The 57,671-nt window shown below is 33.9% G+C and carries 56 protein-coding genes and 1 other RNA gene (1 of these 57 only partly in view); 28 read left to right on the top strand and 29 right to left on the bottom strand.

The annotated features are described in order from the left end of the window. Together SYN6308_RS01870 and SYN6308_RS01865 are read right to left on the bottom strand one after the other, a co-directional pair. Positions 1-1,336: the 5' portion of a DNA methyltransferase gene (locus tag SYN6308_RS01870; RefSeq protein ID WP_017292734.1), read on the bottom strand. Its footprint begins 170 nt before the window's first position; 1,336 of the gene's 1,506 nt are visible here — the first part of the coding sequence; it begins with the start codon at positions 1,334-1,336; its stop codon lies off the left edge, out of view. Between the two features lie 261 nt (positions 1,337-1,597). Beyond that, positions 1,598-1,846 (bottom strand): hypothetical protein, encoded by a 249-nt coding sequence (locus SYN6308_RS01865; RefSeq protein ID WP_017292733.1) that lies wholly within the window; start codon positions 1,844-1,846, stop codon positions 1,598-1,600. 356 nt (positions 1,847-2,202) lie between these two features. Here SYN6308_RS01865 and ftsH2 point away from each other — a divergent pair, with 356 nt between their 5' ends. The 6 genes from ftsH2 to SYN6308_RS01835 all read left to right on the top strand — a co-directional run bounded on the left by ftsH2 (position 2,203) and on the right by SYN6308_RS01835 (position 6,982). Further along, positions 2,203-4,083 carry an ATP-dependent zinc metalloprotease FtsH2 gene (gene ftsH2, locus SYN6308_RS01860; RefSeq protein ID WP_017292732.1) on the top strand — a complete coding sequence of 627 codons (1,881 nt, stop codon included), beginning with the start codon at positions 2,203-2,205 and terminating at the stop codon, positions 4,081-4,083. 154 nt (positions 4,084-4,237) lie between these two features. Continuing rightward, a complete protein-coding gene (locus tag SYN6308_RS01855) occupies positions 4,238-4,639 on the top strand; it encodes a phosphomannose isomerase type II C-terminal cupin domain (protein WP_017292731.1) in 402 nt (133 codons plus the stop codon). 202 nt (positions 4,640-4,841) lie between these two features. Continuing rightward, the gene (locus SYN6308_RS01850) at positions 4,842-5,177 is read left to right on the top strand and encodes a HesB/IscA family protein (protein WP_017292730.1); all 336 of its coding nucleotides are present in this window, start codon (positions 4,842-4,844) and stop codon (positions 5,175-5,177) included. A 275-nt stretch (positions 5,178-5,452) separates the two neighbouring features. Then, entirely contained in the window at positions 5,453-6,115 is a 663-nt protein-coding gene (locus SYN6308_RS01845; RefSeq protein ID WP_017292729.1) for a Tll0287-like domain-containing protein, read from the top strand. A 132-nt stretch (positions 6,116-6,247) separates the two neighbouring features. Beyond that, the gene (locus SYN6308_RS01840) at positions 6,248-6,643 is read left to right on the top strand and encodes a rhodanese-like domain-containing protein (RefSeq protein WP_071591001.1); all 396 of its coding nucleotides are present in this window, start codon (positions 6,248-6,250) and stop codon (positions 6,641-6,643) included. A 9-nt stretch (positions 6,644-6,652) separates the two neighbouring features. After that, positions 6,653-6,982, top strand: a complete 330-nt coding sequence (locus SYN6308_RS01835) for an ARMT1-like domain-containing protein (RefSeq protein WP_071590972.1) — start codon at positions 6,653-6,655, stop codon at positions 6,980-6,982. A 343-nt stretch (positions 6,983-7,325) separates the two neighbouring features. On the opposite strand, the gene SYN6308_RS01830 is transcribed toward SYN6308_RS01835, so the two are convergent. The 4 genes from SYN6308_RS01830 to SYN6308_RS01815 form a co-directional block, all read right to left on the bottom strand. Further along, complete coding sequence (locus tag SYN6308_RS01830; protein WP_017292726.1) at positions 7,326-7,742, bottom strand: hypothetical protein; 417 nt, start codon at positions 7,740-7,742, stop codon at positions 7,326-7,328. Positions 7,743-8,011: 269 nt separating this feature from the next. Beyond that, positions 8,012-8,458 (bottom strand): DUF5331 domain-containing protein, encoded by a 447-nt coding sequence (locus SYN6308_RS21470; RefSeq protein ID WP_017292725.1) that lies wholly within the window; start codon positions 8,456-8,458, stop codon positions 8,012-8,014. Between the two features lie 63 nt (positions 8,459-8,521). Next, entirely contained in the window at positions 8,522-8,935 is a 414-nt protein-coding gene (locus SYN6308_RS01820; RefSeq protein ID WP_017292724.1) for a hypothetical protein, read from the bottom strand. 86 nt (positions 8,936-9,021) lie between these two features. Continuing rightward, positions 9,022-9,891: a tetratricopeptide repeat protein gene (locus SYN6308_RS01815; RefSeq protein WP_017292723.1), complete on the bottom strand. Its 870-nt coding sequence runs from the start codon at positions 9,889-9,891 to the stop codon at positions 9,022-9,024. A gap of 222 nt (positions 9,892-10,113) precedes the next feature. Between SYN6308_RS01815 and leuC the strand changes: the two genes are divergently transcribed. Continuing rightward, positions 10,114-11,511 (top strand): 3-isopropylmalate dehydratase large subunit, encoded by a 1,398-nt coding sequence (gene leuC / locus SYN6308_RS01810; protein WP_026101861.1) that lies wholly within the window; start codon positions 10,114-10,116, stop codon positions 11,509-11,511. Positions 11,512-11,795: 284 nt separating this feature from the next. Here leuC and SYN6308_RS23205 read toward each other — a convergent pair whose 3' ends face one another. From SYN6308_RS23205 to cax, 6 genes are all read right to left on the bottom strand, one after another. Continuing rightward, positions 11,796-13,715 (bottom strand): macro domain-containing protein, encoded by a 1,920-nt coding sequence (locus SYN6308_RS23205; protein WP_017292721.1) that lies wholly within the window; start codon positions 13,713-13,715, stop codon positions 11,796-11,798. Positions 13,716-14,402: 687 nt separating this feature from the next. Continuing rightward, positions 14,403-15,293 carry an AEC family transporter gene (locus tag SYN6308_RS01800; protein ID WP_017292720.1) on the bottom strand — a complete coding sequence of 297 codons (891 nt, stop codon included), beginning with the start codon at positions 15,291-15,293 and terminating at the stop codon, positions 14,403-14,405. Between the two features lie 73 nt (positions 15,294-15,366). Next, complete coding sequence (gene dprA / locus SYN6308_RS01795) at positions 15,367-16,515, bottom strand: DNA-processing protein DprA (protein ID WP_017292719.1); 1,149 nt, start codon at positions 16,513-16,515, stop codon at positions 15,367-15,369. Between the two features lie 232 nt (positions 16,516-16,747). Beyond that, entirely contained in the window at positions 16,748-17,452 is a 705-nt protein-coding gene (locus SYN6308_RS01790) for a Rho termination factor N-terminal domain-containing protein (RefSeq protein ID WP_017292718.1), read from the bottom strand. Further along, complete coding sequence (locus SYN6308_RS01785; protein ID WP_017292717.1) at positions 17,452-18,822, bottom strand: ParA family protein; 1,371 nt, start codon at positions 18,820-18,822, stop codon at positions 17,452-17,454. Before SYN6308_RS01785 ends, SYN6308_RS01790 begins: the two co-directional genes overlap by 1 nt. A 573-nt stretch (positions 18,823-19,395) precedes the next feature. Then, a complete protein-coding gene (gene cax / locus SYN6308_RS01780; protein WP_017292716.1) occupies positions 19,396-20,490 on the bottom strand; it encodes a calcium/proton exchanger in 1,095 nt (364 codons plus the stop codon). A 139-nt stretch (positions 20,491-20,629) separates the two neighbouring features. Between cax and SYN6308_RS01775 the strand changes: the two genes are divergently transcribed. Beyond that, positions 20,630-21,850 (top strand): lipid-A-disaccharide synthase-related protein, encoded by a 1,221-nt coding sequence (locus tag SYN6308_RS01775; protein ID WP_017292715.1) that lies wholly within the window; start codon positions 20,630-20,632, stop codon positions 21,848-21,850. A gap of 399 nt (positions 21,851-22,249) precedes the next feature. After that, positions 22,250-24,232 carry an FAD-dependent monooxygenase gene (locus tag SYN6308_RS01770; protein WP_017292714.1) on the top strand — a complete coding sequence of 661 codons (1,983 nt, stop codon included), beginning with the start codon at positions 22,250-22,252 and terminating at the stop codon, positions 24,230-24,232. A 458-nt stretch (positions 24,233-24,690) separates the two neighbouring features. Here SYN6308_RS01770 and SYN6308_RS01765 read toward each other — a convergent pair whose 3' ends face one another. Beyond that, complete coding sequence (locus tag SYN6308_RS01765; RefSeq protein ID WP_017292713.1) at positions 24,691-25,950, bottom strand: DNA cytosine methyltransferase; 1,260 nt, start codon at positions 25,948-25,950, stop codon at positions 24,691-24,693. A 71-nt stretch (positions 25,951-26,021) separates the two neighbouring features. On the opposite strand from SYN6308_RS01765, the gene SYN6308_RS01760 reads away from it, so the two are divergent. The 4 genes from SYN6308_RS01760 (at position 26,022) to SYN6308_RS01745 (ending at position 27,397) form a co-directional block, all read left to right on the top strand. Beyond that, positions 26,022-26,354 (top strand): DUF6883 domain-containing protein, encoded by a 333-nt coding sequence (locus tag SYN6308_RS01760; RefSeq protein WP_017292712.1) that lies wholly within the window; start codon positions 26,022-26,024, stop codon positions 26,352-26,354. Beyond that, positions 26,354-26,596 (top strand): DUF4926 domain-containing protein, encoded by a 243-nt coding sequence (locus SYN6308_RS01755; RefSeq protein WP_026101859.1) that lies wholly within the window; start codon positions 26,354-26,356, stop codon positions 26,594-26,596. The genes SYN6308_RS01760 and SYN6308_RS01755 overlap by 1 nt, the downstream gene beginning before the upstream one ends. A 136-nt stretch (positions 26,597-26,732) precedes the next feature. Then, positions 26,733-27,020 (top strand): DUF2281 domain-containing protein, encoded by a 288-nt coding sequence (locus SYN6308_RS21460; RefSeq protein WP_017292710.1) that lies wholly within the window; start codon positions 26,733-26,735, stop codon positions 27,018-27,020. Continuing rightward, entirely contained in the window at positions 27,017-27,397 is a 381-nt protein-coding gene (locus SYN6308_RS01745) for a type II toxin-antitoxin system VapC family toxin (protein ID WP_017292709.1), read from the top strand. The genes SYN6308_RS21460 and SYN6308_RS01745 overlap by 4 nt, the downstream gene beginning before the upstream one ends. A 55-nt stretch (positions 27,398-27,452) precedes the next feature. Here SYN6308_RS01745 and SYN6308_RS01740 read toward each other — a convergent pair whose 3' ends face one another. The 4 genes from SYN6308_RS01740 to SYN6308_RS21455 all read right to left on the bottom strand — a co-directional run bounded on the left by SYN6308_RS01740 (position 27,453) and on the right by SYN6308_RS21455 (position 29,713). Continuing rightward, entirely contained in the window at positions 27,453-27,668 is a 216-nt protein-coding gene (locus SYN6308_RS01740; RefSeq protein ID WP_017292708.1) for a hypothetical protein, read from the bottom strand. Positions 27,669-27,704: 36 nt separating this feature from the next. Next, positions 27,705-28,703, bottom strand: a complete 999-nt coding sequence (locus tag SYN6308_RS01735) for a DNA cytosine methyltransferase (RefSeq protein ID WP_017292707.1) — start codon at positions 28,701-28,703, stop codon at positions 27,705-27,707. Continuing rightward, complete coding sequence (locus tag SYN6308_RS01730; RefSeq protein ID WP_237741244.1) at positions 28,700-29,212, bottom strand: DUF433 domain-containing protein; 513 nt, start codon at positions 29,210-29,212, stop codon at positions 28,700-28,702. The genes SYN6308_RS01735 and SYN6308_RS01730 overlap by 4 nt, the downstream gene beginning before the upstream one ends. Before the next feature lie 117 nt (positions 29,213-29,329). Continuing rightward, the gene (locus tag SYN6308_RS21455) at positions 29,330-29,713 is read right to left on the bottom strand and encodes a hypothetical protein (RefSeq protein WP_017292705.1); all 384 of its coding nucleotides are present in this window, start codon (positions 29,711-29,713) and stop codon (positions 29,330-29,332) included. A 175-nt stretch (positions 29,714-29,888) separates the two neighbouring features. On the opposite strand from SYN6308_RS21455, the gene SYN6308_RS01720 reads away from it, so the two are divergent. The 3 genes from SYN6308_RS01720 to SYN6308_RS01710 all read left to right on the top strand — a co-directional run bounded on the left by SYN6308_RS01720 (position 29,889) and on the right by SYN6308_RS01710 (position 31,017). Then, complete coding sequence (locus SYN6308_RS01720; protein ID WP_017292704.1) at positions 29,889-30,236, top strand: hypothetical protein; 348 nt, start codon at positions 29,889-29,891, stop codon at positions 30,234-30,236. A gap of 164 nt (positions 30,237-30,400) precedes the next feature. After that, a complete protein-coding gene (locus SYN6308_RS01715; protein ID WP_017292703.1) occupies positions 30,401-30,619 on the top strand; it encodes a hypothetical protein in 219 nt (72 codons plus the stop codon). Continuing rightward, on the top strand, positions 30,604-31,017 hold the full coding sequence (locus tag SYN6308_RS01710; protein ID WP_017292702.1) for a type II toxin-antitoxin system VapC family toxin: 414 nt from the start codon (positions 30,604-30,606) through the stop codon (positions 31,015-31,017). Before SYN6308_RS01715 ends, SYN6308_RS01710 begins: the two co-directional genes overlap by 16 nt. 49 nt (positions 31,018-31,066) lie before the next feature. Here the strand turns inward: SYN6308_RS01710 and bchH are convergent, their stop codons facing one another. Further along, the gene (gene bchH / locus SYN6308_RS01705) at positions 31,067-35,029 is read right to left on the bottom strand and encodes a magnesium chelatase subunit H (protein WP_017292701.1); all 3,963 of its coding nucleotides are present in this window, start codon (positions 35,027-35,029) and stop codon (positions 31,067-31,069) included. Positions 35,030-35,217: 188 nt separating this feature from the next. On the opposite strand from bchH, the gene SYN6308_RS01700 reads away from it, so the two are divergent. The 4 genes from SYN6308_RS01700 (at position 35,218) to SYN6308_RS01685 (ending at position 39,652) form a co-directional block, all read left to right on the top strand. Next, positions 35,218-36,600 carry a flavin monoamine oxidase family protein gene (locus tag SYN6308_RS01700; protein WP_017292700.1) on the top strand — a complete coding sequence of 461 codons (1,383 nt, stop codon included), beginning with the start codon at positions 35,218-35,220 and terminating at the stop codon, positions 36,598-36,600. 124 nt (positions 36,601-36,724) lie between these two features. After that, on the top strand, positions 36,725-37,792 hold the full coding sequence (gene psbA / locus SYN6308_RS01695; protein ID WP_017292699.1) for a photosystem II q(b) protein: 1,068 nt from the start codon (positions 36,725-36,727) through the stop codon (positions 37,790-37,792). 182 nt (positions 37,793-37,974) lie between these two features. Beyond that, entirely contained in the window at positions 37,975-38,568 is a 594-nt protein-coding gene (locus tag SYN6308_RS01690; protein WP_017292698.1) for a DUF1997 domain-containing protein, read from the top strand. Positions 38,569-38,821: 253 nt separating this feature from the next. Beyond that, on the top strand, positions 38,822-39,652 hold the full coding sequence (locus SYN6308_RS01685) for a hypothetical protein (protein ID WP_017292697.1): 831 nt from the start codon (positions 38,822-38,824) through the stop codon (positions 39,650-39,652). Between the two features lie 7 nt (positions 39,653-39,659). Here SYN6308_RS01685 and SYN6308_RS01680 read toward each other — a convergent pair whose 3' ends face one another. Together SYN6308_RS01680 and SYN6308_RS01675 are read right to left on the bottom strand one after the other, a co-directional pair. Beyond that, positions 39,660-40,532: an energy-coupling factor transporter transmembrane component T family protein gene (locus SYN6308_RS01680; protein ID WP_017292696.1), complete on the bottom strand. Its 873-nt coding sequence runs from the start codon at positions 40,530-40,532 to the stop codon at positions 39,660-39,662. A 209-nt stretch (positions 40,533-40,741) separates the two neighbouring features. Further along, positions 40,742-41,986, bottom strand: a complete 1,245-nt coding sequence (locus SYN6308_RS01675; protein ID WP_017292695.1) for an FIST signal transduction protein — start codon at positions 41,984-41,986, stop codon at positions 40,742-40,744. Positions 41,987-42,197: 211 nt separating this feature from the next. Here SYN6308_RS01675 and SYN6308_RS01670 point away from each other — a divergent pair, with 211 nt between their 5' ends. Beyond that, positions 42,198-42,863 (top strand): YqiA/YcfP family alpha/beta fold hydrolase, encoded by a 666-nt coding sequence (locus SYN6308_RS01670; protein ID WP_017292694.1) that lies wholly within the window; start codon positions 42,198-42,200, stop codon positions 42,861-42,863. Between the two features lie 39 nt (positions 42,864-42,902). On the opposite strand, the gene SYN6308_RS01665 is transcribed toward SYN6308_RS01670, so the two are convergent. The 4 genes from SYN6308_RS01665 to SYN6308_RS25085 form a co-directional block, all read right to left on the bottom strand. Further along, entirely contained in the window at positions 42,903-43,469 is a 567-nt protein-coding gene (locus SYN6308_RS01665; protein ID WP_017292693.1) for a Uma2 family endonuclease, read from the bottom strand. A 21-nt stretch (positions 43,470-43,490) separates the two neighbouring features. Then, the gene (locus SYN6308_RS01660) at positions 43,491-44,057 is read right to left on the bottom strand and encodes a Uma2 family endonuclease (RefSeq protein WP_017292692.1); all 567 of its coding nucleotides are present in this window, start codon (positions 44,055-44,057) and stop codon (positions 43,491-43,493) included. Positions 44,058-44,078: 21 nt separating this feature from the next. Then, a complete protein-coding gene (locus SYN6308_RS01655; protein WP_017292691.1) occupies positions 44,079-44,645 on the bottom strand; it encodes a Uma2 family endonuclease in 567 nt (188 codons plus the stop codon). 682 nt (positions 44,646-45,327) lie between these two features. Continuing rightward, positions 45,328-45,498: a hypothetical protein gene (locus SYN6308_RS25085; RefSeq protein WP_026101857.1), complete on the bottom strand. Its 171-nt coding sequence runs from the start codon at positions 45,496-45,498 to the stop codon at positions 45,328-45,330. Positions 45,499-45,718: 220 nt separating this feature from the next. On the opposite strand from SYN6308_RS25085, the gene SYN6308_RS01645 reads away from it, so the two are divergent. The 3 genes from SYN6308_RS01645 to SYN6308_RS25080 are packed head-to-tail and all read left to right on the top strand — an operon-like array spanning position 45,719 to position 48,641. Beyond that, positions 45,719-48,052, top strand: coding sequence for a DNA methyltransferase (locus SYN6308_RS01645; protein WP_017292689.1), 2,334 nt, complete (start codon positions 45,719-45,721; stop codon positions 48,050-48,052). 21 nt (positions 48,053-48,073) lie between these two features. Beyond that, entirely contained in the window at positions 48,074-48,367 is a 294-nt protein-coding gene (locus tag SYN6308_RS01640) for a BrnT family toxin (RefSeq protein ID WP_017292688.1), read from the top strand. Further along, positions 48,354-48,641 (top strand): ribbon-helix-helix protein, CopG family, encoded by a 288-nt coding sequence (locus SYN6308_RS25080; protein WP_017292687.1) that lies wholly within the window; start codon positions 48,354-48,356, stop codon positions 48,639-48,641. Before SYN6308_RS01640 ends, SYN6308_RS25080 begins: the two co-directional genes overlap by 14 nt. A 274-nt stretch (positions 48,642-48,915) precedes the next feature. On the opposite strand, the gene SYN6308_RS01630 is transcribed toward SYN6308_RS25080, so the two are convergent. Continuing rightward, the gene (locus SYN6308_RS01630) at positions 48,916-50,340 is read right to left on the bottom strand and encodes an FAD-binding domain-containing protein (protein ID WP_017292686.1); all 1,425 of its coding nucleotides are present in this window, start codon (positions 50,338-50,340) and stop codon (positions 48,916-48,918) included. Between the two features lie 851 nt (positions 50,341-51,191). Here SYN6308_RS01630 and SYN6308_RS01625 point away from each other — a divergent pair. Then, on the top strand, positions 51,192-51,572 hold the full coding sequence (locus tag SYN6308_RS01625; protein ID WP_026101856.1) for a DUF7682 family zinc-binding protein: 381 nt from the start codon (positions 51,192-51,194) through the stop codon (positions 51,570-51,572). Positions 51,573-51,786: 214 nt separating this feature from the next. Here the strand turns inward: SYN6308_RS01625 and minE are convergent, their stop codons facing one another. From minE to ssrS, 4 genes are all read right to left on the bottom strand, one after another. Then, the gene (gene minE, locus SYN6308_RS01615; protein ID WP_017292683.1) at positions 51,787-52,068 is read right to left on the bottom strand and encodes a cell division topological specificity factor MinE; all 282 of its coding nucleotides are present in this window, start codon (positions 52,066-52,068) and stop codon (positions 51,787-51,789) included. A gap of 132 nt (positions 52,069-52,200) precedes the next feature. Next, the gene (minD, locus tag SYN6308_RS01610) at positions 52,201-53,013 is read right to left on the bottom strand and encodes a septum site-determining protein MinD (RefSeq protein ID WP_017292682.1); all 813 of its coding nucleotides are present in this window, start codon (positions 53,011-53,013) and stop codon (positions 52,201-52,203) included. A gap of 110 nt (positions 53,014-53,123) precedes the next feature. Then, complete coding sequence (locus SYN6308_RS01605; protein WP_017292681.1) at positions 53,124-53,924, bottom strand: septum site-determining protein MinC; 801 nt, start codon at positions 53,922-53,924, stop codon at positions 53,124-53,126. 103 nt (positions 53,925-54,027) lie between these two features. Further along, positions 54,028-54,212, bottom strand: a non-coding RNA gene (ssrS, locus tag SYN6308_RS23690) — 6S RNA. Between the two features lie 305 nt (positions 54,213-54,517). Here ssrS and SYN6308_RS01600 point away from each other — a divergent pair. From SYN6308_RS01600 to SYN6308_RS21450, 3 genes are all read left to right on the top strand, one after another. After that, positions 54,518-55,360 carry a universal stress protein gene (locus tag SYN6308_RS01600; RefSeq protein ID WP_017292680.1) on the top strand — a complete coding sequence of 281 codons (843 nt, stop codon included), beginning with the start codon at positions 54,518-54,520 and terminating at the stop codon, positions 55,358-55,360. A 174-nt stretch (positions 55,361-55,534) separates the two neighbouring features. Beyond that, entirely contained in the window at positions 55,535-56,893 is a 1,359-nt protein-coding gene (locus SYN6308_RS01595) for a GGDEF domain-containing response regulator (protein WP_017292679.1), read from the top strand. A 192-nt stretch (positions 56,894-57,085) separates the two neighbouring features. Further along, positions 57,086-57,671, top strand: a 586-nt coding sequence (locus tag SYN6308_RS21450; RefSeq protein WP_017292678.1) for an RNA-guided endonuclease InsQ/TnpB family protein, incomplete at its 3' end; no start/stop codon positions are given.

The raw sequence follows: 57,671 nt of genomic DNA, 5'->3' as shown, positions 1-57,671 counted from the left end.
GATAAATTCCTGCTTCTTTCGCAGTCTTAATCATGTCTTTTGTGGGCTCATTAAGAGTAATAAATATTCCTAAAGTAGCCTCGTTTATGGTAATTGTGCCTAATAAATCCCGAATATCTCCTGATTTTACCTTCCCGGACTTGACTTGAATAATAATTTTTTCTGGGTTATCTTTGCCACTATCAAAAAATGCGATACCGTCAATACCTTTATCTGCTCCTTTTTTATCGTTGATTATTGCCCTATTATTGGTATAGGTTAAAACTGCCCATTTTTCAAATTCTTTGCGAGTTCGATCGTCCTTTTTCAATGCCAATGCTTGAGCGGATTCTATATCTTTAGGAATACCATTAAGGGTGATATTTTCTAAAACTTCTTTACCGAAACTGTCTTCTAATCGTTTAATTATTACCCCAATACTTTGATAAGTTATATCAATTCCTATCCATTTTCTATCTAGTAATTGGGCAACTTCAACAGTCGTACCGCAACCGCAAAAGGCATCTAATATCACATCTCCTTCATTACTACTGGCTTTAATTATCCGCTCTAATAATGCCTTGGGTTTTTGGGTGGGATAGCCTAATCTTTCTTTAGAAGAAGGTGCAATAATTGGAATATCCCAAACATCCGACATTTTAACCCCTGTAGAATCTTCATTAGTGGTTTGTGATGGAATTCTTTTTCCCGTTTCATCATGTCCAGATACTATTTTTTTCTTGCCAAATCGTTTTAAAGTTGATGGCGCACGTTCTTGTAATAAAACATTAAAAAGAATTTTATTTGCATTTTTATTATAGAACAAAACTATATCATGATTTTTAGAAAAAGTTTTTTCAGCTACTGCCCATTTTTTATAACTCCATATAATTTCATTTCTAAAATCTCCACCTTGAGAACAAAAAATAGTATCTAAAACTAATTTTAAATAATGACTTGCAGTGGGATCACAATGAAGATAAAAACTGCCCGTTGGCTTTAAAACTCGATGAATTTCTACTATTCTTAAAGTCATATTTACCAGATAAGCAAATAAACTTCCTTTACCTAAAACTTTGTCTAATCCACAAATAAGATCGATCGTTTGTTGGGTGAATTTTCCATGATAATTTTCCTTAATTTCAGCTAAACCATAATTAGCTAAATCATCCCATGTCCAAGTATCAATAAAAGCCTGAGCTTGGGCTCGATCTTCTTTACCGATGTTGTTATAAATTTGGTTATAATTGCGCTTAGAATTAAAAGGCGGATCGATATAACATAAGTCCACAGTTTCATCTTTAATATGTCTTCTTAAAACGTCTAAATTATCGCCATAAAATAATTGATTATTCATCATCAAAACTTATCAAAATATTTTTAGAGTATTCTTTCAAGATAACTTCTTTTTAAAACTTTAAATTCTTTTGTAATAATACTTAACGTATCGATATTATTAACTGAATGAGTAAAGCACTTATAATATACTCATCAAGGTTATAATCTGATGTTGCAAAATGTATAGTTGCCTCTTGCCTACTTGCCTTTTGCCTACCTTCACCAAACTCAAATTATGCCCTCGCCAAGTATAATATTGACATCAACAACAATTTTATACTTATTCATCTTCATTTAATATTTGTTCTAATAATTCAGGTGTTAAACCTCTTGCCATAGCTTTTTTGCTAATTTCGTCCATAAGTTTACCTAGTTTATCCTTAGATTTATCTTTTCTTTTTTCTAACTCTAAAACTATAATCTCGTTAATTTTTAGTTGTATTTCTTGTTTTTCAAGTTCAGAAATATTTTGATAATCTTGAGCAATTTCTTCACTAACTTTTATGCTTATTTCTGTTAATAAACTCATAATTTTTAAAGAATAAATGAAAATAATAATTTTTGTCTGTTAAAGCGATTATTGTAGTTTTGCTCGTTTTGATAGCAAGACTGCTCGATCGAACCTTATAAGCCTATTATATAGATAACAACATATCTAAATCATTAGGCTTCTGAGTAAATTAAGGAGTTAAAGTATTTTCCCCTTCCTCCCCCAGTTTTCGATCGAGAGGGAAAACCGAATATGATAGTATTTGCATAAAAAATGAGAGATATGTTAAGTTTAGTTAAGCAATAGTTGTTACAATTAGATCATTAAGTTAAAAATCAAAGATAAGAACAAGTTAACTACTTAATTCTTTCTTTTCACAAAAACTATAAAAAATTATGAAATTATCTTGGCGTTCCGTCCTACTATGGACAATACCCTTTTTAGTAATTGGGTTTTTCATCTGGCAAGGCAGTTTTGCCACTAATGTTAGCGATACTAACAATACCGCTAGTACTCGTATGACTTACGGTAGATTTTTAGAATACCTTGATAAAGGACGAGTCAGCAGTGTTGACTTATACGAAAATGGACGTACTGCTATTGTAGAAGCGATCGATCCTGAATTACGTCAAGTACAAAGATTAAGAGTTGACTTACCCGGTGCATCCCCTGAGTTAATCACCAAATTAAGAGAATCTGGGGTTAACTTCGACTCTCATCCTTTACGCAACGAGGGCGCAATCTGGGGTATTTTAGGTAACTTAGTTTTCCCCGTATTGTTGATTGGCTCGTTATTCTTCCTTTTCCGCCGTTCTAGTAATATGCCCGGAGGACCCGGACAAGCCATGAATTTTGGCAAGTCGAAAGCTCGTTTTATGATGGAAGCCAAAACAGGTATCATGTTCGATGATGTAGCTGGTATCGATGAAGCGAAAGAAGAATTACAAGAAGTAGTAACTTTCTTAAAACAACCTGAGAAATTCACCGCCGTAGGTGCAAGAATCCCTAAAGGTGTGTTATTAGTAGGACCTCCGGGGACGGGTAAAACCTTACTAGCGAAAGCCATTGCAGGGGAAGCAGGTGTACCTTTCTTCAGCATTTCTGGTTCAGAATTTGTGGAGATGTTTGTCGGGGTTGGTGCTTCTCGTGTACGGGATTTATTCAAAAAAGCCAAAGAAAACGCTCCCTGTCTCATTTTTATCGATGAGATTGACGCTGTGGGAAGACAAAGAGGCGCAGGTATCGGCGGTGGTAACGATGAAAGAGAGCAAACTTTAAACCAACTCTTAACGGAAATGGATGGTTTTGAAGGCAATACTGGTATTATCGTGATCGCCGCTACTAACCGCGCGGATGTCCTTGATAGTGCCTTAATGCGTCCGGGTCGTTTCGATCGACAAGTAATGGTTGATCCCCCCGATTTCAAAGGCAGATTAGGAGTTTTAGACGTTCATGCTCGCAACAAAAAAATTGCTTCTAGTGTTTCCTTAGAGGCGATCGCCCGTCGTACTCCCGGTTTCAGTGGTGCAGACTTAGCGAATTTACTCAATGAGGCGGCCATTTTAACAGCTCGTCGCCGTAAACCTGAGATTACCATATCAGAAATTGATGCGGCAGTCGATCGAGTTATCGCAGGGATGGAAGGCACTCCTTTAGTGGATAGTAAGAGTAAACGCTTGATTGCTTACCATGAAGTTGGTCACGCCATTGTGGGTACTTTATTGAAAGATCATGATCCCGTACAAAAAGTAACCTTAATTCCCCGTGGACAAGCGCAAGGTTTAACATGGTTTACCCCTAACGAAGAACAAGGATTAACCACCAAAGCGCAGTTAATGGCACGAATTGCGGGTGCTATGGGTGGACGTGCTGCCGAAGAAGAAGTCTTTGGACATGATGAAGTTACCACTGGTGCAGGAGGCGATTTACAGCAAGTAACAGGCATGGCTCGTCAAATGGTAACACGTTTTGGCATGAGTGAACTAGGCTCACTTTCCTTAGAAGGGCAAGGAGGAGAAGTTTTCCTCGGAGGAGGCTTCATGAATCGTGCGGAATATTCTGAAGAAACCGCATCTCGCATTGACTCCCAAATCAAGATGTTAGCAGAACATGGTCATCAAATTGCTTGTCAAATTGTACGGGAAAATCGGGAAGTGATCGATCGATTAGTGGATTTACTGATTGAGAAAGAAACCATTGACGGTGAGGAATTTCGTCAAATCGTAGCGGAATATACGATCGTACCTGAAAAAGAACAGTTCGTACCTCAACTCTAAGTGTAGGGCGATGCACCGCCCACCAACTCTCAATGAAGATGTATAATCTTTATTTTTGTTATAACCTAGCTTTACCGCTAGGATTTTTTTTGAGTTATTTTGATTTATCGGTTAAGATGACAAAAAAATATTAAAAACTTTAGTATAATTAATTATGATTCAACTTCAAGAACAACCTCAAGAAACCCTATCTTCTTTTCATCCCTTAACAAATCATATTACCGAAACTCGCCCTTGGGGTACTTTTACCACCCTAGAAGAAGGCACAGGCTATAAAATTAAACGCATAGAAGTTAACCCCGGTCATCGTTTAAGCCTACAAATGCACCATCATCGTAGTGAACACTGGATTGTGGTTTCTGGTACTGCTAAAGTAGAATGTGGTGATGAAGTCAAGATTTTAGCGGCGAATCAATCAACTTATGTACCTCAATGTACCACTCATCGCTTAGAAAATCCGGGAGTGATTAAATTAATCTTAATTGAAGTGCAAAACGGCGAATATTTAGGAGAAGATGATATTGTTCGTTTTCAAGATGACTATTCGAGACAATAAATAATTATTTGAGATGTTCATCCATAACTTAAAGTGTAGTAAATTACACGGCTAAAGTGCGATCGTATTCTCTGTATTTTGTCTCGACTACGACACTTCGACTAACCCTCAGTGGAAGTCGATAACCGAAATCGAAGCGACTTTATAACCTAAAACCTAACACCTCCCCTTCACCAAAATACTTTTTAACCAACCCCTAACTATGATAAATTGTACACAAACTGCGATCGAAGAACTAAAAAGACTCAAAAATAATTATGATTTAGATACTTCCTATGTGAGAATAAAAATAGAAAAAGGAGGATGTAAAGATTATGTTTATCAATTAAGTTTTGCTCAAGAAATAGAAGAAAATGATCACACAATATCCCCTGATTTAGATGTAACGATTGTGATCGATCGAACTCACTATGAATATTTAGAGAATTTAACCATAGATTATATAGAAGATTTAATGGGAGGGGGGTTTCAGTTTAAAAATATCGATATTAAAGAACATTGTACCTGTGGATTATCCTTTAAATTAGAAAAATTATAATAGTGATATTTTAATATATTACTATTAAATTTCTTACTTTAACAACAAATAATAAGAGCAAAAATAACCATTGAGAATTAAAAATTAACAACGTCAGTGCAAAATCTGAGTTAAATATTAAGAAATAATAATACGGTACGATAACGTACAGACATATTGAGCGAGGAAAGCTAAGATTTAGGTGAAGTTAAACTATCTCTATATAATAATACTTAAAATACAAAAACCATTAATTATATAAATAGATTTTTATTAAACTAAGACATGAGAAATTTATGCTAAATCTGATTCAGAAATCTTTTCAAAAATTACATCACCTTGTTTTAAGCATCCCTGTGAAACTTTTTGTGCTGATTAGTTTCAGTTTGTTTTCGATCGTTTGGAGTCCTGCGATCGTTTTAGCCGCTCCCATTATTCCCCATCCAGATGAATTAGTACACGCAGTTCAAGAAATTGAGACTTTAGATGCCATGCGAACTGGTTTAGCTTCAACCTTAGAAGGAAGTACTGAAGTACCAACAAAACAGACCATGAAGGAGGTTTGTCGTCCTGTGGGCATGAAAGCTATGGAACTCAGTAAAGAAAATGGTTGGCAGGTGAAACAAATTGCCAATAAATATCGTAATCCCGATCATGCTCCCAATAATCTACATGACAAGATAGCTTTGGCAAAATTTGAACAAAACTCCGAGCTAATCGGTTTTTGGGACAGAGAAACAATTAATCAGGAGACAGGAACACGCTATTACCGCCGTATAGATGTAGAAGCCACTTGTTTAGTCTGTCACGGTTTGAAAGATAGCCGTCCTCAGTTTGTCCAAGATGGCTATCCTCAAGATTTGGCGTATAACTTCAAAGTTGGGGACTTACGGGGAATGTATGCTGTCTTTATTCCAGACGATGTGAAAAAGGTAATTCAAGATTCAGTTAACCCCTAAAAATTGATTGGTGCTAGGGAATTGAGAAAAATCTTTTAGGAAAAATTTATGAAGTTTAAAAAGTCGATCCAAATTCTACTACTCGGATTCATTTTGTCGTTTTGTTTCTTTTTTAATCTTGAACCAAACTTGATGGCATCAGAAATTTCCACTTTATCAAATCCAATAGTTGAAACGAATGTTCTGTCAAGTGTGCAAGGGTATCCCACATTGGACGTTGCTGTCGATCGCTATCTCATGTCGATGCCATCAGAATATTACACGATCGGCAATGTGGAAGAATTAAAAGATTTGATGGCAAACAGTCAACCTTTATTGGTTGATGTTCGAGAGCCTTCTGAGTACCGCTCTGGTCATATCCCTAGTGCCATAAATATTCCATTGCGTACACTATCTCGAAATTTGAATAAAATTCCTAGCGATCGCCCTGTGGTGCTGTACTGTTCGACAGGTTATCGTTCTTCTATGGGAGTGATGACGTTGCATTTGCTCAATTATGATAATGTGAAGGGCTTTCCTGTTATATAAAACTTACTCATAGTTACCCTCGTTGTCCGAGGTGCTCCTGTTCTCAATGATGCAACTCTTGGTGACGTGGAAACAGTGGGGATCGATCGAATTGTAGATACGATCGACAATGGTTCAGATGCACCGGGTACGATCTTAAATGATTGCAGTGAAGAATTTCGTCGTCGCTTTGCCGAAGCTGATTTGATCATCGCTAAGGGGCAAGGAAATTTCGAGACTCTCAGCAATGAGTTAGGCAATATCTTTTTCTTATTTAAGGTCAAATGTTCTGTAATTGCTAATCTGGTTAATCAACCTATCGGTATGCAAATGTTGGTACATTCCAAACTTGACGGATAGGAATGATCACCATAAGCTTTGCTTTGTTAACTTGAATTAGATCTAGATCAAGAAAAATGGTGATGGTTCGACTACCCTCATCAAAACCTGAGTGAACCATAAAATTTTTGGTGCTGTAAAGGTGTCAGGTGTCAGGTATCGGAAAGGGTTAAAGAATTGACAAAAAATATATCCTAATTGATTTTTTTATCTTCAATTATTTGATCGAATTATATAATCTTCTGAAAATTACCGCTGAAACCTGCAACCTGAAACCTGCCCTTATCAAACATTCTTGCATCGATCTGAGGTTCATCAAAAGACTTTTTCAGCAACCCCTAATTAAATTTATGTCTGTCTAATTTTATTGACAATAATTGTTAAGATTATTTACAAGATTTTCTTGTTCTTGAGATAAATTCATTAATTGTTCTTTAGATAAAATAGCATTTTCTGTATTTTTATTTTCAAAAGCGGTGATAAAATTTCTAGTAAATTCGCCATATTTTTGATAAATTATACCTAAATTTTTGCTATATTCTTCTAATTGTTGATCCTTAATTTTTTTATCGAATATTTCTTGGGCAGTTCGATCGAACTTATCCGCCATTTCTAAAACTTTATTCGTATCTTCTATATTCATATTAGACTGAGTTACTTCTGCTAATTGATTACTAATTTCTACAATTTTATTACATTCAGCTTTTTTAGTATTAAAACAACCGAATAAACCGCCATTGATCATCAAAATTAGTAATAATAATTTGATATGCTTAATCATTATAAAGTATAGTAATTTTTATCAAATTAACATTTTATCCTGAAAATGAGGAAGGATATACTGTAATTATTCAAGATTTAGAAGGTTATACCCTACAAGAAGCGATGGAAAATATTATATATGACAAACAAGTATGGTTAGAAACAGCATGACAATATGGAGAGAACATTCCTTTCCCTTCTTATATTTTCAATTCTTAATCAACTTTTAACGTGTTTACGGCGTGGGATGAATCGCCGTCCAAATTTATTTGCACAAGAGGATGTCACTTATGATTCTGTAGATAAATAATGTTTTTCTGTTAAATTATGATCATCTAAAATTATCTCAGGTTCGATGACTAATTGTTGATGTTCCCAATTTTTTTGTTCAATTTTTTTTAACTCTAATTCAGGATCAAAATTTAACCCTAAAGCCACAAGTATTTTCTCTTTATTGGCATACAAATCCACAAAAGCAGTTAACCAATATTGAGCTAAAAGAGGCTCTAAAGCGGTGATTACTCCGATAATCAATTCACTAGGAGGATGAACTTCTGAGAATCTTTTATCATCCAAACTACGTTCTCCAGTTCCCCATGTTTCTCCTTCTAAAGAGCCTTGCACGGAGACAAAACAGTTTTCTTGACAATATTTATTAATCCATTTGCGATTATGTTTATAATATTGCAACCATTTTTTCTTTAATCTTTTCTTTATTTCTTCAAAATTTTCCATAATATTGTGATCATAATTTTGGGTAAAATAGGGGCGAAATAATATTCAACCCCTAAGAATTTTTTAAAATAATTGAAATATCTCTCGACAAAATTGTTTCAGTTTTTCCCTAATTTCTTCCGTGGGTAAATTTCTACCCTCTAGTTGCCAATTATCCACCGTTGAAAGTCTCCACACTTCCCCAGTATGATTAAATCCAGCGGTTTCAATGCCAATTAAACGCTGTTGTTGATCTACGGAGTCTTGATGAAATCTTATTTGTAGTAAAATACTGCGACTTTGGATTTTACGACTCCAACCGGGGAAATGAAAGGCAATATCGATCGAATCTGGATCAACTAAATTAATAGTATCAGGATCATTATGCCAAGGGTTGAGATCGGCTTTACTGTCGGGAAAATATTGTTTAAATAAGTTAACAATAGCGGCAATTTTAGTAGTTATTTGTAATCCTTTTGCTTGTTCAGATGCGTTCATAAACCTTTATTTCCTATTTTCTCTACAATAAAACTAGACTCCGTTGATTATGGTTATCTTGATGACGATTTGAAGAAAGTCGATTCCTACTCCGCCGTTTTTTCAGGAGTTTCTTTTTTCACTAAAGGGGCAATCTCTGGATTAGCAAAGAATTTGCGAGTATCTTCTAATAACTTATCCCCCCAAAGATTTTCCTTTAAAAATGCCATACTGCCATAGCTATTATCCATTTTAAGGGCAGATTGTCCTAAATTTAGGGCTTCTTCCCTTTTTCCTTGACGGTAAAGGGCTACTGCGATAGCTAACGTTGGTTCAGCTTGATTTTCGTCAATTTTTAAGGCTTTACGCCATGATTCTAAGGCTTCATTGATTTTTCCTTGTTCATATTCCACTAAACCGATATTGTTAATAGCAGGCCAAAATTGAGGTTCTAATTTGATCGCTTGTTGATAGGATTCGATCGCATCAGAATATTTACTTAACCTATAGTAAGCATTACCCAAATCAAAATAAGACTGAGGAATTTCTTTATTTAACTTCAAACCCGCTTGTATTTCCTTGACAGAAGATTCATAATCTCCCACCTGAAAATAAGAATTACCCAGAGAAAATAACACATCAGCTTGTTCTGGTGCAAGTCTTTTCGCTTCTTGTAAGGCTTTAACTCCACCATCAAGATTATTGTCTTGAATTTCTAAAGTACCCAAAATAAACCAAGATTCATAACGATGGGGAGACAATTGTACCGCTAATCTCGCCCTTGCCACAGCTAATTCATACTCTCGAAAACGGGTTAATTGCACAGCATCCTGTAACAACTGCGAACCATATTCATCAAAAAAATCTTGATTTAATTCAGGAGTATAGGGTAATAATGCTTGAGCTTTTAAAGGAGAGGAAAAGGAGAAAAGACTAAAAACCGTAATAATAGATAATAAAGAATTACGAAACAACACTATTTTTAAAACTAATAATTAAAGGAACTAAACAATTTTAATCTTAGCAGTATTTTCAAATTCCTAGAAAATCAACAATAATTAGAGGTTGCTCAAAAAGTCTTATTCATTACCTATTACTCGACTTGTGCAAGAAGTCTAATCTCATTATTGATTTGTGATTGCTAAAATCGTCATTTCTCAAGGATAATGAAAATTAGGATTGCTATATATAAAATTGATATGAGTAAAAGAACGTTATTTGATAAAGTCTGGGATTTACATACCGTTGGTACTCTACCATCAGGACAAACTCAATTATTTATAGGCTTACATTTGATACATGAGGTAACTAGCCCTCAAGCCTTTGCTATGATTAGAGAACGTAATCTTAAAGTACTTTTTCCCGATCGAACTGTTGCTACCGTAGATCACATTGTACCCACAGAAAATCAAGCTCGTCCATTTGCCGACACTTTAGCAGAGGAGATGATTCAAGCCTTAGAAAATAATACTAAGGAAAACGGTATTAAATTTTATAATACTAACTCTGGGAATCAAGGTATTGTCCATGTAATTGCTCCCGAACAAGGTTTGACTCAACCGGGTATGACGATCGCCTGTGGTGACTCTCATACTTCCACCCATGGAGCGTTTGGTGCGATCGCCTTTGGTATCGGTACATCCCAAGTAAGAGATGTGTTAGCCTCTCAAACCCTATCGTTAACTAAGTTAAAAGTGCGTAAAATTGAGGTAAACGGAGCTTTACCTACGGGAGTATATGCTAAAGACGTTATCCTTCATCTTATCCGCAAATTAGGGGTAAATGGCGGTGTGGGTTATGCCTATGAGTACGCTGGTACAACCTTCGAGAATATGAACATGGAAGAACGCATGACAGTTTGTAATATGTCGATCGAAGGAGGCGCTCGTTGTGGGTATATCAACCCCGATGAAGTCACCTACAATTATCTCAAAGGTAGAGATTTTGCCCCCAAGAATTGGGCAGAAGCGGTGACATGGTGGGAAAGTATCCGTAGTGATGCCGATGCCGAATATGATGATATTGTCACCTTCAATGCCAGTGACATTGAACCTACGGTAACATGGGGAATCACTCCTAGTCAGGGTATCGGTATCAATGAATCTTTACCCATGCCTGAAACTTTACCAGAAAATGACAAAGAGATTGCGATCGAAGCCTTTAAATATATGCAACTGCAACCGGGGCAACCCATCAAAGGCACATCGATCGATGTATGCTTTATTGGTAGTTGTACTAATGGAAGAATTAGCGATTTAAGAGAAGCGGCGAAACTGGCACAAGGGCATAAAGTAGCCAATAATGTAAAAGCCTTTGTCGTACCCGGTTCAGAAAGAGTAAAACAAGAAGCCGAAGCCGAAGGATTACACGAAATCTTTTTGAATGCGGGTTTTGAATGGCGCGAGCCCGGTTGCTCTATGTGTTTAGCAATGAATCCTGACAAATTACAAGGAGATCAAATTAGTGCATCATCCTCTAATCGTAACTTTAAAGGTCGTCAAGGATCAGCCCAAGGGCGCACATTATTAATGAGCCCTGCTATGGTTGTCGCCGCCGCTATTAATGGTAAAGTCTCCGATGTAAGAGAGCTAAATTAATGGAAAATTGAGAATGGAAAATGGAAAATGGAAAATTAACAATTAATAATAATAAACTATATAAAATTAATGATTTCGATTTTAATTTTTGGAGAAGTCTAATGAGAATTATCTGACTTAGCATCGTTGATTCATCCCTATCGACATGAAGCAATCTCAAGGCTTATCGTTTAAATTTGCTAAAGCGATTATTCTAAATTTCATGAGCCTTTGCTTATAATTTTTATGAATAAATCTAACACTCTAATTTAATTCTTCATTCTCCATTCTCCATTCTCCATTCTTCATTCTCCATTACTTATATTATCTATATATTGATTCATAATTTCCGTTAATTTTTCTTGATATTGAGATGTTATATCACTGGCTAATTTAATATCATAACTACTAAAAATATTTTCTAAATCCTTTAATAATTCATAACGAGTTTCCATTTGTTGATAAATGTCAATAAAGTGTGAAACTTGATTCAAAAAATGATTTTTAATTTCTTTGATGGTATTTACATTACTATTTTGATGTCCATAAAGAGCAATAATAATAGTTTTCAGAGAAGTATTTGATTTCAAAACCTTCATAATTTCAATCATGATACCAAGAGCAGATTGTTCAGGAGGAAGTCCTCCTACACCCGTAGCTAAAGCAGGAAAAGCAATGGATTGGGCATTAACTGACTCCGCTAGTTTTAAACATTTTTTTGTGACTTCTTGAACAATATTAATAGTTGGTTTTTTCGATCGAGCATGATAATATAATTCATAGTCTAAAACTGCGGCATGAAAAACATATTTTGCTGACAAATTACCAGCACTTGTCATGATTACATCCCCTAATTTTATCGGTGCAAATTTTAAGGCGTGTTCTTTAATACTATTGCCTCCTTTTTTCAATATAGAAGCGGAAACACCACCACCCATTTTTAAATAATTATCATCGGAACTGACGATCACGTCAACATCTAAGGTAGTAATATCGATTATTTTTACGAATAAATTTGTCTCTTTTATCTTTTTATAAAAAATAGTATTTTCTAAATCAATATCATTATTTTTATGCCAAAAATCAACGGATAAATTAGGAAAAATTTTAAGACTTTCTTGTAATTTTATTTCCAGATTAAAAGTTGATAAATTTTGACAAATCATCGGTAGCCAACTTCCTCCCGGAAAGTCTTTGTCCCATGCCTGTAATCTTTCTCTGGCTTCCCTTAAAGCACAAAAAACGGATTTATTTTGTTGTAAAGCGGTTAAAAAATATTTCAAAAATTCTTGGGCAATTAAATCTGGTACTCCTTCCCTCATAACAATGACTTGGGGAATGTTTAATTTAGTCAATTCTTGGGCTAATCCGATACCATCACAGGAGTTAAATATAGCTAGTTTTAATCCTTGTTTAATGGCTTGATTTAAAGCAGTTTTTAATTCTTTAATAGTTAGACTTTCTTTCGGATTAATAAAGATAATTCCTTGATGATTTTCCGTGTGGCTATGCCCTGCAAAAAATAACATATCCCATCCTTCTTCATCCCATAATTTTTGATGAAATTCTGCTGATTTAGGCTCAACTAAAAAGGTAATTTCTGCATTTTTAATTTCTTGAATTAAGGCTCGATCGAGTTCTATATTTATACCTTCACTATGGCCTAACACAGCTAATATTCTTAACTTATTTCTCGATTTTTTACTAATATTTATTAAACTATATTCAGGGGTACTAATGCCTATTTCTGCTTGTTGATAATCTTCTAAAAAATGCCATAAATGCCAAGGAAAACCATGTAAAATAATATCTTTAGTTTCCACAATTATTTGTATTTCTTCATCAGGAGTTAATTTAGTGCGTAATTTTTTATCGATGGGGGAAAAACTGGAAGACTCTAGCCAAAGATTAAATTTTGTTTCAATTTCTTGACAAAGTTCTTGAAATTCTTTGACAGAAATATTAGTTAATCCTTGCCCTTTCACTTCAAATAGTCTGCGTCTAGCTACATCAAAACACTGATGTAAGGCTTGATAAAGGGTTTGCCAATTATAGTAGAGTGTTGCTAATTCTGGATTCGGGGGCAAACTACCAGTAAATTGCTCAAATCCGCCATTATCTGTCCTTAATTGAGCGGTAATATAAGGGAATCCTTTATTTAAGTCTCCCGCACCCAAATTTAACACGACTAGCTTACTCATGGCATCAGATTTTTTTTGGAACATTTTTCATTTTACGGGAAAAATCTGATGAAATAAATCAAAATAATTGGATATTTCCAAAAAAATTCAGTAACAATACCTTAGTTTTGTGATGATTGAGCTACTTTTTTGACTAATTCTATCTCTAAGTTTAATGCTTCTGCTATCTGCTCGATCGATAATAATTAATTGGACACTGTACACCAGTATAAAAAGCCTTTGACGAGGATTGAACTCAAATTATATGTTAAAATCACGACAAAATAAGGTTTTAACATTAATTAGGGTTTGCTGAATAAATCAGAAAGCTATTAAAATCAACAGTTTAGGCATAATACATTAACCAAAAAGTGTGCAGTTTTAAGGATTTTTATTCAAAAATTCAACACTTTTAATCTTATTTTTTAAAATACAACTATACTCATTCTATCTATTAACAGCATCAAAACCTTGATGTTTCAGTATTTCTCCTATCTCCTGTCTCCTAACTCCTATCTCCTACCTTCATCAAAAGACTATGAGACAAACCCTAATTATGCCTTACTCAAAAATAAAAAATGAGTAAAAATATTAGAGGGGAAGGCATCAGAATAATACAAACGGATAGAACAGCCGTTTCTGCATCTGGAGGCACTGTAAGACCAAAGTCTTGAGGCGTGAGCCTATGAAAGATGAAGCCAACACTATACCGTTAGGTTCGTATTGGGTAGTTCACGTTAGTAACCAAATTATAAAAGGTAAAGTAGCAAAACTCAGCAATGTAGAAATAATAATTGTTCTTGCTACCATCGTGGTATTTCCCCCAAATTCTTTTACCATGATTACCGCATTTACTGCCGTTGGCATGGCTGTTTGCAAGGTTAATACTTTTAAATCTAATCCTTCTAATCCTACCATTATACCTATACCATAGGCGATTAAGGGAGCAATAGCAAGTCGTCCGATCGTAGCATAAAATTCCGTCATACCAAATTCAAATTTTGTTTTACTTAATTGTATTCCTAAGATAATTAAGGCGATGGGAATAGAAGAAATACCCAACCATTCCACACTTTTTCCGATATTAAAAGGCATCGTTATATTAGTAAAATACAAAAAAATACCAATAAACATTGACCAAATTAAAGGTAATTTCCATAGAGATTTTAAAGTGACGATTAAATTATCACCTTTTAACATTACTGGTAAGATTCCAAACAAAACAATACTTGAAAAAATCATATACATTACTGCTCTTTCTAATCCCTCTTCTCCTAAAGAAAAGGCAATAATTGATAATCCCATATTTCCGTTATTTGGGCATAAGCTAATAGCAAATAAACCTTTATCATCATCCGTAGATAGTTTAAAAAAATTACTAACTATTAATACTAATCCATAAATTATTGAGGTACTTAAAACATATCCTAATAATAGCCTAATAGCTTCTTCTATGGACATATTAGTGCGATAAAAACTATCAATAACGATGGCAGGAGCTAGAATATAAACACTTATTTGTGAAAGGGTAGATTGATCTAATTTTAAGGTTTTATTCGCTATATATCCCATTAAAATTACTAAAGCTACGGGAAAAACTGAGGATAAAATTATATTGACCATAATTTTAGTATTAGATGTTAAGAATGAGGAATGAGAAATGAGGAATTAGACAACATTATTAATTGTTCATTGTTCACTCTTTAATGTACATCATGCCGGGGAGTTGAGTTATTAAGCCTTCTAATTCCAGTTGTAGTAAAATTCCTGAAACTTCTCCACTGTTTAGATTACTTTTTTCGACAATCATATCAAAAATTGTGGGGTTGACTTCGATCGAATCATAAACTATCTTAAAAGTAGAAGATAAACTGGGTTCTTCCTTTGTTTTTTCGGGTAAAGAAGGAGAAGCTACAGAAAATAAAGATAATTGTTGAGTTTGGTCTAAACTGGGAATCACTCCTAAACTAGATAGTAGCTCCTCCTCTGTAATAATGACTTCTGCCCCATTATGAATTAACCTTAAACATCCCCTTGCTTGAGGATTATCGGGAGTATTGGGTAATGTATAAACATCTCGATTAAATTCATTGGCATAACGAGCAGTAATTAACGCCCCTGATTTTTCGGGCGCTTCCATGACTAAAATCGCTCGACACATCCCTGCAACAATACGGTTTCGAGCTGGAAAGTTACCCCTTTCGGGTTGGCTTCCATACTCATATTCTGTCAAAATTAGTCCTTTTTCACTAATTTCTCTCATTAATTGCCGATTACTGGTAGGATAAACTCGATCGAGTCCATTACCCAATATAGCAATAGTTCTACCGCCACCATCTAGGCAACCCCGATGCGCTACCGTATCAATGCCTTCCGCTAAACCAGACACCACCGTAAAACCATTTTCTGCTAATGTCTTAGCGATGTTATACGTCCATCGTCTTCCGTGTTCTGTGGGCTTTCTTGTGCCGACAATGCCGATTAAAGGAGTGATGCCTTGATTTTCTGATAAATTAACTGTACCTTGATAGTATAAAATCGATGGAGAACTAGGAATTTCTAATAATAATTGAGGATATTCTGTTTCGTGCGGATTCCAAAAGTTAGGATTTTTTTCGATATGTTTTAAAAATAGTTTCTCTGGATCAATTTTTTGTTTTTCTTCTTGGATTGAATTACATAATTTATTGCCGATACCATCAATTTTAAGCAATTCTTGAGGTGATACTGTCCAAGCTCGTTCTAAACTACCAAAATGATCATAAATTTTTTTTAAAGAAACTGCTCCCAAACCTCTTATTTTTGACCACGATAACCAATAAATTTTTTCTCTATCTGTCGTCATAAAATTCATCAAAAAACTGGTACTTATTTTAACTTAAATTTCTAATATTATGATTATTATATTGGTTTTAGAATACAATCAAAATCTTTCCAGAAAAGTCGATCGAACTTATATATAACAATTCTCCTTTTGATGAGGTACAAAAATTGTCGTCGAAAGGCAATAGGCAAAAAAAATGTACCCCATAATTTTAAAAAACGCTATATAAATTTTTAATCCTCTGCTAATCTGACTATGATAACAACTTAATAAGTTCTTGTTTTTTCATTTTTGAATAACCAGAATAACCCTTTTCTTTTGCCATTGCTTTTAAAGTTTTTAATGTTAATTTATTAAAATCTTGAGCGTTTATTTCTTCTATTTCATTAGATTTTGCTTCAGATTCTCCTGAAGAAACTGAAGATTTAATATAAAATACTTCTTTAAAAATATCTAGTTTTTTCCCCTTAGTAATTCCACATTTTAAATCAGGAATTTTTGCTAAATTTTCTTTCCATAAACTGCGATTAGCTCGATCGATTCTTTCTGTAGCAGTGGCTATATTTACCCCAACTAAAGGATTAATAGAACGTTTAATTAAATAGTCAAGTCCTAATTTTATTTCCTCTCTTGAAGCAGTCGCTAAATCAATTTTTGCTATTTTTTCTTGTGCCAAAATTTTCGCTGATTCTTCCGTTATTGGAGAGTCATCGGCAATCAAACACCAAACTTTTTTAAGCCCTGCTTCTTGGGCGCAAACAAAAATAAAACTATTGGCAATTACTTCATATTGATCTGAATCAATTTGTTTCACAACTAAAGGAATCCAATTTCTTCCCTTTGCTTCATTAATTGCTTTAGCCCCATTATTAATTAAAAAAGGATGGGTTTCTATGGGTTCTTTTAATTCAATTTCATCTAAATAAAGATGTAATAATGTTCCGATTTCTTGTTTCATTAGATAAAATATTCCCTTACTAAATCAGTATAATATTCACGGGCTTTTTTACTGGTAAAAACCGCAGGACGTTTAGAAAATGATGCAGAGGCAATATGAGCATAGTTAGGCAATTCAAATATTTCTAAATTTTTTTGAGCATTGGTATATTTAGGAAAGAAAAAGGGTGTTAAGTCCATTTGTTCTTCTATTTTAGCCTGTTTAATAATATCTGAAATAGCTTTTTGTGCTTGTTGTTTGGCAGCACTACTAATTTGTTCTCCATTAAAGAAAATAGGTAAAGGAAAAGGATTTCCTAATTCTGCTTGATAGGTGCGACGCTTTTCTCCTATAGACGGAAAAATTTTGGTAATGGCTGAAGCGGCATTTTTGAAGGAGGCAATGCCATTATGTTTAGAAGGTATCAGCACCACATCAGAAGCTGCGATCGAATCTTTATTAAAAAATTCATTTCCGGGGGGAGAGTCAATGAGAATATAATCATAAATATTTCTCAAACTCGATAAAGATTTTCTTAAAGTGCCAATACCTAAAGAATTAATAGTATTTCGATCCATTTCCAAAAACTGATCATCAGCGGGAATAATATCAAAGCCGAATACTTTATTATTAGCTTTTAGTCTATAGGTAGAAATCACATCTTTAATATTTTGATTTTTGTAGTCTAAAAAAAATTCTGATAATTTGAGGGAAGGGGTTTTAAAATCAAGTAAATCAGATAAATCTTTTTGATTGGGATCAAAATCTACTACTAACACTTTTTTATTAAAGCCAAAAGGGGCAGGTAATGATAAAACTCCTGCTAAATTAATAGTTGTTGTAGTTTTGCCTACTCCTCCTTTATTGTTATACAAGGCAACTGATAAGGCTTTTTCGGGTTGATCAATATATTTTTTGATCAGTGCTATTTTCTCATCAATATTATCAAGAGTTAACAGGATATTTTCTGTATAAGGATAAACAACTTTCCCATGACGGCGAAAAAGTTGAATATAATTGCCATTAGTTAAAATTGCCCAACGAACAGTTTTACAATTAGTAGCACTGGGAGCTAAATAACGCTTTAGTTGTAACACTGCATTATGATAACTTTTACTACCTGTAGAAATATCTAGCATCCTTCTTTTTAATTCGATAATCAAAAATGGATTCGTTTTACTGTGAGCAAAAATATCGGTAGTGGTGTTTTTTCTGACGGCTAAATCAACTTTCTGTGCACCTTTACCCGTAGGACATTGGATACAAAACTCATTACCTTCAAAATTCCATGATGGTAATAAGGCAGGAATAATAAATTGGGTTAGTATATCACCTTCAATGGCTTCGGAAGATAAGGCTAACCATGTTTTTTTGAGATTGGATTCAGTCATAAAAAGTATTTTTATTTAGACTTTTAATTGATCATGGGTATTACCCACACTATATAGGATCATAGTACAAGTATTTTTTCCCCCTATATTATCTATCAGTAGAAAAAACGGAAATTATGCAGTATTATGTTGTAGAGATTTGAAAGTAAATCATCCATTTCCGCCATTTAACGCAGGGTTTTTTCAAAGTCGCAGTAAAATTGTTTTTTAGTGGCTTTAGCAGACTTTAACTGTTAGCTTTGTCAATTTATCGCAAAGCGGTTTATTGGTGAAAACCATTATTCCACAATGAAATAAATGATCTTGTTGGCGAAACAAATCTTAACCTGTATTAATTAGAAATAAAGCAAATTATGAAGATGAGACAGGTGGACAAGTGGACAGGTGGACAAGTGGAAAGATGCCAAAATTATCAATATTTGTACATTTTTTTCACATCAAACGGATACATAATTCGTTGATTTTGTCAAATTTTATGTAACAAAATGTTTCGCCAACAGACTCATAAATTTCATTGCTAATAGCGTAACTCTACGGGCATTGAGTTAATAATTTTTGATCATGGATCAAATATTAACTTAATCCCTCGATGGCGGGATGAAAATAAAAGGCTAAAGCAATGACAACATAAGTCGCCAGTAATAAAACTCCTTCTAACCAATTTGAGTTACCATCAGAACTGATAGAGTTGGCAATTAATACCGATACTGCTACCGCTACCAATTCAAAAGGGTTGAAATTTAAGTCCATGGGTTGCCCAATTACCCAACCTGCTAAGACTAAAACTGGTGCTACAAATAGCGCTATTTGTAAACTCGAACCCACCGCCACAGACACCGATAAATCCATTTTATCTTTCATGGCAACGGTTACAGCCGTAGCGTGTTCGGCGGCGTTACCAATAATCGGTAAGAAAATTACCCCAGTGAATAAAGCGGGTAAGCCTAAAACTTCTGTGGCTTTTTCTAAGGATTCTACTAATAATTCTGATTCTACGGCAACCCCAAGGGTGACGATTAATAATACTCCTACCCACAGCACAAGATTTGGTTTATGGGGTGCTTCTTCTTTATCTTCATTCTCGTTTTCTGCCATACCTACATCATATAAGTAGGAGTGGGTTTTCATGGAAAAAAGTAAGGTTAGTAAATATACACTAATGAGTACGATCGCAACTCCGATGGATAACCGTTGTATGGTAATCTCCGTTAATCCTGTAGAGGTATATTCTACGGCAGTGGGCAAAAGTAGGGCGATGACGGCTAAATTCATGGAAGAAGCATTTAAACGGGCGGCGGTTGGTTGAAAATTTTGCTCTTTGTAGCGCAATCCTCCTAAAAACATGGCAAATCCCATAACTAACAGTAAGTTACCAATAATTGAACCGCTTAAAGTCGCTTTAACTACTTGCACTAAGCCACTTTTTAAGGCGATAAAGGCTAAAATTAATTCAGTAGCATTACCAAAAGTTGCATTTAGTAAGCCTCCCAAATTAGGTCCTAATACTACGGCAATTTCTTCGGTAGCTGTTCCCATAAATCCAGCTAAGGGTATAATAGCAAGACCTGCGGTAATAAAGATAACGGCTTCACTCCAATGAAGGAAATGCCCCACGATCGAGATAGGTATAAATACCAATAAAATGGAAAAGATCAGATTTTTGTACATATTTTAGACACTTAGCATGATTAATAATCATACACTTTCTTTTTATAAGATGATCAAATTTATTTTATATAACTTTACTTTTCAATTATTATTTATCAAGTTTATTTTCAAATATTGTTAATTATAATAATTTATAAATATGGATGATTTTAAGTTAAAAATAACTCGAATTTTATTAATTAGTAATGGTCATGGAGAAGACTTAAATAGTAGTTTAATTGGTGATGCTTTAAGCTCTGTTAAACCTAATTTAACTGTTGATGCTTTTCCTATTGTGGGAGAAGGAAAATCTTATATAAAAAAAGGTATAAAAATAGTCGCACATCTTAAATCGATGCCATCAGGAGGAATATTTTATCTCAATATTATTAACTTAATTAAAGACTTATTTTCTGGCTTAATTGGCCTAACTATTCAACAAATAATTACCATTACTAAAATTAAAAATAATTATGATTTAGTTATCGCTGTGGGAGATATTGTACCACTTTTTTTTGCTTATTTAACAGGTAAAAAATATATCAGTTTTCTTGTGGCTAATTCTAGTTATTATGAGGGTAAATTAAAACTTCCTTTCTTAACTAAATTACTACTTCGATCGAACCGTTGTCAACTAATTTTTGCTAAAGATAAATACACCGCTCAAGATTTACAAAATCAAGGATTTACTAAAACAATATGTGTCGGTTATCCCATTATGGATGATTTGAAACCTACAGGGAAAAATCTTGAATTATGTTCCGAAAAAACCATGATTGCTTTACTTCCGGGGAGTCGATTACCCGAAGCCTTGAGAAATTTTAGTTTACAATTAGCGGTATGTGAAAAATTAGTCAACATTTCCTCTGAAAATTGGCAATTTCTGGGTGCATTAGTACCAACTATTACAGAAGAAGATTTAAGCAATATTGAAGGTTGGGAATATGACTCAGGAGTTTTAAGTAAGGAAATTGACGGGAAACATATCACCGTGAAGGTTTATCATGACGCTTTTGCGGATATTTTATTACAATGTAATCTTGTCTTGGGTATGGCAGGAACTGCTGTAGAACAGGCTGTGGGCTTAGGAAAACCAGTAATACAGATACCGGGAAAAGGTCCTCAATTTACCTATCGATTTGCTGAAGCACAAATGAGATTGTTAGGCAGTAGTACAATTACGATGGAAGAAAATAAGGATAATCAGGTAATGTGTGAAAAAACCGCTTATAAGATTATAGAAGTTTTAGACGATCGAGAATTTTTAGAGCAGTGTGTAATCAATGGTAAAGAAAGAATCGGCACTACTGGTGCATCCTTAGCTATGGCAAAGGCGATTATTATTAAAGATTTGCCCTTTCAAGGTATTAGAAAACTTTAATGAAAATATAGACAAATATTGAGTTGTAATATTTAACCTGAAGATAAAATATCTGTAGGTGTTCCTATTATTACACATGATTTACCTCAGTGAACCATAAAGAAAATGATGAAAACTAGACAGGTGGACAAGTGGACAAGTCGAATGGGAGAAAAATTCTTAATATTTGATGTACTTTTGAGAGAATTTTATTCATTCACAAGAGATACAATCTTCCTGTCTGCCTGTCTGCCTGTCTTCCAAGTCAGTCCTCATCTATTTCTATAGTTCACTCAGGTATGATTTAGGCTCGATCGCGCAGCACCACTTTTAGTGATCGAGAAAATGTCTTGATATTGGCTCTTATACGCTGATTGTTAGATAATGGATAAAAGAAATTTTTTATAGATGACTTATATCATGAATTTAACCGAAATTTTATATTTAGAAATTCCTCATCCTAATCCTGAGATAGTTTGTCATTGGTTACAGAATACATGGCAACCCTCTCAAGGTAAAAAAAATCATACTACTGATGGTATTGTTTTAGAATTAGCTGATAATCATGAGTTGTCAGTTTTTATCTGGACACTACAGCGCACTACTTATCTAAAAATGTTTCGTTGGGGTGAAAAACAAGTATTTGTAGAAAATAAAATAAAACGAGAATTAGAAATAGCTATTAATCAACAATTTCCGACTAATTATCCTCTTTTACCTGAGATTGATTTAGAGAACAATTCGATATTTTCTGCCTTAGAATCTTATTATCCTAATACCGTTAAATATTTTCAAAAAATGCCTCAAGGAGAATATGATTTAAAGAGAGTTTATTGGTGGGAAAAAACTTGGCGAGAAAGTGTCAAAAATAAAGTAAAAACTAATAACCCTAAACAAGTTTTATTTAAGGATGAAACCACTGGAAAAGCTGACTATGATATTGTTTATGTGGGAGGAGCTTTAGGTGCTATCCATGCCTGTTTAATGGCAAAATTAGGTTATAGTGTTCTTTTAATTGAACGGTTAAAATTTGGTAGAATGAATCGAGAATGGAATATTTCTCGTCAAGAATTTCAGGTTTTAATTGATAATGGTTTATTTACTAAAAAAGAATTTGAATCGATTATTTCCGCAGAATATAAAGACGGTTTTAGTAAGTTTTTTGATGCTAATAATCCTGATAATTTAAAAGCTCAAGTTTTACATACTCCCACGGTGTTAAATATTGCGATCGACACCACTAAATTATTAACTTTATGCGGAGAAAAATTAAGAAAATATGGTGCGCAAATTTGGGAAGAAACAGAGTTTAATCGAGGTACTATTGGTAAAGATTTAGTCACCATTAACACCACCAATTTAACCACTGGAGAAGCAAAAGAAATTAGTGCAAGATTACTAATTGATGCCATGGGTACAGCTTCCCCCATTGCGTGGCAAATGTCAGGAAATCAGGCTTTTGATAGTGTTTGCCCTACCGTTGGCGCCGTGGTGGAAGGTTTATCACCCGAAGTGTGGGATATGGAATATGGAGATGTACTATTTTCCCATGGAGATATATCCAGAGGCAGACAACTTATTTGGGAGTTATTCCCCGTTGAAGATAATAACGTGACAATTTATCTATTCCACTATCATCAAGTTCACCCTGACAATCCCGGTTCATTATTAGAAATGTATGAGGACTTTTTTAGTATTTTACCTGAATATCGCCGTTGTGATCTGGATAAATTAATCTGGAAAAAACCCACTTTTGGTTACATACCGGGTAAGTTTACCATCAAAAAAAACGATCGAAAAATAGCGCTCGATCGAGTATTATCCATAGGAGATGCCGCTTCCCTACAATCCCCCTTAATTTTCACAGGATTTGGCTCATTAGTGCGAAATTTAGGCAAATTAACCAGCTTATTAGATTCTGCACTTAAATATAACCTCCTCGATGGAGAATCTCTTAATCAAATTCAAGCCTATCAAAGCAATATAGCGGTAACATGGTTATTCTCCAAAGGAATGATGGTGCCTACCCATAAAACCCTACCACCAGCAAGGATTAACTCTATGTTAAACACTTTTTTTGGTTTACTAGCAGATGAACCAAAAACCGCAGAAGTCTTTATTAAGGATCGCACAGATTGGTTAACATTTAACCGTTTAGCCCTAAAAGCGGCGAGGAAAAATCCACCTCTGTTATTATGGATATGGCAAATGGCAGGAAGTGCTGACATATTTCGCTGGTTAGGTGCGTATAATGCCTTTACCCTTGATGCTTTGAAAAATTTATTATTCAGTGCATGGTTTAATAGTTGGCTTGAAAAACAAAATTCATGGCTACCGAAATCTAACCCCAAATTATGGTTTAAATTACTCGCCTTTAGCTCAACTTTGCATCGAAAATCTTAATTGTGCCATTTGATAGCAAAACTGTATTTAAGGTTTGCTGAAAAAGTTTTTTGATGAGGGAAGGTATTAGGTTTTAGTTAAATAATGAAAAATCAAGGTTTTGAGTCTTTATGTAACCTGAATGAATCATAAGATTTTTGATGCTGTAAAGGTGTCAGGTGTCAGGTATCGGAAAGGGTTAAAGAATTGACAAAAAATATATCCTAATTGATTTTTTTATCTTCAATTCTTTGATCGAATTATATAATCTTCTGAAAATTACACCTGAAACCTGCAACCTGCAACCTGAAACCTGCCCTTATCAAACATTCTTGCATCGAACTGAGGTTTATGTAATGTGTATGCCAATAAACTGATTCTAAAACAATAACTAAATTATTCTCTAACAAATGATACTTTTTGATCACCTTGCTTATAATTGTTAAAGAAAACTGTTTCTATAATGTCATCATATTTACTCATAAAACACTCATTTCTAATCTTTTTCTTTTAGGAATAATCTCATTAGAAATATTCCAATAATTGGATGCTTTATCCATATTATATTTCATAAATTCTAGCTCTATTTTTGCTAATTTTCTCACTTCTAATCGGTTAATGTTCACTTCTAAAACCTTAATTATTTCGTCTCCAATTGCCTTAGCTAACATGGGAATAACTGCGTTGCCAATTTCTCGAAAACCATGCCAAATTGTCTCATGAAATAAAAACCAATCGGGAAATGTATGCAGTCTTCCCGCTTCTCTTACTGTAATACATCTTGGCTGATTGTAGTGGATTGGACGAGCGGCGGTGTAAGCCCCTTTATCTCTGGCAGTTCCAGCCCTTAGAGTATTACACAATCCTGTAGGTGAAAGTTTCAAGAAACGACTGGTTTTTTCTACTTCTCCTTGAGGAGTATTTTGAAAACGTTGTTTTGATTTTTCTGTATGGTTTGAGCCTACATGATTATAAACGAAATTATCTCTTTGTCGATCACGAAGTGGCGCTGCGCGATCGTGACATAATCGATAAATACCTTGAGGTTTTAAAGCAAAATTACGTCTAAATCCTGAATAATCGAGCTTATTTGCGTCTATACCTTCATTTTTACCGATAAAAGCAGGAATATTGCTTAAATCACTGATAGTATTCTCAACGTCATTATATTCCCCTGTTTCGAGGGGATAGTTAACGAGAGGCATATCATGACGACTACCCATGAGGATAAGACGTTTTCTCTTCTGGGGTGCGCCAAAAAGACTGGCATCGAGAATTTGAATGGGTTTTGCGATGTGATAACCCAATAACTCAAATTCGTTGATTAATTCTTCTAAAAATTGTTTATGATTACCAACAGCGATACCCGGTACATTTTCAAAGACAAAATATTTTGGTTGCAAATCTCGAATCACTCGCACATATTCAAACACTAATGAATTACGAGGATCATCTAATTGCCGTTTCCCCATGAGAGAAAACCCTTGACAGGGTGGACCTCCTGCGATTAAATCAACTTCATCAATGCCTTTATCTTGCAAAATCTCTTTTAAATAGTCAGTGTTGAGATGGTTTATGTCTTGACAAATAGTATGAGTGTAGGGAAAATTCAAATGATGAATTAAGGCATGAATAGCGTCAAATTCTACGGCAACGACAACATCGAATCCAGATGCTTCTAAACCTAATGACATTCCTCCACATCCTGAAAAAAGGTCGATCGCAATTGGTCTTTTCATTTAAAATAAAAAATATAAGTAAAGTTTGTAATTATAGCTTTAGTGATAATTTTATATGGTAACTTTTAAACATGAAATTAGGTGAAAATATTATTATTCCCACTGCTAAAATTACCCAATATTTATTAATATATAGAGAGCAAGATGATAAATCAAAGTTTTTAGCACAAGCAGGATTTACATTGACAAATCCAGAACAATTAAAATCTGCTATTATTCAATTAACTAAAGACTATGATGCCATAGAAGATAAAGTTAATGAATATGGTATATTTTATCAAGTATCAGGGGAATTAAAAGGAATAAATAATTACAATTTATCTGTAATTACGATTTGGTTAAAACGAAAAATAGATGATCAAATTCAGTTTATCACTTTGAAACCAAAGAAGGAAAAAAAATGATGATTAAATTATATCAAAGAGTCTGTTTAAATAAAGATTTTCCAGAATTTGAATTAAAAAAAGGAGATATTGCCACTCTAATTGATACTGTACCTCATCCTGAAGGTGGAGAAAATGGATATATTTTAGAAATATTTAACGCCATCGGAGAATCAGTTAATGTAATAATAGTACCTCAAAGCGCAGTTAATTCTTTAGAAGAAAATCAAATTTTAACCGTACGAGATTTTGCCTCAATATAATTATAACCCACATTCCGCCCACCCTATATTGATGGTTGCTATTAACAGGCTCGATCGAACTTATAATTATACTTTAATGATTAATAAATTAGTATAAAATAGTGTCAAAAGAATTAGAAAATTATGAGAAAAATAAATGGAATTAAAAACTAGAATATGGGAAACAGTGGAAAAAATGCCCGTGTCTCTCCAAGCGGAATTATTACATTATGCGGAGTATCTTCAAGAAAAATATCATCAAGAAAATTTGACACAAGATAAGTCTCTCATAAAAAGTCATATGGACAAATTAAAAGATACTTGCGACGACTCTTTAAAAGATATTGATGATGAAGATTTTTTTTCCTTAGCAGGTTTATGGCAAGATAGAGAAATCTCGATCGAATTAATTCGTAAACAAGCATGGTTGGACAGAAATAAATGATACTCTGTGATACAAATATTTTGATAGAGTTGTATAAAAATAATCCTCAAGTTATTGGTGAATTAAATCAAATTGGAGTCAAGAAATTGGCTATTAGTATTATTACTCAAAGCGAGTTATACTATGGTGCTATTAATAAAGCGGAGTTAAATAAAATCAAAAAACATTTAACATCAATTCGTATTTTACCCATTGACTTAAAAGTGTCAAATCAATTTATCCAACTCATGGAAACATATTCCCTCAGTCATAAATTAACTATCCCAGATGCTTTAATTGCCTCAACCGCATTAATTTATCAATTCGATTTATACACCCTCAATCAAAAAGATTTTCGTTTTATCGAAGGCTTAAAATTATATCAATCCATTAAATAATGTAGCTTTGAGAAGCTAGATGCAACCCAACAAACCTATTTTAATAAAAGTTTGATTATTTAGTCTTATTTTCTCTAATTTCTTTTACTAAAGATACGATTTCTTCCATTGATAATTGTTTTTCATCTTCTCCTAATTCATCTATTTTTAGCCATAAATTGTTAAGAGTTTTTTGTGGTTTTACTAACTGTTTAATATACTGATATAATTCTGTTAATTTATCTTCGGGAATGTTATCAATTTCTGCTTTAATTAAATCTACGATCGACATAAAATACCTAAAACTAAAGTTAATATACACATAAAATTATAACAAAATTAAATCAGCAAATAAATTATTAATCTCTAAAACATTTTCAACGATCGAACTTAACACATTAACAACCACACTATTACCGAATTGTTTATAAGCAATATTGTTACTATTACTAATAATAAAATCATCAGGAAATCCCATAATTCTGGCACATTCTCTCGGTGCTAATTTTCGGATTTTACCATTAATTAAATAAATACCAGTTTTCGCCCCAATACCGCCACCATAAGCCGATAACGTGATAGCATGACCGTATTGGTGATAAATTCTTTCACCCTGCCCACCTTTATTAATAGTACCAATTCTAATCGGTTTTTGCGGATAATTACCTAAAATATCTCTAGTTATCTCTAAATTTTCCTTAATTTTTATATCACTTCTATTAATTATAAAATCTTTAGTTTCTGAGTCATCTAAACAAAAATCTATTAAACTGGTTGCCTTACTATAGCTATTCGGAAAAGCAAACTTTTTGACTTTTAAATCTTTTCTAAAACCTAAAATATAGATTCTTTCTCGCTTTTGAGGTACACCAAAATTAGAAGCATTTAAGACTTGATAAAAAACATCATAACCAATCTCATTTAAAGTATTTTCGACAACTTTTAAGGTTTTTCCCTCATCATGCCTAGCAAAATTTTTCACATTTTCTAAGATTAATAATGACGGTTGATGATATTTAGCAATTCTCACTATATCAAAAAATAAAGTACCCCTAGTATCATTAAATCCTAATTGTTTACCAGAAATACTAAAGGCTTGACAAGGAAAACCTGCACACAAAATATCATGACTAGGAATCTGATTTTCGGGAATTATTGTTATATCTCCTTCAGGTAAAATACCATAATTTTTTAAGTAAATTTCTTGACAATGTTTATCCCATTCAGACGCAAAAACACATTTAGCACCATAATAACTTAATACTTGATGAAAACCGCCAATTCCTGCAAATAAATCGATAAATTTTAGCTCTTTTAAAACTTTCATTCACTTATTTTTAACTCAATTCCCTCACTTATTGATTCTAAAATATAAGGTTTTGCATTTTGTATTTCTACTAAGTCGATCGAAAAATCTTCTGCTATTTCTAATAAAAAACCCACTGCTTTAAAATAATCTTTTTCTGATAAATTCCAGACAGCTAAATCAATATCAGAATTAAAATTCATCTTCCTATAATCTAATAAAGAGCCGAATAGAATAACTTTACTCACTCCATAATTTTGCTTTAAAAAATCAGCAGATTTTCTAGCAATTATCATTCCTTTTTCTCGTCTTTGTTTCATTAATCTTAAAAAATTTTGTTGATTATTTTTTTTGACTAAAATATCTTCAATAATTTCTTGTTTTTGAGTATCTGTAAGTAAATTTGTCATTCTTAAAAAGTTTCGTTGGCTAAACAAGGAGGCATAGCTAAGGGAGGCTTGAATATTCTCTAATTGTAAATCAGGATACTTTCTTAAAATTTCTTCGATCGACATATCATTAGCTAACAATTTGATTTTATTTTATGACATTATCTATTTGCTCGATCGAAATCTCCAAAGCCTCTGCAATTTGCTCATCTGTTAATCCTAAATCTTTTAACTTTTGAATAGCTTTTTCGTTAATTTTTAAGTGTAATTTTTCTTTATATTTTTTTCTATTTTTTTTTCTTTTTGCTCATTTTCTCTTTTATTTGAACAAAGATTTATTTCACCAATTTGCACGGGATTAAATAATTTAGAGTAATTATTCGCTATTCCTAATCTTTCAATAGTTGCTTTTAAATTTGATTTATTTATATCTTCTCCTAATGCCTCTGAAAGAATTTTCCATAACTCATAAGCCTTATCTTTTGTATGACCATTAGTACAACAATATTCTTCAGCTATATCGGCATATTTTTGTCCATTTAAAACTCCTTTTAATATCGATAGCTGTAAATTATCAAGGTGTTTTCCTGTTTGAGAAACTAACAACTCATCTAAATAATTAATTAACTCTTGGGTTTCCATAAAATGTCTAATTGACTAAGTTTAAAATTCCGTCTTTTTCCGCTAAAATCCGCCTAAATCTCATAAAAAAATAGCCGTCTTTTTCCGCTTTACATATATTCTATATTATTTCATTATAGATATTATAAATCTTAAAAGAACATTAAACTTTGTATATAAAGGAAAAAATATAGATATGAAACCCCATGAAAATTGCATAGAATTTGAATTAGACGAAGAAATTTCAGTAAATAATGGAATTATTCAACGTATTGAGTTTTCTAAAATCCAATGTACTTTAAGTTTAAGAAACAAAGGAGAAAGTCCCATTAAACCGAATATAGATATACTTGTCTTAAATGACCAAGGAGTAACTATATGGGCACAAAAAGAAGCATGGGTTTTTAACTCAATGAAGCCAGGAGAAAAAGAAGTCAAAAACTATAAATTTTCACCATTAATGCCAACAGTTTTAAAACATAGTAAATATGCTCAAGACTTCGATGAAACTCCTAAATGGATTTTATTTGAGATTAATAATTAATTTTTAAAATAACAGAATGTAGGTTGGGTTAAACGAAGTGCAACCCAACAATAGCCGATGTTGAAAATCATTACTTTTGTGAAGTGTTGGGTTTCGTTACCTCAACCCAACCTACAATTTTATGAGATAATAAAAAAAGAATGAGATTTAATTAATCAAAACTTATGCAACCGACAACTATTTATTTACCTACAGAAACGCAAAACAAACTAGAAAAAATATGTCAGGAAAAAGGAAAAACTGTTGCTGAAGTAATCCAAGAAATTGTTATTAATCAAATAGAAAATCAGCCGAAAAAACTACCGAAATCCATGGGAATGGGGGCGAGTGGTAGAGGTGATTTATCTTCTAAAGTTGATGAATTATTATGGACAGAAAAATAATAGCAGATACCAGTGGTATTATCGCTTTTTTAGATAGAGATGATCAATATCATTCTTCAGTAGTAAAAATTTTTCAGCAATATCAAATTTATGTACCTGTTACGGTTTTACCCGAAGTTGACTATCTCGTAACTAAATATTTAGGAGAAAAAGTAGCGAGAAGTTTTATTGAAGACTTAGGGGAAGGATGTTTTGAATATTTAGAAATCGATGTAGAAAACATTTATACAGTAACTAAATTAATGGCAAAATACAAAGACTTACCTTTAGGCTTTGTTGATGCCAGTATAGTTGTTTTAGCTGAATATAATAAAATCAAACAAATTTTAACTTTAGACAGGAGACACTTTAATTTAATTCAAACTGAAACAGTAAATTTTTTTCATATATTCCCATAGCCTCGCAATAAATTGACGAGACGGATTGCCGATTATTGATGAAAACCTATTAAACAGTAACCCCCTCCAATTCATCCTCCGTTTTCTCATATAAATCTTTGAGTTTATCTAATTTCTCCTCATCCGCATCCCAAAAACCGCGCCCATTCGCCTCCAACATCCTCCCCACAATATTGCGGAAGGCTTCGGGATTCGCTTCCCTTAACTTATTTGCCATGTCTTGATCTAATACATAAGTATCAACCGCTTGATCATATACCCAATTATCGGTAAAATCTGCTACTCCTCCCCAACCGATTAACGCTGTCATCCGTTGAGATATTTCATAAGCACCGCCAGAACCCTGATCAGCCATAGCTTTCGCCCATTTGGGGTTAAGTAATTTAGTGCGGTATTCCATGCGCAAAACTTGGTCTAATTTGCGAGGAGTGGTATCCTGAGAGAAACTTTCAATAAAACTAGCAGATACTTTTTTACCGCTTTGTTTTTCGGCGGCACGTTTCAAGCCTCCCGTATTGGCATAATATTCTTGAATATCCGTCAAGCCATACTCTACCGAGTCGATTTCCTGCACCACCGTAGCGCTAGTTTCTAATAGTTTATCTAAAATTTCGGGGCGCGTTTGCCCTTTATCCTTTCTACCGTAGCTAAAAACATTGCGACTTTTCCATGTATCCGCTAATTCATCCCCCGATTCCCAGTTACCATCCACAACTTGATCATTTACTAATGAGCCAAAATCACCGCTAGGATTAGAAAACAGTCGTGCGGAGGGGTTATCTATACCTTTCTCCTTTAATTCAAGGTAATGTTTGCGAATATAGTTATTTTCGATCGATTCCTCCGCAGTAGAAGCTCGATCGAACAAATCATCCAACAATTCGATAATATTAGTAAAAGTATCTCGAAAAATCCCTGATAAATTGCCTAAAATATCGATGCGAGGATGTCCAACTTTTTCTAAGGGCATCAACTCATATCTAACTATGCGCCCTGTGCCTTCTTTAACAGGCTCTGCACCCACTAATTCTAGTAAAATGCCGATCGACTCCCCCTTAGTTTTAATGGCATCTAAACCCCATAACATGACGGCTACAGTCTCAGGATAACTGCCGTTTTCTGCTAAATTTTGCTCAATAATCTTCTTGCCAATCTCCCTACCCCGTAAATATGCACCCTGAGAAGGCATCCGATAAGGGTCTAATGCGTGGATGTTACGACCTGTAGGTAATACTCCAGCACCATCTCTGAGTAAATCACCGCCGGGCGCAGGAGGGATATATTCACCGTTTAAGCCTCGTAGTAAATTAGTTAATTCGTCTTCCGTTTGCATTAACAAGTCACTGATTAACTGTTGTTGCGCAAAACGTTGTTTCAATTCTTCCTCTTTTTCGGCTTTTTTCTCAACTCTGGCGAATAAGTCACTATTATTTAACTCTTGGGCGAAGTTTTGTTGACTATAAGTATCATTAAAATAAGCCTCAAGGTAAGATTGCAGTTGCTCTGGATTGGGTTTTTCTCCTAAGATGTGTAAACCCGAGGAAAATAATCTTTGCTCAACAATTTGCAAATAGTCGTAAATTTGCACAAAATAATCGTTAAGGGCTTGTTTACTAAATAATTTGGCATTGTCAGCAGTAAATTCGATACCTAGTTTTTCCCCTTCGGTAAATTTGCAATCTTTATATAAGCCACTATCGACTATTTTCTGGATAATATCCCCTTTTAATAGCTGATTTTTCTCTGTATCTTCTCGATACTCGTTAATTAACTCTTTTAATGCCATTAACTCTTTATATAACCCTGCCCTACCGTAAGGAGGCACGTTATGAGAGATAATCACACCATAACCCCTTCTTTTTGCCAACATGGATTCGGAGGGATTATTGGCGGCGTAAATGTAGAGGTTAGGAATATCGCCCAATAGTACATCTGACCACGAATAACCCGTATTACCAAGAGGATTACCGGGCAACCATTCCACTGTGCCGTGCATTCCGAAGTGGATAATCGCATCGGCTTGAAAGTCATTTTGCAACCATTTATAAAAGGCGGTGTATTGGGGATGGGGGGTTAAATCCTTCTCAAACATGAGTCGCATGGGATCACCCGCTATACCGAGAGGAGGTTGTACTCCAATCCAGACGTTACCGAGTTGAATACCGCCGATTTGGAATTTATCACCGATGGTTTTTATGCCTGTTTGAGTGAGATTTCCCCATTGTTTTTGTATCTTATTGATTAGTATATACCCTAACCATCGATCGAGCGTCTTCACATCAACTGTGTTTTTGCCACCATTTTGCCCCCCTTCCCCCAAGTTTGGGGGTGAAATTTGCCCTTCTTTGTTCAAGTTTGAGGGTGAAAAAGTCCCCAATTTTGGGGATTTAGGGGCAGAGTATGAAATAAAATCATCGGCGGTTTTGACTTGTTTAAGAATTTCCTCGCCGTCTTCGGGGATGTTGTCAACGTTATAACCTTCTTCCTTCAATGCTGTTAGTAATTTTTGCAGAGATTTAGGCACATTCAATAAGGCTGCTGTGCCGGTTGCACCGTATCCGGGGGGGAAACCATATAAAATAATAGCAACTTTTCGATCGAACTTTTCCTTTCGTCTTAACTTAATCCAGTTATTAACTCTACCAGTGAGACGCTTAACCCTCTCAGGAATAAGGTATATATCTTCTCCCACTAAACCACCCAATGGGATAGTGTCGATCGAACCATCTAGCTCAGGTAAAGCGTATAATACCACACTTTGCAAACCACCGATCCCCTTTCTTACCCATGAATGAATATCTTGTATTAATAGAGGCGCAGCGACAATGTAGGGAATATTTTTTGCCGTTAAAATACGTTTAGCCACTTCTACCTGTCTTCCAGCTTCCATACTACCAGCTGGACCACCCACCAAAGGAAAACCGATGGTAGAGATAACCGCATCTACTTTTACAGCATCTTTTGATAAAGAGAGAGTTTCATTAATACCCTGACTACGTTTTTCTTGTTCATAATCCGTTGTCATCCAATCTCTTACAGCAACATGACCTTCTACTCCATTGATGAAAATGGGAAGGGGAATCAATCCTGCTTCTTCAAAATAACGAATCAGTTGAGGAATATAAGGTAGTTTACTGATAACGTGCTTACGATATAACAAAACCCCCACTGTTGGCAATTGATGGTTGCTTGTAGGGGTTAATGGCATTAACCCTCTTTCATCATTAATATTTTCTTCCTTTCTTCCTGTCTGCCTGTCTTCCTGTCTGCCTGTCTTCCTGTCTTCCTGTCTGCCTGTCTTCCTGTCTGCCTGTCTTCCTGTCTTATCATCATCTAATCTCTTTTGATACCAAGTCAAATACTCACGGGGAGAGGTAAAATAACCATCATAGTCAGGATGTAATAACCCCATATTAGGAGTTTCCATAACAGGAGGAATTTCCGATACCTTTAAACCGAGATAATTTTCTGCAATAAACCAACACATAGAGGCAACATTATCAACGCCCCCTGCATTCCAATAACCGTAAATAATCAACCAGTTGCGTAAATCTTGGACTTTTTTGACAGGAATGTACTTTAATAATTTAGGCCCTGTTTTTAAGAAGCTGATATATCCTGCAAGTTTATCTTCTTCTTTGCTATTGGTAAACTTACTCAAGATGAATTGTACAGGTTTAGGCATCCCTTTAGGCTTATCACCGATCGAAAACTTGCCTATCTGGGTTAAACTCATCAACTCTAAAGCCGACTCGAAAACCAAACGAATGGGAATATGAGCAACTTTTTCCCTTAACCACATTACTTGATCATAGTCGAAAATAAGACTAGCAAAGAAAACATCAGCAGTTTGTAACGCAGATTCCACTTTTTCTCTTTGAGTATTAATATCCCCATCGGTGAAAACGATAACTTCTAAACCTTCACAGCGAGATGTTGCGATCGAAGCTGATTGACGGTATAAACTACTATTAAAAGTCTCAAATCCTGTTATTAATACGATGCGTTTCATCTGCGTTGCCTCTAAGGTAATCTCGATTTTTGTTAAGTAATGTAAAACATTCTAGCATGGCGATTAGGTTAAATTCAGTAGGGAGTAGGGAGTAGAGAGTAGAGAGTAGGGAGTAGGGAGTAGGGAGAGTTAAATAAAACCTGACACCTGACACCTCTCAATTGTACACTGTTAATTGTTCATTATTCATGATTAATCGTCGTTTTTTTCTAATAGTATCTAGTGTCATATTTGCTCATATTTTTGCATCTAAAAACTTAGCTGATAATCAAAAAAATTCTAGCAATAAATCTAAACAGAAAATTATTATTATCGGTGCAGGAATAGCCGGATTAAGTGCAGGTAAAACTTTACAAAATCAAGGTTTCGATGTGCTTTTATTAGAGGGTAGAAATCGTATAGGTGGACGTTTATGGACAAGTAAAAAATGGAATGATGCTTTTGTGGATATGGGGGCTTCTTGGATTCATGGAAAAGAAGGTAATCCTATAGCCAAATTAGCTAATTCTATTAATGCTCAAGTTTTTCCTACTAAGAGTGAAAGCTCGATTATTTATGATCTTAATGGTAAGATAATTACTGATAAACAAGAAGAAAATTTAGAAAAATTAACGACAAAATTAGAAACGATTATTAGCACAATTCAAGATAATTATAATGACGATATTTCTTTACAAAAAGCCGTAGAAAAAGAATTAAATTGGCATCAATTATCCGATTTTGATCGAGCTAATTTTGAGTATTTATTTAACTCGATTATCGAACAAGAATACGCCGAAGATATATCTCAACTTTCAGCTTTCTATTTTGATGAAACCAAAGAATTTGATGGAAATGATTTACTATTTGTTAAAGGTTATAATCTGATTAGTGACTATTTAGCCACAGGATTAGATATTAAACTTAATCATCAAGTAGAGTCGATCGAATCTAACAATCAAGGAATTAATATTCTGACTAATCAAGGTAATTTTCGAGGAGATATAGTAATAGTAACTCTACCATTAGGAGTTTTACAGAAAAATATAGTTAAATTTTCTCCGCCTTTACCAAAAGAAAAATTAAAGGCAATTAATCAATTAGGTATGGGAGTTTTAAATAAATTATATCTCCGTTTTCCTCATCAATTTTGGGAAAAAAATTATGATTGGATTGGCAAAATTTCCCATCAAAAAGGGCAATGGAGTCAATGGGTAAATCTTGAATTGCCACTGAAAAAGCCGATATTATTAGGGTTTAATGCAGGAAAATTCGGGAGAGAAATAGAGTCATGGAGTGATGAAAAAATCGTCACCGATGCCATGAAAAATTTACGACAAATTTTTGGTAATTCTATCCCCCAACCAATAGATTATCAGTTAACTCGCTGGAGTCAAGATACTTTTACCTATGGTTCTTACTCTTATTATGCCACTAATTCAACACCGAACCATCGTCGAGAATTAGCTAAACCTATCAATCAACAAATTTTTTTCGCAGGGGAAGCAACTTCCTTAGATTATCCTGCCACCGTACATGGTGCTTATCTTAGCGGATTGCGAGTAAGTCAAGAAGTTTCAGCATTAAAATAACTTTAAAAACAAAACTGAAAAAAACTTGACAAAACTTTATATCCCAATTATAATTATTAATAGGTGAGCAATCGCCTAATCGTACCTCGAAAATATTATACACACATAAAGAAATCATAAAAAGATGACTACCACTTTACAGCAACAACAGTCTTCCGCATGGGAGCAGTTTTGTCAGTGGATCACTTCTACCAACAACCGCTTATATGTAGGTTGGTTCGGTACTTTAATGATCCCTACCCTCTTAACTGCCACCACTTGTTTTATTATCGCTTTCATCGCAGCTCCTCCCGTGGACATTGACGGTATTCGTGAGCCTGTAGCTGGTTCTTTGTTATACGGAAACAACATCATCTCTGGTGCAGTTGTTCCTTCCTCGAACGCTATCGGTTTACACTTCTACCCCATTTGGGAAGCAGCTTCCTTAGATGAATGGTTATACAACGGTGGTCCTTACCAATTAGTAGTATTCCACTTCTTAATCGGAATCTTCTGCTACATGGGTCGTCAGTGGGAATTATCTTTCCGCTTAGGAATGCGCCCTTGGATCTGTGTTGCTTACTCTGCACCTGTATCTGCTGCAACTGCTGTATTCTTAATCTACCCCATCGGTCAAGGTTCTTTCTCTGATGCTATGCCTTTAGGAATCTCTGGAACATTCAACTTCATGTTAGTATTCCAAGCAGAACACAACATTTTAATGCACCCCTTCCATATGTTAGGAGTAGCAGGTGTGTTTGGTGGTTCTTTATTCTCCGCAATGCACGGTTCTCTCGTAACTTCTTCTTTAGTTCGTGAAACCACCGAAACCGAGTCTCAAAACTATGGTTACAAATTCGGTCAAGAAGAAGAAACCTACAACATCGTAGCAGCTCACGGTTATTTCGGTCGCTTAATTTTCCAATATGCTTCCTTCAACAATAGCCGCGCGTTACACTTCTTCTTAGGTGCATGGCCTGTCATCGGTATTTGGTTCACCGCAATGGGTGTATCAACCATGGCTTTCAACTTAAATGGTTTCAACTTCAACCAATCTATCTTAGATAGCCAAGGTCATGTAATTGGAACTTGGGCAGACGTATTAAACCGTGCTAACATCGGTATCGAAGTAATGCACGAACGTAATGCTCACAACTTCCCCTTAGACTTAGCCTCTGCTGATGCAGTATCTGCACCCGTAATCAACGGTTAATCTCTAAAGGTTAGTAAAATTAAATAAACAAACAAGAAGCACTCTCTATTAACTTAGGGGGTGCTTTTTGCTGTCTTTAGGTTAGTCTCCTCTCTTATGTTCACTTTTTTGAATGGAGATTGAGGCTAATTCTAGCGTACAATAGACAATTAATTTATCCTTTTAGTAAGGAGTTGGAATCATTGTTTAGCAATACCGAAATTTATTTTCAGGCACAGGAAACCGTTGATTTGGAAGTCAAACAACAAACTATCCCCATTCAACATTACCTTCGACAACCCTTTCGTCTTGTCAAAACCATCGCCAATGAAAGGTTAATGAAAGTTTTAGGTTTCGATCGTTATCAACTGCAGATGAAACCAATTAACTTTTTAGAGATATATCACTTTCAACCCACGGTTATTTTAAAAGTTTGGACTGGTGCAAGTGGAAATGTCTATTTGCAATCTGAATCTTGCGAAATCAAAGGAATTGACTATATAAATCAAAGATTTTCTCTCAACTTAAAAGGTAAATTAACAGCCATAGAAAGAGATGGAAAAACTTACTTACAAGGCAAAGCTAATTTGACAGTAAAAGTGGATTTACCCCCCCCTCTATGGTTTACACCAAAATCTATTTTACAGACTACTGGAAATAGTTTATTAAAAGGAGTTTTGATGCGGATTAAACATCAATTAGTTTCTCAACTATTGCAGGATTATTATACCTTTTCTCAAGAGGAAAAAATGAACACCTTTAACCATGCCTTATTCCCTAGCAATTATCCTTCCTAAAAATAAGCAAAAGCCACCCTCCCCGACCGCTAAGGATCAAGAAAAGTGGCTTTATTTTATGTTTATATTATAACAATAAAATTTTGATTTGACAAGTATTTTTAGAAAAAATTTGATATTTTTAAGAATATTAATGGTAAGGAAATAATATTGTAGATGAGAAGAATATGTCGGTTTGTGTTAACAAATAAAAGATCAGATTTATCCAAATCCAAGTATAATTAGGAAACATTATTAAGTATTGGATCAAACAATGTCTTTTACCTTAATCAAAGGCACTTTTCACGCCTTGGGTTATTCTCCTGATGGTGATTCCATTCGCTTTAAAGCTAATAACCCTGAAAATTGGTCAAAATTAATCGGTATTCCACCTCAATTAAATGAATTTAATCATGTACAAATTCGGTTGATTGGTATGGATAGCTTAGAGACTCATTTTCTTCAGTGTAAACAAAGTGTAAAATGGGCTTTAAGTGCCGCCAATTTCTTGTTAAAATATCTCGAAATTGATGGAGTAAAATGGAATCAAGAGCAAAATATTATTATTAAAGCTGAAGATAATATTCAAGGTTTTATTTTAGCAAAAAAAACAGATCAACATGGGCGCCCTTTAGGGTTTGTTTTTAAAGGAAATATAGATGTTAAAGATGGGGAAATTTTCTTTTTGCCTCTGGAATTATTTTTTCAATCTATCAATTATCAAAGTTTGTTATATGGGGAATCTTATCCGACTTATTATCGTGGTTTAGCACCTACTTTAAGAAAAAAAATGACGGTAGCAGTTAATCATGCCAGAAAAAATAATTTAGGGGTTTGGAAAAGTGATTCAACCAATAAAGGTTTCCATGTTTGGGATTTATTTGATGAGGAAAAAGAAATTGTTATTTTACCTAAATTGTTTCGCCGTCTGGTGAGTTATTTAGAGACAAATCAAGAGTTAGAAGGTTTTAAATATTCTGTGGTAAAATCAGAAAAAGTCTTAGTTTTACCTGCTCAAACTAAAAAACTTTTTCGAGATATTATTATTCAAGAAGATGCTATTTTTAAGTTATCGGAATTACCTGAAGACTTAGTTTATTTATAAATAATTATTAACTGCCGATGAAAATTCGTGCAAACCAGAATAAAATGAGAGATAATAAAGCTAAAAAATCATAAATACTAAGTTTTAATTGATGCCATTGTACTTGATGTTCGTTAGGTGTTGTAAATCCTCGTACTTCCATTGCGATCGAAATTTGTTCTGCCCTTAAAAGTATATTTTCTAATAGTCTTTCGGCGACAATTACCCAAATTTGCAAACTTTTTTTAATCCCTAATTTTTTCCATTGTATCGCTCTGGTGCTGATCGATCGAATTAAATTTTGGATTTCTTCTAAGACTAAGGGAATAAATCTTAAAGCTAAAGTTAAGGTTAAAACTATTTCGGTTATGGGCAATTTAAACCTTCTTAAAGGGGATAATAATTCTTCAATTCCTGCGGTAATTTGCTCTGATGCGGTGGTTAATAAATATAAATTACTGCTATAAATTAGAGTAAAAAATAAAGTACTAACTCTAATAGCTAAATCTAACGAGCGACGAGTAACTTTAAAGTTTCCTATCTGATAAATTATATATTGATAATTGGTAGGTTGACTAATAGAAATATCACTACTAGGTAATCTTGGTTGATAGGTAAGATTAAAGCCATCGGGTGAAAATGATGTGAGGATGAAAATGAGAGTTGAGAAAAACAGTAACCAACTTAGTTGTTTTTTTTGCACTCGCCAAGGAATGAAAGCTAAACCAGTAATGACGATTAAAAATAAGACTAAAAAAATACGCCAATAGGGATTAGCCAATAAAGGAGACAGAATTAAACTCATCAACCATGCTAATTTAACTCTCGGATCGAGTTTATGTAACCATGTTAAGGGTTTCTCTAAGTATAATCCAATGGGGAGCGATCGTAATAAATCCATAGTTAATAATTAGGAAGATGTGAAAAAGTCTATCGATTAGGGAGTTAGGAAAGAGGAGATAGGAGACAGGAGACAGGAGAAATAATAACAGGAGACAGGAGAAATAATAAACATCTCCCATAATTTCGGTAGAGACGTAAAATTTTACATCTCTACAATAGTTTTAGGTATCAAAAATTGCTAAAAAGAGGGTTAAAATTATACTCAGGTTATGATACTTGAGAGAAGATACCAAAAACCGAAGTATATCCATGTAAGAAAGTAGTGCCTCCTACTTGCCCAATTTCCCCATTACAGAAAAAACCAGCTACGGGAATATCTGTGACATAGTCAAGGAATAACTGAGAATCGAAATTCGGTTTACCGTATAAACCCTCACCTCTACCCATGCAGGAAAACATCAACGCACCCACGGAAGAAGCAGTATCAGATTTTTCGTTACAATAATTAGTTAATAGGGTTTCTAAATCATCGGCGGAAGCCTTAGCATCTCTGAGGTGAAAACGTACTCTTTGCCCTGTTCTAATTTTGTCACCTACTGCGATCGCACCGTATTTAGGATCAACACCGACAAGATTACGAATGAGAAAATCCCCCGGTTTGAGTTGTAACTTAAATTCATCGCCCACGATGCCAATAAAAAGAGCATATTGTGCTAATTCTTGATCTTCAGGGCTAAGTTGTGCTATTAGTTGTCTTAATAATTTTAAGGGGTTATCGGTATTACCTGCATTGTCTGTCATTTCCACAATAATATTTCTTTCTCCTTGGGTGACTTGAAAAATATCTCCAATGGGGCGACAACCTTGCGCTACGATCGAATCTACTTTTATATTACCACTAAGGGCGACTCCTACAGTACCTTGAGAGAAGAAATATTCATCGGAATCTTCCCCATCAAAATAGAATAAACCACTACCGACTCCCATTGTACTAGCACTAGCTAACCCTCCTAACTTAATGGTATTCGGATAGGCAAAATCTAAACCTTCTAATAACTCATTGATTTTGGTAGAGAAAGAATCCGATAATAGAATAAAATTAGGTTGCTTTTCCATACTTACCCCAATCATCTGCCACCATTCATTTGGTGCGCTATCCAAATCAGGCAAATCTTGAGAAGTCACATAAAAAGGATTTATTTCCACATCAGGCAAACTAGCTACTGTCAAACTCAAAGCGGGGTATCCTTCTACTTCTTTCGGTTGATAATCATTTTTCATGCCGACAATGCCTCCTCCTCCACAACCAATAACACAAGGTAACGGAAGTTTCTCTAATAAAATGGGCATCAGTCGAGGATAATCACTAGCAAAAGCGGAAGAAATAAAGACAATACCTATATCGGGATTAGTGGTTAATTTAGATTTAATTTTTGTCACCACTTCATCAATGGCTTTTTCTAAAGACGCATTAGTTGATAAACCATTAACCCACTGAATTTGATTTGACATGATATATTTACCTATTCGATCGAGATGTCTTAATAAGAATAGTAAAATTCTTGATTCTAATCAAATATACAACGAAAAGAATTGAAAATTGAAAATTGAGAAAGTCAAGTTAAGTAAATAGTCATTGGGGGGTAACGAAGCAATCTCAAAATGTCATGTTATCATCAAAAAGCCCAGAACTATTTATTTCTTCTCCTGTTTTTTTTATTTCATGAATCAACCCACACAAAATTATCAATATCTTTACTTACATGGTTTTACCTCAAGCCCAAAATCTTATAAAGCGGTATATTTTAACCAAAAATACCAAGAAATAGGTATTACCTTAAATATTCTCGACTTTAATCAACCAGATTTTGTGAATCTTAGTCTTACTCGTCAAATTAATCAAGTTAGTCAGATTATTGAAGATAACCCTCATCAACAATTTATCTTAATCGGTTCGAGTTTTGGCGGATTAACTGCTAATTGGATAGGCTATAAATATACTGATAGAATCAAGGCTTTAGTGTTAATTGCACCAGCCTTAAACTTTGCTAAAAGTTGGCTACCAAAGTTGACAGAAGAAACCTTAAAACAATGGCAAGAAAAAGGTTTTATTTCTGTTTATCATCATGGCGAAAATAAAGAATTATTATTGAGTTATCATTTTTGGAAAGACTTAATAACTTATGATGATTCGATCGTAAATCATGATATTCCCACTTTAATTTTTCATGGCACAGAAGATGCTACTATTCCTATTGAAGTTAGTCGAGAATATGCCCAAAATCGTCCTCAAGTTATCTTAAAAGAGTTTAACAGTGATCATACTCTAGGTGATTGTGTAGATCAAATGTGGTTAGAAATCGTGGATTTTACCAAAGCCTTAAAATAATTTTTTTGTCATCTGACAATATTTAAAATATTTAAAAAGTTAGTAATCTAAAGTTATTTCTAAGCCTAATAAAACATTTTCTCCTGATAAATTAACGGGCATTTTTACTACTTCAACCACTTGATTTGGACGATAAATTTCTACGGTTTTATCCTGTGGATTAATTAACCATCCTAACTTTAATCCTGAGTCTAAATACTCCTTCATTTTTTCTTGTAACGGTTTAAGTCTATCACTTTTTGATCTTAATTCTATGACAAAATCAGGGCAAATAGGGGGGAATCCTTCCTTTTCTTTTTCGCTTAATGTTTCCCATTTTTCTAAAGATACCCAAGCCACATCTGGACTTCGATCGCCCCCATTTGGTAAACTAAATATAGTCGATGAACTAAATACTTTCCCTAGTTTTTTTTGACGATTCCAGTTATTAATATCTGTGATTAAATTAGCTTCTTTTTCGCCACTTTCAGCACCAACGGGGGACATAATAATTAATTCTCCTTGAGGATTTCTTTCTAATGATAATTCTGGATTATTGAGACAAAGTTGATAAAATTGTTGTCTATTTAAAGCAGTAATTGACTGAAGATTTAATACAGTAGTCATAATTTTTTTCTAATTATTTAGTTAGTAATCTAAAGTTATTTCTAAGTCTAATAAAACATTTTCTCCTGATAAATTAACGGGCATTTTCAATACTTCTACAGCTTGATTTGGACGATAAATTTCTACGGTTTTATCCTGTGGATTAATTAACCATCCTAACTTTAATCCTGAGTCTAAATACTCCTTCATTTTTTCCTGTAACGGTTTAAGTCTATCGCTTTTTGATCTTAATTCTATGACAAAATCAGGGCAAATAGGGGGGAATCCTTCCTTTTCTTTTTCGCTCAATGTTTCCCATTTTTCTAAAGATACCCAAGCCACATCTGGACTTCGATCGCCCCCATTTGGTAAACTAAATATAGTCGATGAGCTAAAAACCTCTCCTAGTTTTTTTTGACGATTCCAAACAATTAAATCACCAATTAAATTAGCTTCTTTTTTTCCACTTATACCACCAACGGGGGACATAATAATTAATTCTCCTTGAGGATTTCTTTCTAATGATAATTCGGGATTATTGAGACAAAGTTGATAAAATTGTTGTCTATTTAAAGCAGTAATTGACTGAAGATTTAATACAGTAGTCATAATTTTTTTCTAATTATTTAGTTAGTAATCTAAAGTTATTTCTAAGCCTAATAAAACATTTTCTCCTGATAAATTAACGGGCATTTTTACTACTTCAACCACTTGATTTGGACGATAAATTTCTACGGTTTTATCCTGTGGATTAATTAACCATCCTAACTTTAATCCTGAGTCTAAATACTCTCTCATTTTTTCTTGTAACGGTTTAAGTCTATCACTTTTTGATCTTAATTCTATGACAAAATCAGGGCAAATAGGGGGGAATCCTTCCTTTTCTTTTTCGCTTAATGTTTCCCATTTTTCTAAAGATACCCAAGCCACATCTGGACTTCTATCGCCCCCATTTGGTAAACTAAATATAGTCGATGAACTAAACACAATGCCTAATTTTTTTTCTTCATTCCAAAGACTAATTTTAAAATTTAAGTCAGATTCTTTTCTGCCACTTATACCACCAACGGGGGATATAATAATTAACTCTCCTTGAGGATTTCTTTCTAAGGATAATTCTGGATTATTGAGACAAAGTTGATAAAATTGTTGTCTATTTAAAGCCGTAATTGACTGAATATTTAATACAGTAGTCATAATTTTTTCTAATTATTTAGACTATTAAGTTAAGGATTTTATACAAATTATTTTTAAGTTTATTTAAAGTTCTTTTTCTAACTTAAAATTTTCTTGAATAATCAACTACTTTTATTTCAATATCATTTTTTTTCAAAAAAAGGCTAGAATAAAACAAAAAAGAATAGCACTCAACTACTCCTTGATCATTTTTATAACTTAAAGAAATTCTAATATGAGTACTGTAACAGAAAACGATTTAAAAGAGCTTTTAACTGTTAACTAATAATTTATTATAGTTTTTTATACCTACTCACGGGATAAAGGTTGACATTTTTTTAAAATATGTTAGCTTTTAATGAAGTCGATAACCAAGACTGTTAAAACTATTTAATTTAAAGATTAAATTAAATAAAAAATTAGTTATTATTCAAGATTAATCAATTAATTAGAATAATAAAAGTAGGGTGGGTTACACCCGAATCAACGCTTGTGGACAGTATCAAGCCGACTTGACTGGTAGAAGCAAGAAGTAAACGTCATAGGTAACTATGACGTAAGTTTTATATAACAGGTAAAAGAATTAATCATGCAACTGAGTAATCGAATGATTACCCAAAATGAGAAATTAAACGAGATGAAGGTAGATATAGCCACCTTACCATCTGGTAGAAATACAGGCAAGATGCCTGTTTTACTATGTCTATTGTAAACCTAACCAGCTTAATAAACCTTGTTTGGTAAAAAATTCGATCGAAAGAGTAATAATAAAGCCTATCATGGCGGCTCTACCATTTAACTTTTCAGCATAGCTATTAAAACCGAATTTAGGCTCATCAATGTTAGGAGTTTTGGAGGGTTGAGATTGTGTCATAACTTTAGTTGTCAAATATGAAGTTTTATTAAATTTTGTTAACATCATAGCATAATTTTTTCATTGTTCGATCGTCTTTTTGTCATTGTTAGGTAACGAAGCAATCTACGAAACCTTCTTTTTTGTTAAAAAATATTACAAATTATCACATAATAGGAAAATTCTTATAGGCTTGTAGTAGAGGCTTTAGCCGAAAATCCTATTATTTTGTCTCCAAAAAATGCTAAATATTTTCTCAGAAATTAATTTTAATACTATCAAAAATAATCCAGACTTTAAAGAAGATAGCGTTAGAGAAGTGATTATTTTACCCCTACTAAATTCATTAGGTTATACCGAAAATAATATTATTCGCAGTAAAACTTTACAGCATCCTTTCCTTAAAATTGGCAGTAAAAAACGCAAAATTAATTTAATACCTGATTATCTCTTAAAAATTGAAAATAATTATGCTTGGGTATTGGATGCAAAAGCCCCTAATGAGAATATTAAAAATGGTGATCATATTGAGCAAGTTTATTGTTATGCTAGTCATCCTGAAGTGAGAAGTAATTATTTTGCCCTCTGTAATGGTGTCGAGTTTAGTTTGTTTAAAACTACTGCTACTGATACCCCTATTTTATTCTTTTCTCTTGATGAATTTTCTCATTATTTCGATCGTTTAAGTAAATTTTTGTCCTTAAATAGTTTTCAATTTGGGAAGGGTTTTAGTTATGATCATCCCCCTAAATCCCCAATAAATGATCCCCCTAAATCCCCCTTAGAAAAGGGGACTTTCTCGTCTAACTTCCTCCTTATTAAGGATAATTTTTCGTCTAACTCCCCCCTTATTAAGGGGGGCTGGGGGGGATCATTTGACTACTTAAATCGCCCTTTATTAGCTGAAATTATCCCGAAAAAACAAGCGGCAAAAAGACATTTTGGGGTGCATGGTTATTTCACTAAACAAGTGTGGAATGTGGTGGCTGAATATATTAAAAATTTTAGTCAACCTAATGATACTATTCTTGATCCCTTTGGAGGTAGTGGTGTCACTGCCATTGAGGCTTTAATGAATAATAGAAAAGCCATCAGTATTGACATTAATCCCCTTGCTATTTTTCTCGTTAATTCCCTCATTTCTCCTGTAAATTTTGATGACTTAAACAAGGCATTTGAAAGGGTAAAATCAGCTTATCAAAAACATGAACCTATTACCGAAGATGAAATCAAAAAAGCCTTGCTAAAATATCCTTATCCGCAGGGTTTAAAACTGCCTAAAGGTTCGGATGTGGATACTATCGAAAAATTATTTAGTGATAAACAATTAGCTCAATTAGCTTTCTTAAAACATCTCATTAATAAAGAGAAAAATAAAAATATTAGAAACTCTTTAATGTTGGCTTTTTCTAGCACAGTAAATAAATATAATTTAACGTTTCATTATACAAAAACTGAAGGAGGAGGAGACAGTTCTATTTTTAGATATTATCGTTATAGAATAGCACCATCACCGGGTGAAATGCCTTTATTAAAAATTTATGAAACTAAGTATAAAAAAGTAATTTCTGCTAAAAAAGAGATGGAATATAATATTAATGAAAACACCATTTCTAACGCTCAAATTCTCAAAGCATCGGCGACAGATTTAAGTTTTATACCTAATGAAAGTATAGATTATATTTACACTGATCCACCCTACGGCAAAAAAATTCCCTACCTAGATTTATCGACTATGTGGAATGGTTGGCTAGATTTAGAAGTCACTGAAAATGACTATAATTTAGAGGCAATTGAAGGAGGAGAAAACCACAAATCTAAGGATGAATATAACGAATTAATCGCCCAAAGTATCAAGGAAATGTATCGAGTTTTAAAGTTCGATCGATGGTTGTCGTTTGTATTCGCTCATAAAGACCCCGAATTTTGGCATCTCATCATCGATACTGCTGAAAGTTGCGGTTTTGAATATAAGGGCGCAGTTGCTCAAAAAAATGGACAAACTAGCTTCAAAAAACGTCAAAATCCCTTTACCGTCTTATCTGGACAATTAATCATAAATTTTTGTAAAGTTCGTACTCCTCGAACTATTTTAAAGGCTAATTTGGGAATGGATATAGCAGAAATTGTTATCCAGACGATCGAGGGTGTAATTGCTAAAAATGATGGGGCTACCCTTGAGCAAATTAATGATGAATTGATTATAAAAGGCTTAGAATTGGGGTTTTTAGATTTATTGAAGAAAGAATATTCAGATTTAACTCCGATATTATTAGACAACTTTGACTATGATGAAAATAGCGAATTATTTACTATTAAAAAAGATACTAAGTTTAAGTCTCACATAGACGTAAAACTAAGAATTAAATACTATTTAATCAGTTATTTAAGAAGGATGGAAAGAGAAAATAAAACCAGCACTTTTGATGAAATTGTCTTGAATATTTTACCCTTATTAAAAAATGGTACAACTCCCGAAAATCAAACTATTTTAACAGTGTTAGAAGACATTGCGGAGAGGGTAGGAGAAAACCATTGGAAATTGAAAGGAGAAGGGCAATTAAGTTTATTTTAGCTCAAGCTCAGATAAAAACTAATGAATATTGTTTATAATTTACAAGGAATAGAGTTTGAATGGGATAGTAATAAAGCTGATAGTAATGTTATTAAACATGGAGTCACATTTGAAGAAGCTGTAGAGGTTTTTTTAGATCCATTTTATCAAACAGGAGATGCTACTAGAAACAATGAGCAAAGAGAATTTATTCTCGGTTACTCTTTAAAATATCGTCTTTTATTAGTCATTTTTATGGAAAAAAATCAAAGAAATCGTATTATTTCCGCCCGTCTTGCTACTCGTTATGAACAAAAATTATATGAACAATCATAAAGATTATACTTTAACAATCAAGCCTCGTTCTGAGGAAATAATATCTATTAAAATTCCTTCAGATACCCTTAAACAATTAGAAGAAATAGCTCAAGAAAAAGATATGTCTTTGGAGGCTTTAATCAGATTTTATATAGGCAAAAATTTAAGGGAAGAAATTAGTCAAAAATTTGCTCAAAAATTAATGAACTCTACTCTAAAAGTTTTAAGTAAGCATATTTCTTCTGAGTCAGAAAGAGAACAAATTATTAAAGAAATTCAATTAGAATTATAGATTTTATATTTCCCTCAAAATTACCTCAGTTCGATATAAAAATAGGTGGGGGCTGACTTGGAAGACAGGAAGACAGGCAGACAGGCAGACAGGCAGACAGGCAGATTGTATTTCTGGTGAATGAATAAAATTCTCTCAAAAGTACATCAAATATTGAGAATTTTTCTCCCTGTCCACTTGTCCACTTGTCCTCCTGTCTAGTTTTCATCATCCCCTAAATCAAGTTTTGTTGGGTTACGCTAACGCTAACGCTAACCCAACCTACATTACGACATTACTTTAAACTGCTATAAATTTGTTTAAATAGTCTTTGTTGTTGACTATGATCTACAATGGGACTGGGATAATCACAACTTTGAGCTAGAATAGGGGATATTTTGCCCGTGACTAATTCTGCCGTATCAAGATGACTAATTTCGGGCAACCATCGGCGAATATACTCCCCTTCATTGTCAAATTTTTGGGCTTGAGAAGCAGGGTTAAAAATCCGTAACGGCTTGGCATCCATACCACTGGAGGCACTCCATTGCCAACCGCCATTATTAGAGGCTAAGTCACCATCATAGAGTTTCTGCATAAAGTATTTCTCCCCCCAACGCCAATCAATAATCAAGTCTTTGGTTAAGAAACTGGCAACTATCATGCGACAACGATTGTGCATCCATCCCGTTTCGTTTAACTGTCTCATAGACGCATCCACAATGGGATAACCTGTTTTGCCTTCACACCATGCTTGAAATAATTTCTCGTCATTTTGCCAAGGAAAGTTTTTAAATTGTTGTCGATACGCACCCTCCGCCAATGCAGGGAAAAAATAGAGACAGTGTTGATAAAATTCCCGCCATGCTAACTCCTTTTGCCATGTAATGATATTCTCTCTGGCTTCGTCACTTTGGGTATTTTCTAACTCCTCTACTGTATTTTGCCATAAAGTTCTCGGTGCGATCGAACCAAATTTTATTGCTGCGCTTAATTGAGATGTGCCATCCATCGCAGGATAATTTCTCTGCTCATTATAATCACATAACAAATAACGACAAAAATACTCTAATCTTTCCTGTGCAGGAGTTTCTCCCCCGGAAAGCAACAATTCATTATCCCAAATAAAACCTAAATCCTTCAAAGAGGGTAAAGGAATTAACCCCAATTTTTTACTAACGGTATATTCTTCCTCCGTCAAACTCGATAAATCTTGAATAGGGGGGAGGGGTTTTAATTTTTCCTGTTGTGACCAATTATTCCAAAAAGGAGTATAAACCGTATAGGGAGTATTAGACTTAGAAAGAATTGTCTCAGGGGGATGCAATAATTGATCCCAAAATGTCTCAATTCTGATACCCTTTGTTTGTAATGCAAGTTCGATCGTCTTATCCCGTTGTCGTGAAAAAGGCTCAACATCAAGATTCCAATAAACTGCTTCTGCTTTTAATGCTTCTGCTAAAGAAGGGATAATATTCAGAGGAGAATCATGAAAAATTAGTAAATCACTCCCTAATTTTTGATAATTTTTTTGCAATTCTTCCAAACATTCCAATAAATATTTTACCCTTGCTGGGGCTATATCATCACCTTTTAAAATAGCAGGATCAAGACAAAATATTCCGATAATTTTATTGTTTTTTTTCCTAGCAGAAAATAAGCCGAGATTATCAGTAATTCTCAAATCTTTACGATGCCAAAAAATGATTAAATTATTCATAATAAATATTTGAGATTTTAAGTTAGTTTTTCTAAAGGTAAATCAATTAATTAAATTAATTTTTAAACTTATTTACTAAATTTAATTAAGATTTTTTTATCTATTTTAACAATTTTCTACCCTCTGGTTATCGAGGGTAGTCGAGATAAGCTAAGACGCATTTAATCTTCCTTTTTTATACTCTAAATCACTTTCTGTAAAAGGTTCAATATTGCCAAATAGGTGCGTTTTAGCTTCCCCTTCTTTCCTCCTAGTCTTATCTTCACCATTTTTCTATCTTCTTTTTCCGAACTCCTTTCTCCTCATTTTATTAACTTTTGTTAAGCACTTTTCTTAATAATTCGCAACAAAGTTTGTTGATTCTGAGAATGATCTTGTATCCTAAGATTGTGGGGATCAATCTAAAAGTAGGGCTTTAATATTCATTATTAGTTTAAGTCTAATCTTATTAACTAAAGTCATTGAGTCTAGTTATTAATAATTTCATTATCTCAATATAAGCATTCTTCTAATTACTAATTCATCAGCTAATTTTCCTTAACTTATTTACAAAACTTAATAAAAATATAACATAAATCATTAAAAAACGGGTAATTAAAGGGATATTTGTATCTATAATTGTTGAAATTCTATTAATAGCTTTTGATGGACAAAACAATAGGATCAAAGATATAAATTGATAAAGAATTAATCTAATTGTATGGCAATAATGACCTTGATTTGTCTAAAACAAGTAAGTTCGATCGAACTCTTTTTTGTAATCAGATAAATTCAGCAATTAGATTTACATAATTTTCCCTGACAGAATGATTCTCTTATCACCATAAAAACCCATATTAGGAGAAAAAACCATGTCGAGAAGAAAGAAAAAGTTTGCTTGTGGTCACAGTGGTTACGGTAGAGAATGCCATAGATGTGAGCAATCTCTTGTGGCTAGGGAGCAAAAAAGACGAGAAAAGAATGCTTGGCAGGAGACATTTTGTAATGATCCCATTGATTTAAGCTCTTTACCGAAAAATGTCGTCTTAAAAGCGAGACAGATTATCCATAATATTCAAAATCATACCAGTTATACCAATTTTAGGGGAAAAAGGTTACGGCACGATCGATTTATTATTAGTATTCCCGTGACGAGAAATTATCGCCTTATCTGTAGGGATTACGGCAGTTTTGTCGCCCCCGAAGCGGTGGTTTCCCATGAGGATTATAACGTTTGTAAACCCGGCATTTAAGCAGGGTTGTTTCATTTTCAAATTTTTGCTTAATTAAGAGGGAGTAAGGAGTAAGGAGTAAGGAGTAATGAATTATGAATTATAAATGAGAAATGAGGATTAAATTTTTTGAAAACTCATTCTCCATTTTCCATTCTCCATTCTCCATTCTCCATTTTCCATTCTCCATTCTCCATTCTCCATTTTCCATTCTCCATTCTCCATTCTCCATTATTTAGATGGTGTCAGGAGTCCTTTTGACTTTTTTAATGGGTAAATTAGCACTTAAAGATGTAGCTCGATCGTTACTTTGAATCGAAAACTCCATTTCTTCTACATCCACATCCAAATAACGACTCACGACTTCTAATATTTCTAGGCGCATTTTATCAATTAATTCGGGGTTAACTCCAGCTCGATCGTGCGCGATAACTAACTCTAGTCTATTTTTAGCACGATAGCGACTTTTTTTGGGGGCAGCCCATGTACTAATCGTATTGACTATATCTTTGAACATAACATTTGATTTATGGTATTCAGGGATAATTAATAATTAAAAATTTGAGAATTGAAGTAGATACTTTTTGTCGGTTTTAACTCTTATTGATCAACTTAGATGTGTCTTAATTGATCACAAACAACCTTAGTCTTAGTTTTGTTTATTGGATAAACCGAAAAAACGCTTTAATCGAGTAAAAAGGGTATCTTGACTAGCCATTAAATCCAGATAAGGAACTTCTACACCATCGATTCTTCTAGCAATATTTTTGATTGCCATAGCGGGGAGAGATTCTTGTTCACTGATTACTAAAGGCTCACCACGGTTAGCGGATGTAATAATTCTCTTATCATCTGGTACAATACCAATTAAAGGCACGACTAATAAGTCTAAAATATCTTCTACGCTTAACATTTCATCGGCTTGTACCATTTCTGGACGCAGACGATTGACGATTAGGCGAATACTTTTCATATTCTCACTTTCTAACAGTCCCACTACTCGATCGGCATCCCTAACGGCAGCAACTTCAGGAGTTGTCACAATTAAAGCCTCTTGGGCGGCTACGATCGCATTCCTAAATCCCATTTCAATACCCGCAGGGCAATCCACAAAAATAAAGTCAAAATTAGGGCTTAATTGTTCAATTACATCCTTCATTTGATCTGGTGTAATGGCATCCTTAGTGCGATTTTGTGCCGCAGGTAACAAATTTAACCCCGGAGTTCTTTTATCCTTGACGATCGCCTTTTCTAAAGTACACTCTCCCGATAAAACATCAATAATAGTGTAAACAACCCTTTGTTCTAATCCTAACAATAAATCCAAATTTCTTAAACCAAAATCCGCATCGATTAAACAGACTTTTTTCCCTAACTGTGCCACCGCCGTACCTAAATTAGCTGTAATGGTGGTTTTACCCACCCCACCTTTTCCAGATGTAATAACAATAACTCTACTCATAAAAATTATTTTTCAGGGAATAAATATAAATAATAACTAAGCAAAACTCATTGTACATTGATAATTGAGAATGGAGAATGGAAAATGGAGAATGGAAAATTTTTTCTTTCCTATTTCATCACCCAGTAATTTTCAGAAGTAAGAAAATCATGGAGACGGTGAAAATTTTGTGCTGATTGAATCTTAATACCTTCCTTGCCAATATAAGCAACTTCTGCCATATCAGGAGTATTATCTGGTACTGTTGCCACTAAATCCGCAATTCTTAATTGTGTTGCTTCTAATTTTAATGCCATAATCGATGCTTGACGATTTCCCATATATCCCGCATGGGCAATGCCCCTTAAACTACCCCAAATGAATATATCTCCTCCTGCTAAAATATTTGCGCCGGGGTTAACGTCTCCTAAAATAATCACAGTGCTAGGATGACAGATTTCTACGCCCGATCGAATAGTTGTCTTCAGATATAATGGTTCTGCTAAATCTTGATTTATCTCTCTTATATCCTCTGGGTTAGTAATTCCTGTAAAAGTTTCCTGTTGTACCGAAAAACCAGCACTAGAAGCCGCTACTGCCGTTTGACGGCGACGGGTAATAATCAAGCTCAACGTTAAGCCAATTTGTTCTAAGATGCCTTTTAACTCGGTAATTTGACGAGTATCCAGTAGTCTATCCTGACTTTGTAAATGGGTTTTTGTGCCTAATTGCCAAGATTTATCAATTTTTTGTAACCTAATTTTAAAATCATCAATAATCCGTTGCCATTGATTCACCTCAGTTTTATTAACTGATGGTAAGGTAACGATGACAATATCACCTTTTTTGATTAAATTAATTTGCTCTTTACTGCTTAAAGTCTTGAGAGGAGGAGATTCAATCTTTTTTTCAATAATATCCGATTCAGTCATTTTTTTCTTTACTCAATTCTACAGTCCTTGACAACTTTCTATTATCTATTCTCCTAGCCCATCACAACTTTTTTAAATCCATTAGAGCAATTCGATCGAACTTATTAAAGCCACTACGCCGTTTTACCTCAGTTTATGACCTGGATAACCAGGGTGGACACCAATGTTTCTGTTTTCGTTTCCGAGTACAAAAGCTCGGTTTACTGCTACTAGAACACTATCAGTTTCCGTATAACTCAAGTATAGATCAAAAAACTTGATTGGCAGTCACCAACGTAGTAGCCATATTAATAACTATGATAATGATTTACTGATTTTTCAGCAACATTTTTAATAATTAGGCGTTGCTTCATAGTCTTTTGATGAAGGTAGGAGAGAGGAGTCAGGAGACAGGAGATAGGAGAAATACGAAAAATAAAAGTTTTTTGAGCTATATATAGTATATACAAATACAAAAAAAATAAAGAATTAGGTCAAAAGTGTTGACTATCAACTTTCAAGTGTCCATTAGTTGTTACAAAATGTTAAATTTTACTGTACCGAATCGCTGTATTTTAAAGATAAAGACTTTTATAGAAAATAAATTGTAAGATATGCTAGATAAAATTTTATATGCTGATTCTGGTAATGGCAACACTCAGGAAATGTTAAAAACCTTATTAGATATTCCCGCATTTCAACACAGTGAAATTACCATTCTTCATGTGATTCCCCCCCAAGTGTCGGCAGATGCCTTAGCAGAAAAATGGGAAGAAGGCGGAAAAGTGCTTTCGGATATTGTGAAAAATGTCCATATCGATCCTACTAAAGTTTCGACTATTTTAAAACAAGGTGATCCTAAAGACACGGTTTGTAATACTGCTCAAGAAATTAACGCCGATCTTATTTTAATGGGTTCGAGAGGTTTAAAACGTCTTGAGTCTTTCTTAGAAAATTCTGTAAGCCAGTATGTATTTCAATTGACCGATCGACCCATGCTATTGGTGAAAGATGATATATATGTGCGTAAAATTAAACGAGTAATGTTAGCTTTAGATAAATCAGAATCCTCTGAATATGCCTTAGAATTAACGTTACATATGTTAAAAGACTATCGGGAAGCAGATTTATATTTAGTCAGGGTTAACCCCGATATGAGTTCAGATTTAGACTTATCCACTGCGGAAATGGAACAAAACCCCATTTTAGCTCCAGCATTGATGAAAGCAAAACGCATGGGTATTAATACTAAATGTATTGTAACTGGAGGCAGACCGGGTAAACAAATTTGTCAATTAGCGGATGATAAAAATATTGATTTGTTATTATTAGGTTCGCCCGATCGACGTCCTTCCGTTGCCAAAAACTTGGTTGATTTAGACCGTTTATTGGGTACTTCTTTATCCGACTATATTCGAGTAAATGCAAATTGTCCTGTTTTCTTGGTGCGTAAATAAATTAAGGTATTAGGTGTTAGGTATTAGGTGTTAAGGTAAAAATTGATCAAAAACTGATAATCATTGATTTGCTGATAATGATCACTATAGGGTTAAAAATGATTTAAGATTAACGATATTAATTATTAACTCACGATTCACTAATTGACCTTTTTGGTAACTTCTCACTATGTTATGAATCAGTTTTACGAAAATAAGGGTAATATCCTCTTAATTGACGATTTATCAGATAATTTACAGTTGTTAAGTGAGTTACTGCTATTAGGTTATAATGTTCGTAGTGTCACCAGTGTCAAAATGGCACGAAAAATATTAAAAGCGAAACATCCCGATGTCATTGTTTTAAACATTAATACTCCTCAAGTCAATTGCTATCAAATTTGTCAATTTATTCAACGTCATCAGAAAACAATTAATATACCTATTATTTTTATTGTTACTTTAAATGAACAGCTTGATAAAATTAAAGCCTTTCAATGTGGAATTACAGACTATATCATTAGACCATTTTACTTAACTGAAGTGGTAACAAAATTAGAAATGATATTGACTATTCAAAGACAAAAATATTTTTTAGAAGCAGAAATAAAAAAACGCAAAAAAATAGAAGATATATTACAAAATTCGAGGGCTTTAATTTTAAGTGTGCTGAATAGTTCTAAAGATGCGATCGCAGCCTTTCAGTCCATAAGACATTCCAAGACAAAAAAAATTAAAGATTTTCGTTGCTTAGTAGTGAATCCTATTTTTGCGAAACTGTTCGATCGTAGTCAAAATGAGATTATTGGTAAGGTAGGATTAAAAAATTTAATCGCTCAAATCAATCAAGAATTTTTTGAAGATTTTGTGACAGTGGTTGAAACGGGGGTGTCTTTAGAGAAAGATTTTTATTATCCTCAAGAGGAAAATTCTTGGTATCAATTGGTAGCGGTGAAATTAGAAGATGGTTTTGCTATCACCGTGAGAGATATTACGGTGAGTAAAAAATTTGAGATTCAACTTCAAGAAGGTAATCGTCAATTGCAATTAATTGCTAATTTAGATGGTTTAACTCAAGTGGCTAATCGTCGCTGTTTTAATGATTATTTAAAGAAACAATGGGAAAAACATCTGGAAAAACAACAACCTTTGACTTTGATCATGATTGATATTGATTATTTTAAACTTTACAATGATCATTATGGACATCAACAAGGAGATGAATGTATTTACCGAGTTGCTCAAGGTATTGCGATGATTATTAAACGCCCTACAGATTTAACTGCCCGTTACGGAGGGGAAGAATTTGCGGTGATTTTGTCTAACACGAAAATTGAGGGGGGATTAATCATGGCTGATTTGATTCAAAGTACGATCGCTTCTTTTGAAATCCCCCACGAAAAATCTAAGGTCAATTCTTATGTTACCCTCAGTATGGGGGTTTCCTGTTTAATTCCTAATGAGCATTTAGGTTTAGAAGATTTAATCGGCAATGCGGATAAGGCTTTATATGAAGCGAAAAATCAAGGGCGCGATCGAATTGTTTCTTTTTAACTAAATAAAGAAAGAAGTCCCACGCTGAATTTTTCTACAAAAACGCCCACAAAATCAGCGTGGGGGCTGCTACGCAGTGCCTTCGGCAGGAATTTCTTTGATCATAACAGAGTCCGATAGGACATTTCTTTCTCCAAAATCAAAATCTTATGCTAAGATGGTTTTTATCATCAACCAAGATTGTTAGTAAAGATGCACAAAGCAATAAAAGTAAGATTATACCCCACAAATGAACAAGCCCAAAAACTGAGTCAAGTTATGGGTTGTGCTAGATGGTGGTATAACTACGCTCTAAACTTGTGTAACGAAACCTATAAAGCAACTGGCAAAGGGCTGACTCAGATAGCTTTGAATAAGCATTTGCCGAAGCTCAAAAAAGAAGAAGATACACTTTGGTTGAAGGATTGCTATTCACAAGTGTTGCAATCTGCGACTCTTAATCTCACTAAAGCGTTTAGGAACTTTTTTGAAGGTAGAGCAAAATATCCAAAATTCAAGTCCTTTCATGGAAAACAGTCTTGTCAGTACCCTCAAAGTGTCTCGATCATAGATAATTGTCTGAAAATCCCACAATTAGGATTAGTCAAAGCCTCTATTCATCGAATATTTGAGGGAGAAATTAAAACTGTTACTGTAAGTAAAACCTCTACGGGTAAATACTTTGCGTCTATTCTCTTTGAAACTGAGCAAGATTTTCCTGAAGTAACTATTACGGGGAAAGTCTGTGGTATTGACTTGGGAATAAAAGACTTCGCCATAGTAAATGATGGTGAAAAAA

It is taken from the genome of Geminocystis herdmanii PCC 6308, assembly GCF_000332235.1.
In the GTDB taxonomy this organism is placed as follows: domain Bacteria; phylum Cyanobacteriota; class Cyanobacteriia; order Cyanobacteriales; family Cyanobacteriaceae; genus Geminocystis; species Geminocystis herdmanii.
The sequence above is the reverse complement of the archived record's forward strand: the minus strand, read 5'-3'. Positions and strand labels throughout refer to the sequence as shown.

What these genes read in the sequence shown, in the direction of transcription:
- SYN6308_RS01840 (WP_071591001.1), top strand. Translation starts at nt 6,248, where the DNA reads ATGGCATCAGAAATTTCCACTTTATCAAATCCAATAGTTGAAACGAAT.
- ftsH2 (WP_017292732.1), top strand. Translation starts at nt 2,203, where the DNA reads ATGAAATTATCTTGGCGTTCCGTCCTACTATGGACAATACCCTTTTTA.
- SYN6308_RS01625 (WP_026101856.1), top strand. Translation starts at nt 51,192, where the DNA reads ATGTCGAGAAGAAAGAAAAAGTTTGCTTGTGGTCACAGTGGTTACGGT.
- SYN6308_RS23205 (WP_017292721.1), bottom strand. Translation starts at nt 13,715, where the DNA reads ATGTTCCAAAAAAAATCTGATGCCATGAGTAAGCTAGTCGTGTTAAAT.
- SYN6308_RS01630 (WP_017292686.1), bottom strand. Translation starts at nt 50,340, where the DNA reads ATGAATAATTTAATCATTTTTTGGCATCGTAAAGATTTGAGAATTACT.
- SYN6308_RS01740 (WP_017292708.1), bottom strand. Translation starts at nt 27,668, where the DNA reads ATGTCGATCGTAGATTTAATTAAAGCAGAAATTGATAACATTCCCGAA.
- minD (WP_017292682.1), bottom strand. Translation starts at nt 53,013, where the DNA reads ATGAGTAGAGTTATTGTTATTACATCTGGAAAAGGTGGGGTGGGTAAA.
- SYN6308_RS01765 (WP_017292713.1), bottom strand. Translation starts at nt 25,950, where the DNA reads ATGAAAAGACCAATTGCGATCGACCTTTTTTCAGGATGTGGAGGAATG.
- SYN6308_RS01660 (WP_017292692.1), bottom strand. Translation starts at nt 44,057, where the DNA reads ATGACTACTGTATTAAATCTTCAGTCAATTACTGCTTTAAATAGACAA.
- SYN6308_RS01865 (WP_017292733.1), bottom strand. Translation starts at nt 1,846, where the DNA reads ATGAGTTTATTAACAGAAATAAGCATAAAAGTTAGTGAAGAAATTGCT.
- SYN6308_RS01855 (WP_017292731.1), top strand. Translation starts at nt 4,238, where the DNA reads ATGATTCAACTTCAAGAACAACCTCAAGAAACCCTATCTTCTTTTCAT.
- SYN6308_RS01700 (WP_017292700.1), top strand. Translation starts at nt 35,218, where the DNA reads ATGATTAATCGTCGTTTTTTTCTAATAGTATCTAGTGTCATATTTGCT.
- SYN6308_RS01605 (WP_017292681.1), bottom strand. Translation starts at nt 53,924, where the DNA reads ATGACTGAATCGGATATTATTGAAAAAAAGATTGAATCTCCTCCTCTC.
- SYN6308_RS01760 (WP_017292712.1), top strand. Translation starts at nt 26,022, where the DNA reads ATGAAATTAGGTGAAAATATTATTATTCCCACTGCTAAAATTACCCAA.
- leuC (WP_026101861.1), top strand. Translation starts at nt 10,114, where the DNA reads ATGAGTAAAAGAACGTTATTTGATAAAGTCTGGGATTTACATACCGTT.
- minE (WP_017292683.1), bottom strand. Translation starts at nt 52,068, where the DNA reads ATGTTCAAAGATATAGTCAATACGATTAGTACATGGGCTGCCCCCAAA.
- SYN6308_RS01845 (WP_017292729.1), top strand. Translation starts at nt 5,453, where the DNA reads ATGCTAAATCTGATTCAGAAATCTTTTCAAAAATTACATCACCTTGTT.
- SYN6308_RS01675 (WP_017292695.1), bottom strand. Translation starts at nt 41,986, where the DNA reads ATGTCAAATCAAATTCAGTGGGTTAATGGTTTATCAACTAATGCGTCT.
- bchH (WP_017292701.1), bottom strand. Translation starts at nt 35,029, where the DNA reads ATGAAACGCATCGTATTAATAACAGGATTTGAGACTTTTAATAGTAGT.
- SYN6308_RS01595 (WP_017292679.1), top strand. Translation starts at nt 55,535, where the DNA reads ATGAATCAGTTTTACGAAAATAAGGGTAATATCCTCTTAATTGACGAT.
- SYN6308_RS01830 (WP_017292726.1), bottom strand. Translation starts at nt 7,742, where the DNA reads ATGATTAAGCATATCAAATTATTATTACTAATTTTGATGATCAATGGC.
- SYN6308_RS01655 (WP_017292691.1), bottom strand. Translation starts at nt 44,645, where the DNA reads ATGACTACTGTATTAAATATTCAGTCAATTACGGCTTTAAATAGACAA.
- SYN6308_RS01710 (WP_017292702.1), top strand. Translation starts at nt 30,604, where the DNA reads ATGGACAGAAAAATAATAGCAGATACCAGTGGTATTATCGCTTTTTTA.
- psbA (WP_017292699.1), top strand. Translation starts at nt 36,725, where the DNA reads ATGACTACCACTTTACAGCAACAACAGTCTTCCGCATGGGAGCAGTTT.
- SYN6308_RS21460 (WP_017292710.1), top strand. Translation starts at nt 26,733, where the DNA reads ATGGAATTAAAAACTAGAATATGGGAAACAGTGGAAAAAATGCCCGTG.
- SYN6308_RS01790 (WP_017292718.1), bottom strand. Translation starts at nt 17,452, where the DNA reads ATGAAACAAGAAATCGGAACATTATTACATCTTTATTTAGATGAAATT.
- SYN6308_RS01670 (WP_017292694.1), top strand. Translation starts at nt 42,198, where the DNA reads ATGAATCAACCCACACAAAATTATCAATATCTTTACTTACATGGTTTT.
- SYN6308_RS01640 (WP_017292688.1), top strand. Translation starts at nt 48,074, where the DNA reads ATGAATATTGTTTATAATTTACAAGGAATAGAGTTTGAATGGGATAGT.
- SYN6308_RS01735 (WP_017292707.1), bottom strand. Translation starts at nt 28,703, where the DNA reads ATGAAAGTTTTAAAAGAGCTAAAATTTATCGATTTATTTGCAGGAATT.
- SYN6308_RS01720 (WP_017292704.1), top strand. Translation starts at nt 29,889, where the DNA reads ATGAAACCCCATGAAAATTGCATAGAATTTGAATTAGACGAAGAAATT.
- SYN6308_RS21455 (WP_017292705.1), bottom strand. Translation starts at nt 29,713, where the DNA reads ATGGAAACCCAAGAGTTAATTAATTATTTAGATGAGTTGTTAGTTTCT.
- SYN6308_RS01745 (WP_017292709.1), top strand. Translation starts at nt 27,017, where the DNA reads ATGATACTCTGTGATACAAATATTTTGATAGAGTTGTATAAAAATAAT.
- SYN6308_RS21470 (WP_017292725.1), bottom strand. Translation starts at nt 8,458, where the DNA reads ATGGAAAATTTTGAAGAAATAAAGAAAAGATTAAAGAAAAAATGGTTG.
- SYN6308_RS01785 (WP_017292717.1), bottom strand. Translation starts at nt 18,822, where the DNA reads ATGACTGAATCCAATCTCAAAAAAACATGGTTAGCCTTATCTTCCGAA.
- SYN6308_RS01685 (WP_017292697.1), top strand. Translation starts at nt 38,822, where the DNA reads ATGTCTTTTACCTTAATCAAAGGCACTTTTCACGCCTTGGGTTATTCT.
- SYN6308_RS01800 (WP_017292720.1), bottom strand. Translation starts at nt 15,293, where the DNA reads ATGGTCAATATAATTTTATCCTCAGTTTTTCCCGTAGCTTTAGTAATT.
- SYN6308_RS01775 (WP_017292715.1), top strand. Translation starts at nt 20,630, where the DNA reads ATGGATGATTTTAAGTTAAAAATAACTCGAATTTTATTAATTAGTAAT.
- SYN6308_RS01715 (WP_017292703.1), top strand. Translation starts at nt 30,401, where the DNA reads ATGCAACCGACAACTATTTATTTACCTACAGAAACGCAAAACAAACTA.
- SYN6308_RS01600 (WP_017292680.1), top strand. Translation starts at nt 54,518, where the DNA reads ATGCTAGATAAAATTTTATATGCTGATTCTGGTAATGGCAACACTCAG.
- SYN6308_RS01850 (WP_017292730.1), top strand. Translation starts at nt 4,842, where the DNA reads ATGATAAATTGTACACAAACTGCGATCGAAGAACTAAAAAGACTCAAA.
- SYN6308_RS01665 (WP_017292693.1), bottom strand. Translation starts at nt 43,469, where the DNA reads ATGACTACTGTATTAAATCTTCAGTCAATTACTGCTTTAAATAGACAA.
- SYN6308_RS25085 (WP_026101857.1), bottom strand. Translation starts at nt 45,498, where the DNA reads ATGACACAATCTCAACCCTCCAAAACTCCTAACATTGATGAGCCTAAA.
- dprA (WP_017292719.1), bottom strand. Translation starts at nt 16,515, where the DNA reads ATGACGACAGATAGAGAAAAAATTTATTGGTTATCGTGGTCAAAAATA.
- cax (WP_017292716.1), bottom strand. Translation starts at nt 20,490, where the DNA reads ATGTACAAAAATCTGATCTTTTCCATTTTATTGGTATTTATACCTATC.
- SYN6308_RS01820 (WP_017292724.1), bottom strand. Translation starts at nt 8,935, where the DNA reads ATGAACGCATCTGAACAAGCAAAAGGATTACAAATAACTACTAAAATT.
- SYN6308_RS25080 (WP_017292687.1), top strand. Translation starts at nt 48,354, where the DNA reads ATGAACAATCATAAAGATTATACTTTAACAATCAAGCCTCGTTCTGAG.
- SYN6308_RS01755 (WP_026101859.1), top strand. Translation starts at nt 26,354, where the DNA reads ATGATTAAATTATATCAAAGAGTCTGTTTAAATAAAGATTTTCCAGAA.
- SYN6308_RS01770 (WP_017292714.1), top strand. Translation starts at nt 22,250, where the DNA reads ATGAATTTAACCGAAATTTTATATTTAGAAATTCCTCATCCTAATCCT.
- SYN6308_RS01645 (WP_017292689.1), top strand. Translation starts at nt 45,719, where the DNA reads ATGCTAAATATTTTCTCAGAAATTAATTTTAATACTATCAAAAATAAT.
- SYN6308_RS01680 (WP_017292696.1), bottom strand. Translation starts at nt 40,532, where the DNA reads ATGGATTTATTACGATCGCTCCCCATTGGATTATACTTAGAGAAACCC.